Here is a 57,671-nt window from a genome sequence, read left to right as displayed (position 1 = left end):
ATTGGCGACGCCGTCGCCGTGCCCCGCAAGCAGATTGCAGAACGGGCAGTGATACCCGGGCGGTTCGTGGGACTCCATCGCACCACGGTAGCCGTGATGCGGGTCCGGGAAGTTCGCTCTGCGGGTCGAGCCGTGTTCACCTGGGATTCACGGCCGGGCAGCAGCATCGAGTCGACAACTGCACCCCGATTCGAGGAGACGCCTTGCTTTCCCGACTGCTCCCCCTCACCGCCTTCGGCACGGCCGCCGTGCTGGTGTGCGCCGCGTCCGCGCAGGCGCATCAGCGATCCGACGAGGACCTGACCGCCGAGCTCGAGACGCCCGCGCTGTGGGCCGAGGACGACGCCGACGCCGACGACCCCGCGATCTGGGTGGACCAGGACGACCCTGAGGACAGCCTCGTCATCACCACCGCGAAGGAGGCGGGCCTGTACGTCTACGACCTCGAAGGCGAAGCGGTCCAGCACATCGCGCCCAAGCCCGCCCCCGGCGAGGACGACGCGCCCGGCCGCTACAACAACGTCGACCTCGTGCGCGGCTTCGAACTCGGCGGCGAGCGCGTCGACCTCGCCGTCGCCTCCGACAGGGGCATGGACGACATCGGGATCTTCGTCATCGACGACGGCGAACTCGTCGAAGTCACCGACCCGGACGAGGGCTGGATCTTCTCCGAGTCCCAGGCCGAGGTCAACGACGAGCACACCGCGTACGGCTTGACGACGTGGCAAGACGCGACCGGTGCGTACGCGCTCGTCAGCCGCAACTCCGAGACCGAGGTCGCCCTGCTCAAGCTCGTCGCGAACGGCGACACCGTCGGCTGGGAGAAGGTCCGCACCCTCGCCCTCCCCGCCGAGTTCACCATGCCCGACGGCTCCACCTGGACCACCTGCGACGACCCCGGCCAGTACGCGCAGGTCGAAGGCATGGTCGTCGACAAGACCACCGGCACCGCCTACCTCGGCCAGGAGCTCGTCGGCATCTGGAAGGTCGGCGCCGACCTCACCGGCGAACCCGAACTCGTCGACACCGCAGTCGAATTCGGCCTCCCCGGCGCCTACAACGCCGAAACCGACGAGTGCGAGTACGGCGCGAACCCCGGCTTCGGCGGCGAGCACCTCCGCACCGACATCGAAGGCCTGACCATCTACTACACCGGCCGCGGCAAGGGCTACCTCCTCGCCTCAAGCCAGGGCGACGACACCTACGCCGTCTACACGATCGAAGGCGGCAACGCCTACCTCGGCTCCTTCGCCATCGGCGACGGCGACGTGGACGGCACCCAGCACAGCGACGGCGCCGACGTCGTCAACGTCTCGCTCCCCGGCTTCGACGGCGGCCTCCTCGTCGTCCAGGACGGCGACAACACCCCCGAAGGCACGGACGAATCCAGCACCAACTTCAAGTACGTCGAGTGGGACGACGTGGCCGAGGACTCCGGTCTCGGCCTCGCCAAGGCCCGCGGACGCCGCTAGCCGCACCCCCGCACCGCGCCGCCGGGGCCCCAGGACCCGGCGGCGCCCCCTATTCGCTCGGCAGCGGCGCGGCGCTCGAGCGGACCTTCCACGCCGCCACCGGCGTGAAGCAGACGGTGACCAGCAGCGCCCAGGCCCACAGCTTCGAGAGGTGCACCGGCTCCCAGCCGTCCGCCTGGTGCGGGTACACCCACGCGCCGAAATAGGTCCCGATGTTCTCCGCGATCCACAGGAACACCGCGATGAGCGTGAACGACAGCGCGAGCGGCATCCGGTACTCCGCGTCGCCCACCGTGAAATGCACCCACGTGCCCAGCGTGATGAACAGCAGCAGCACCGTGAGCGCCAGCCGGATGTCGAACAGCCAGCCGCTCGACAGGAAGTTCAGGTAGATCAGCAGGCTCACCGCCGTGGTCGCCCACAGCCGGTACCCCTCGATCCGCAGCCGCAGCAGCCGCCACGACCGGCACACGAAACTGCCCACCGCCGCGTACATGAACCCGCTGTACAGCGGCACGCCGCCGACCGCGAGCACCCCCAGATCCGGGTACGTCCAGGAGCCGATCGCCACCTTCACCAGCTCGAACCCCAGGCCGAGCGCGTGGAAGCCCGTGACGAGCAGCAGCTCCTTCCACGTGTCGGAGCTGAACAGCAGGAAGAACAGGGTCATGCCCATCCCGTAGACGAACAGCGCGTCACCGCGCTCCATCGGCAGCGGCACGACCGCCGAGGCCGCCAGGCCGAGGAAGATCGCCACCGCGAAGACGCACGCGCGCGCCTCCAGCAGCCCGAATCGCCACAATTGCCCTGTCAAGCGGCCCAGGGTGAACGGCGTCCGCTCGCGGCCCGGCCGCATCCTCCAGAAGAACGACACCGTCCTATCGTGACGGACCCTCGCGTCCCTGCCAAGCCCCTCGGGCGGCCTACTTCGGCTTGCGCGCCACGATGAGGTCGCGGTTGATGGCCTGGTCGACCCGGTGCTCGAAGTCGAGGAACGGCGCCGCGTCCATCACCTCCAGGCCCGCGTCCTCAAGGATCGAGGCGAGATCGGGACGGCTCGTCGTGTACAGGTTCCACGAGATCCCCATTGCCCCGCCCCGGCGCAGCAGCGCCGCCCACACCGGCACCGCCGCCTCGAGCACCTCCGTCGGCTTGCGCGTCAACGCCCGCGTGTCCTTCACCGCCGCGTGCTGCACCCCGTACGGCGCGTCAGTCACGACCAGGTCGAACGCGCCGCGCTTGAACACCTCGCCGGACCGCACCGTGTCCGCGTTGACGATCTCCAGCACCTGCAGGTCCCCCGCCCGGTGGCGCTCCTTCGTCGCCGCGAACTCCACCCGGGTGCGCTGGCCGACCCCGCGGCCCTCGCGCTTGACCCGGCTCGACACCGCGGTGTGCTTGAGCCGCTTGTCCTTCAGCCACCGCTGCACGAACGCGCCGTACGCCTCGAAGTCGCGCTTGTCGACCTCCACGCCGAACGCGTCCCAGCCGTACATCGCGGCCTGGTTGAGCGTCGTCCCGCGCCCGCACATCGGGTCGAACACCTTCACCGGCCCGCCGAGGAGCCGGTCGGGCTCGAGCGCCACCGCGGCGGTCACATTGAGCAGCAGCTTCGTGAACTGCTCGTTCGTCTTCCCCACGTACTTGAGGATCGAGACCAGGTCGTCGTCGTAGCGGTCGAGCCGCTCCACCGCGATCGGCTCGAGCAGGTCCCCGCGGACCGCGAACAGCGCGAACAGGGACGAGAGGTTCGCCAGCAGGCGCAGGTCGCGCCCGCTCAGCGTGTCCGAGCGGAAGGTCAGGTACGCGACGCCGCCGATGAGCGCCTCCTCGACCTCGGCGATCTCGCCGTCGAGCGCGTGGGCGCTGAAGACGCGGATCTCGTTCGCCGCCATGCGGGCGGCGGTGCGCGCGTACACGCGGTTGGCGGAGGGCGATATCAACATCGCGTACTGCTGCATCGGCTTGCGAACCTTCACGGACTCTCGGACACGGAGAAGGCCCCGGCCTGCCGGCAGGGGCCTTGATCAGCGTGACCTTAGCAAACACCCCGGGAGAGGTCGCCCCGATCCCGCCGTCTCGCTCCCGTGCGCGGCGGGAGGCGGGCACTGCCCGCGCCCCGCCGCCCGCCGTCCTAGGCGTAGAAGTCCGGGCGCTCCGGCAGTTCGATCGGCACGATCTCGCCCGAGTGCAGCGAGCGCACCGCCGCGTCCACGACCACGGTGGCCGCGAACCCGTCCCACGAGCTCGGGCCGGTCGGCTCCTCGCCCGCGAGCAGGTGGTCGATCCAGTCCTGGAGCTCGACGTCGAAGGCGTCGGCGAACCGGTCGCCGAACTCCTGCAGCACCTCGGTGCTCGCCTTGGCGGCCTTGCGGACCACCGGCGCGGCCGGGTCCGGCAGGCGCACCGCGCCCTCCTCGCCCACGATCTCGCACTGGATGTCGTAGCCGTACTGGCAGTTCACGAACGCCTCGACGTCGACGCGCGCGCCCGAAGCGGTCTCGAACAGGAAGATCTGCGGGTCCTGCAGGTGCGGGAACCGCTTGGAGGTCTTGCGCGGCAGCACCGTCTGCACCGACGCGAACTCCTCGCCCAGCAGCCAGCGCAGCGCGTCCACCTCGTGCACGGCAGTGTCCTTCGCAGCCATCTCGGTCGTGTACGCCTCGCGCACATACGGATTGCGGTGCACGCAGTGCGCCATCAGCGGCTCGCCGATCTCCCCGGCGTCCAGGACCCGCTTCATCTGCCGGTACCCGGCGTCGTAGCGGCGCATGAACCCCACCTGCACGAGGCGGCGCCCCGCCTCCTGCTCGGCCTTGAGGATCCGCAGGCCGTCCGTGATCTCGGTGATGAGCGGCTTCTCGCAGAACACCGGCTTGCCGGCCGCGATCGAGGCCAGCACCTGCTCGGCGTGCGCAGGGCCCCATGAGGTCACGACCACCGCCTCGACCTCCGGGTCCGCGATCAGGCGGTCGGCGGCGTCGACGACGCGCGCGCCGACCGAGGCCGCGACCCGCTGCGCCGACGCCGGGTCGATGTCCGAGACCGCGACGACCCGCGCCCCGGCCACGGCGTTCGCCAGGCGGTGCACGTGCTGCTCGCCGATCCAGCCGGTGCCGATCAGGCCGATGCCGATGCTCATGGTGCTCCTCTTCGTTCGGGTTGGCTTAGGACTGCTGGCGGCTCGCGCCGAGCCCGCAGCCGTTGAGGTACTTGCGGGTGCGCACCGCGATCGGGAAGGGCACGTCAGGCTCGCACGGGTAGAGGTCCTGCTCGACGATGACGAACAGCTGAGCGTCCAACTTGGACAGTTCGGCGACGATGTCGGCCGGGTTCGGCACGCCCGCGGGCGGCTCGACGCACACGCCGCGCTTGACGGCCTCGCCGAATCCCAGGCCCTCGTCGCTCACCTGCCGCAGGATCTCGGGGTCCATCTGCTTGATGTGGACGTAGCCGACGCGCTCGCCGTAGCGGCGGATCAGGTCCACGTTGTCGCCGCCGCCGTACGCCACATGGCCCGTGTCCAGGCACAGCGACACGAAATCCGAGTCGGTGCCGTCCAGGAACGTCTCGATCTGCGGCTGGGTCATGATCTGGCAGTCCGCGTGCGGGTGCAGGGCGATCGTGACCCCGTACTCCTCGAACATCTGCTTGCCGATGCGGTTCGCCGTGGCGTGCACGGTCTTCCACTGGGCGGCGTCCCATTCGGTGACGTCGTTGACCGCGTCGGTCTTCTCGTCGCGGAACAGCGGCGGGATGAACACGACGTGCTTCGCGCCCTGCGAGGCCGTCAGCTTCGCGACCTTCGAGACGATGCCGATGGTCTCGTCGAACTTCTCGGGCCGGTGCAGGTTCCCGAACACGGTCCCGCCGGAGACCTTGAGTCCGCGCTTGCCCACCTCGTCGGCGAGCACATCCGGGTCGGTCGGCAGGTACCCGTACGGTCCGAGCTCGAGCCACTCGTAGCCGGCGCCCTGCAGCTCGTCCAGGAACTGCTCGTACGGCAGCTGCCGGTCGTCCTCGGGGAACCACACGCCCCACGAGTCGGGGGCCGAGCCCAGTCGGAGATTCGGGGCTTGAGTCGACATTGACGTGCTCCTTAGCTGGAGGTGGGGAAGTTGAGCTGCGCGGCCTGCGACTCGGTGTGCTTGGGCCAGCGCGAGGTCACGACCTTCGCGCGGGTGTAGAAGCGCACGCCCTCGTGGCCGTGGATGTGGCTGGAGCCGAACAGGGAGTCCTTCCAGCCGCCGAACGAGTAGTGCGCGGTCGGCACCGGGATCGGGACGTTCACGCCGACCATGCCCACGTTCACGTCGCGCTCGAAGGTGCGCACCGCGCCGCCGTCGAAGGTGAAGATCGCGGTGCCGTTGCCGTACGGGTTGGCGTTGATGAGGTCGATGGCCTCCTCGAGGGTGTCGACGCGCACGACCGCGAGGAGCGGCCCGAACACCTCGTCCCGGTAGACGTCCATGTCGGGCGTGACCTTGTCGAGGACGCTGGGGCCCACGAAGAACCCGCCGAGGTGTCCTTCGACCTGGAGGCCGCGGCCGTCAACGACCGGTTCGGCCCCTTGGGCGACACCGGATTCGATGTAGGAGACCACGCGCTCGCAGGAGGCCTTGGTGACCACGGGGCCCATCTCGGCCTCGGGGTCGTCCCCGGCGCCGACGACGACCGCCTCGGCCTTCTCTTTGAGGAGGCCCACGAGTTCGTCGGCGGCGTCGCCGACGGCGACAGCGACGGAGATGGCCATGCAGCGCTGCCCGGCTGAGCCGAACGCGGCGGCGGTCAGCTGGTTGGCCGCCCAGTCCATGTTCGCGTCGGGCATGACCACGGCGTGGTTCTTCGCGCCGCCGAGGGCCTGGACCCGCTTGCCGGCCGCCTGGCCGCGCTCGTGGATGTACTTGGCGATCGGGGTCGAGCCGACGAACGAGACGGCGGCGACGTCCTCGTGGTCGAGGAGGGCGTCGACGGCGGTCTTGTCGCCGTTGACGACGTTGAACACGCCGTCCGGGAGCCCGGCGTCGGCGTAGAGCCGGGCGATGAAGAGGCTGGCGGAGGGGTCGCGCTCGCTGGGCTTGAGCACGAAGGTGTTGCCGGTGGCGATGGCGATGGGGTGCATCCACATCGGGACCATGACCGGGAAGTTGAACGGCGTGATGCCGGCGCAGACCCCGATGGGCTGGCGGAAGTCGTAGGAGTCGACGCCGCGCGAGATGTCGTTCGAGAAGCCGCCCTTGAGCGCCGAGGTGATGCCGCACGCGAACTCGATGACCTCGCGGCCGCGCACGATCTCGCCGCGCGCGTCGTCGACGACCTTGCCGTGCTCGGCGGCGACGATCTTGGCGAGCTCGAGCTCGTGCCGCTCGACCAGGTCGCGGAGGCGGAACATGACGCGTGAGCGGTTGGAGAGCGACTGCTGGCCCCAGGACGCGAACGCGGTCTTGGCGGCCTGCACCGCGGCATCCACATCGGACACGGTGGCGAGGCGGACCTGCGCCTGCGCATTGCCGTGGGCGGGGTTCCACACGGGCGCGAGGCGGTCCGACTCGCCGGCGGTCGGCTTGCCGCCGATCCAGTGCTCGATGATCTGCATTGCGACGGTTCCTTAGAGGTAGTGGCGCTGGTCGCGCTTGTGGTCGGTGTAGGCGGCGTAGGCCGCGCGGGTGGAGTCGAGTTCGGACACTTCGCTGACCGGCACTTCCCACCAGGCCGAACCGGGCGGGTTCGGGCCGGTCAGGTCGGTCTCGACATGGACGACCGTGGTGCGGTCGTTGGCCTTCGCCTGGGCGATGGCGTCGCGGAAGGAGGCCACGCTGTCGGCCTTGACGACCTCGGCGCCGAAGCTGGCGGCGTTCGCGGCCAGGTCGACGGGGAGCACGTCGCCGTCGAGGAGGCCGGACTTCTCGTCGCGGTAGCGGTACTTGGTGCCGAACCGCTGGGAGCCCAGGGATTCGGAGAGGGAGCCGATCGAGGCGAACCCGTGGTTCTGGACGATCACGATGATGACCTTGAGGCCTTCGGCGACCATGGTCGCGATCTCGGAGGCGAGCATGAGGTAGGAGCCGTCGCCGACGAGGACGACCACTTCGCGTTCGGGCGCGGCCATCTTGGTGCCGACCCCGGCCGCGATCTCGTAGCCCATGCACGAGAAGGCGTACTCGACGTTGTAGGCCTTGGGGTCCCTTGCGCGCCAGAGCATCTGGAGGTCGCCGGGCATGGAGCCGGCGGCGTTGATGACCACGTCGGCGTCGTCCAGGGCCGCGTTGAGCGCGCCGAGGATCTCGGTCTGCGCGGGCAGCGGGCCGTGGCCGAGGTCGAAGCACGCGTCGGCCTTGGCCTGCCACTCGTCGGCGAGGCGGCGGGTCTCGGCGCGGTACTCGTCGGCGACGCTCCAGCCGTCGAGGGCCTTCGCGAGTGCGGCGATGCCGGTCTTGGCGTCGGCGAGCAGCATCTCCGCGGAGTGCTTCGCCGCGTCGAGGCGGGCCACGTTGAGGTTCGCGAAGGTGACGTCGGGATTGCCGAACACGGTGTGCGAGGCGGTGGTGAAGTCGGAGTACCGGGTGCCGATGCCGAGCACGACATCCGCTTCGGCCGCAAGGGCGTTCGCGGCGGAGGTGCCGGTCGAGCCGAGGCCGCCGACCGCGGCGGGGTGGTCCCACGGGACCGCGCCCTTCCCTGCGTGCGTGTCCGCCACGGGGATGCCGGTCGCTTCGGCGAAGGCGCGCAGCTCGGCCTCGGCCTCGCTGTAGACCACGCCGCCGCCGGCGACGATGAGCGGTTTCTCGGCACTGCGCAGCAGTGCCGAGACCCGCTCCACAGCGGCGGGTTCGGGCGCGACCCGGCCGACGCGCCACACCCGCCTGCGGAAGAATTCGAGAGGCCAGTCGAAGGCCTCGGCCTGCACGTCCTGCGGCAGGCACAAGGTGACCGCTCCGGTCTCGACCGGGTCGGTGAGCACCCGCATCGCGGCCAGCGCGGCGGGGATCAACTGCTCCGGGCGGCTGACGCGGTCGAAGTACTTGGAGACGGGACGGAACGCGTCGTTCACGCTCACGTCCCCGGCGCGCGTGTCCTCGAGCTGCTGCAGCACCGGGTCGGGCACGCGCGAGGCGAACATGTCGGAGGGCAGGAGCAATACGGGGAGCCGGTTCGTGGTCGCCAGCGCCGCGCCGGTGATCATGTTCGTGGAGCCGGGGCCGGTCGAGGCGGTGCACGCGAAGGCCTGGAGGCGGTTCTTCATCTTGGCGTAGGCGGCCGCGGCGTGGACCATGGCCTGCTCGTTGCGCGCCAGGTAGTACGGGAGGTCGGCTTCGCCGGTCTGCGCCGCTTGGAGGAGCGCCTGCCCGAGCCCGGCGACGTTCCCGTGCCCGAAGATCCCCCACACGCCGGGGATGAGCCGCTGCTCGTGCCCGTCGCGCTCGGAATGCTGGGCGGCGAGGAACCGCACCAGCGCTTGGGCGGTGGTGAGTCGTACGGTCTCAGCGGGCATCGGTGCCCTCCTTCTCCACGGTCGAGGACAGGGGCAGGCGCGGGTCGAGATCCTCAGGGGCCCAAGTGGACCGGACCCAGCCGTGGGCGGGGTCGTCGCTGATGAGCCAGGCGCGGTCCTCGCCGGGGCCGGCCATCACGTTGAGGTAGTAGAGGTCGTAGCCGGGGGCGGCGGCGCTGGGGCCGTGCCAGCCGTGCGGGATGACGACCACGTCGCCGGAGCGCACTTCTTCGCTGACCTCGATGGGCCGCTCGGGGGTGCCGTAGACGCGCTGCCACGCGAATCCCGCGGGGTCGCTGACCTCGAAGTAGTAGATCTCTTCGAGTTCGGCTTCGCCTTCCTGCGCCTCGTCGTGCTTGTGGGGCGGGAAGGAGGACCAGTTGCCGCCGGGGGTGATGACCTCGCAGGCGATGAGCTTGTCGGCTTCGAAGGTCTCGGGAGTGCAGAAGTTGTTGACCTGGCGGGAGGCCTGGCCGGAACCGCGCAGCTCGACCGGGACGTCTTCGGCGGGGCCGTAGCGGGCGGGCAGGCGGCGTTCGCACTTCGCGGAGGGCAGGGCGAACCGGCCGCCGCTCGCGCTCGTGACGGTGACGGTGGCGTCCCTTGGGACGTAGGCGAAGTCGCTGACCCGGCTGAAGACGTTCCGCCGGCCCTGGATCTCGAAGGCCTGGCCGTCGCAGGTGACGGTGCAGCTCCCGGAGAGCGGCAGCACCAGCGCCTCGGCGTCCCCGGTCGCGAATGTGGCGGTGCCGGAGGGCTCCAACGCCAGGACCTTGAGCCCGGAGTAGCCCCAGCCGGCGGATTCGGGGGTGACGACCGTGTCGTACGGGCCGTCGGCGGTCGACCTTGAAGGCAGGTAGTAGTTCACAGCAGGCTCACCACCGCGTCGACGGCCCCGGCGACGTCGCCGTCGGCCGGGTAGAGCAGCGAGCGGCCGACCGTCAGGCCGACCACATTGGGCAGTGCCAGGGACCGGCCCCAGCTCTCGCGCTGCGCCGCGAGGTCGGCGACTTCGCCGCCGAGGACGACCATCGGCAGCGTGGAGGCGGCCGCGACGCGCGCCATGTCGGGCGCGGTGGGGACCTTGAGCCAGGTGCGCGCGGAGGTCGAGCCGAGACCGGAGGCGATCGCGACCGACTTGACGACCCCCTCCGTCGTCACGTCGTTCACGACGCTTCCGCTTTCGCGGCGGGAGATGAACGGCTCGACCATCGCGACGAGGCCGAGGTCGGCGAGGGCGTCGACGGCGTGCGCCGAGGCTTCGAGGGTGCGCACGGTCCGGGGGTCGTCGAGGTCGATGCGGGTGAGCATCTTCCCGCCGTCGAATCCCATGCGGGCGATGGCGTCCGCGTTCATGCCGGTGAACCGGTCGTCGAGCTCGAACGCGGCCCCGGCGAGGCCGCCGCGGTTCATCGAGCCGAAGACGACCTTGCCGTCCAGGGCGCCGAGCAGGAGCAGGTCTTCGAGGATGTCGGCGGTGGCGAGCACGCCGTTGCAGCCGGGGTTCTCGAGGGCGGTGACGAGGCGGTCGAGGAGGTCGCCGCGGTCGGCCATGGCCATCGGGTCGCCGCCGGTGGCGAGGGCGCCGCGGGCGGGGTGGTCGGCGGCGATGACGAAGCACTTGCCGGAAGGGCCGACGGGGCTGGTGGCGCGCTTGCGCGCGTCGGCGGCCCGGCGGATCGCGGCCGGGTCGGCGAGCCGGGTGCGGGCGAGTTCGGCGAGTCGGTCAGACCGCATCGGTCGCCTCCTGCAGCTTGCGTTCGACCTCGGCCTCGGTCGGCATGGCGTCGGAGCAGGCGAGTTCCCCGGCGACATGCGCGCCCGCGGCGTTGGCGAAGCGCATGATGCGCTCGGTGTCCCAGCCGGCGAGCAGGCCGTGGACGAGCGCGCCGCCGAAGGCGTCGCCCGCGCCGAGGCCGTTGACCACTGTCACCGGCGCGGGCGGGACCTCGACCTGGCCGGTGTCGTCGAGGGCGAGCACGCCTTTGGGGCCCTGCTTGACGACGGCGAGCGAGACCCCCGCCGCGCGGAGCGCCTGCGCGGCTTCGGCGGGCGTGTCGTGGGCGCCTACGGCCACTTCGCACTCCTCGCGGTTTCCCACCGCGACCGTGACGTGCGGCAGGGCCAGTCTCACCCACTCGCGGGCTTCCTGGGGCGAGTCCCAGAACATCGGCCGGTAGTCGAGGTCGAGCACGGTGATGCCGCGCTTGCCCCTCGCTTCCAGAGCGGCCAGGGTCGCCGAACGCGAGGGCTCTTGGCACAGACCCGTGACCGTCACCCAGAAGACGGCAGCGCCGCGAATCGCCTCGAGGTCGAGTTCTTCAGGACGGATGTCGAGGTCGGGGGCCTTGGGGAAGCGGTAGAAGTAGAGCGGGAAGTGGTCGGGAGGGAAGATCTCGCAGAAGGTCACCGGCGTGGGCAGGCCCGCGGAGGTCCCGACCAGCGAGTCATCGACGCCGTAGCCCCGGAGCGCGTTGCGCACGAAGGTCCCGAAGGGGTCCGCGCCGGTCTTGGTGATGACGGCGGCGCTGCGCCCGTACCTGGCGGCCGCGACCGCGACGTTCGTGGGGCTGCCGCCCAGGAACTTGCCGAAGGACTCCACGTCCTCGAGGCCGACGCCGATCTGCTGCGGGTAGATGTCGACCCCCACCCGGCCCATCGTGACGACGTCATGCGTCGCGGCCACAGGCGCACCTCCTCGTGTGTCTTGCGCGCTCCACTGTCGCGCGTTACTGTCGCGCGACAGTGATTTGCAATATACTCACATCCAGGGCCGCGCGTCAAGCCGCCCGGCCGGTCGGAAATACACTCGGATTACCGCCCGGTCACCTTGCCGGGGCCAGGAGAGGAAGAGTCGTTGGACGAAGCGCTCGAGTCGCAGCAGCAGCCGGCCCGCAACCAGGGCTCCCCGCAGCGCGCGACGATGGCCGACGTGGCCCGCCGCGCGGGCGTGTCCCGCACCCTCGTCTCCCTCGTCCTGCGCGACCGCCCCGGCGCCGGCGCCGCGACCCGCGAACGGGTCCTCAAGGCCGCCGACGAGCTCGGCTACCGCCCCGACAGCGCCGCCCAGATGCTCGCGCGCGGCCGCAGCCGCACCCTCGGCGTCCTGATGAACCTCGAGCAGCCGTTCCACGCCGAAGTCGTCAAGGCCATCTACCCCGCCGCCGCGCAGCTCGGCTACGACGTCCTCCTCTCGGCCATCGCTCCCGGCCGCGACGAGCACATGGCCACGGGAGCACTCCTCGGCCACCGCTGCGAAGCCCTCGTCCTCCTCGTGTCCGACCCCGAATCGCACTCCACCGAGCAGCTCGGCGGCGCCGTCCCCACCGTCGTCGTCGGCCGTAAGGCCGCCACCCCCGGCGTCGACTCCGTCCACACCGCCGAGGCCAAGGGCGTCCGCCAGGCCGTCGACCACCTCGTCGAACTCGGCCACCGCCGCATCGTCCACATTGACGGCGGCAAGGGCCCCGGCTCGGCCGACCGCCGCACCGCCTACCGCGCCGCCATGCGCCGCCACCGCCTCGCCGACGAGATCCGCGTGATCCCCGGCGCCCAGGACGAGGACGCCGGCATCGCGGCCGGGATGCTCCTGCTCGGCGAGGACACACTGCCCACGGCCGTGCTCGCCGCCAACGACCGGTGCGCCATCGGCCTCATGCACGCCCTGCGCAGCGGCGGCGTCGACGTCCCGGGCCAGGTCTCGATCGTCGGCTACGACGACAGCAACCTCTCCCATCTGTCGCACATCAACCTCACCACCGTCCGCCAGGACGCCACCGGCATCGCCGAGCACGCCGTCCGCAACGCCGTCGAACGCCTCGAGAACAGCGCCCTCCCCGCCCGCGAAACCGTCTGCGACGCCAAACTCGTCGTGCGCGCCTCGACCGCCGCGCCCCGCTAGGCCCTCCGAGCGGCGACGAGCACGGCCATGAGCAGGGCCACGGCACCCGCCGCGGCCATCACCGCCGCCGGTGACGAAGCATCGACCACGGCCCCGCCGGCCAGCGCCCCCAGCCCGATCGTCGCCTGGAACGACGCCGTGAACAGCACCGACGCGGCCTCCCGCGCCCCCGGCGCGGCGTTCGCGAACCAGGTCTGCGAGCAGACCGGCACACCGCCGTACGCCGCGCCCCACAGCACGAGCAGCGCGACCGCGCCGACCGGATCGCGCCCGAACACCGGCAGCAGCAGCGTCGCCGTGGCGATCGCCACCGCCGCCGCCGCGAACGCGGCCCGGGGGAACCGCGCGACCATCGCCCCCAAGACGAGATTGCCGCCGATCCCGGCCGCGCCGTAGACCAGCAGCATCACCGTCACCGCTGCCGGACCGACCCCGGTGACCCGCTCCAAGAACGGCGTCACATAGGTGTAGGCACCGAAGTGCGCCAGCACGATCAGGAACGTCGCCGCCAACGCGACCCGCGTACCGCCGCTTCGCAAGAGCCCCTGGAGCACGGCCGGCCGCGTCGGGGCCTCGGCGGGCAGCCGCGGCAGCGTGGACACCAGCGCCGCAAAGACCGCACCGCTCAGCACCGCGAGCACGGCGAACGCGGCGCGCCACCCGGCGAGGTCCCCGATGAGCGTCCCGGCGGGGACGCCGAGCACGGACCCGAGCGGCACCGTGGCGAAGACGACGGCGGTCGCCCGGCCCACCGCAACCGGAGGCACCAGCCGCGCGGCGAGCCCTGCGCCGACCGACCAGAACCCGCCGATCACCACCCCGACGAGCACTCGCGACGCCAGCAGCACCCAGAACGCCGTGGCGACCGCCGCGAGCGCGTTGGCGACGAGCAGCACCAGCATCAGGCCGCACAGCACGGCGCGCCGGTCCAGCCTCGCCGTCGCGACCGTGACCAGCGGCGCGGCGACGGCCGCGAGGAACCCCGGCATGGTCATCGTCAGGCCCGCCATGCCGTCTGAGACCGCGAAACCCGAACCGATCGAGGTCAGCAGGCCGATTGGCAGGATCTCGGCGGTGACGATGACGAAGATCCCCGCCGTCACGGCGAGCACGGCGGGCCAGGCGTGCCCAGGGCGGACGGCGGTCGCGGTTGCAGTGCTCAAGATCAGTCTTCCCGTCGTGGAGCGGCGGACGATGCGCGCCCAACTCCACCCCGAAACGGAGGCCGATGCTGGCAGGAATGCGACCACAACGTTCCAGCGGCCGCTCAAACGTGTCGGCCGATTTCCCGCACCGCTCTCGCCGACCCGCCTGCGCCCGCCCTCCCGCCGGGCGATGATCGAGCATGACGATTCGGATCGGGGGAGCCATGGAGTCACGAAGGATCGACCCGAAGCGGGTGCTGCCCGGCTCGCTGCTGCTCATACTCGGCGGCCTCGCGCAGTCGCTCCAAGGCGTCGCGGCACTGGCGACCGGTGGGTACTTCGACGCCCCGCCCGATTACGACTTCGGCTTCAGCATCGCCGCCTGGGGCTTCGTGCACCTCGCCGTCGGCGTCCTCGCCATCGCGGTCGGCATCGGCGTCATGGGAGGCAGCCCGGTGGCCCGCCTGCTCGGCCTGGCCTTGGCGACGGCGTCGTTCCTCTCCAACTTCCTGTGGCTCCCCATAGAACCAGGCTGGTCGGTGGTCCTGATAGCCCTGTCCGTACTCGCCTTGTGGTCCCTGGCGACGGCGGGGCCGCCCCTCATCGAACCCTTAGTGGACAACAGCCATCTCGTGCGGCGTGTTGTTGAACCGCTCCGCACCCGTCTCGGTCGCCGTCACGATGTCCTCGATGCGCACCCCGAACCGCCCCGGCAGGTAGACGCCGGGCTCGATCGAGAAGCACATGCCGGGCACGACCTCGCGCTCCTCGCCTTCGACCATGTAGGGCGGCTCGTGCGTGGTCAGCCCGATCCCGTGGCCCACACGGTGAATGAAGTACTCGCCGTACCCGCCCGCCGCGATCACCTCGCGGGCGACCCGGTCGACCTCCTGGCACGCGATGCCCGGCCGCACGGCCTCGAACGCCGCCTGCTGCGCCTCGCGCACCAGGTCGTGGACCCGCTGCACCTCCGGGTCGATCACATCGCCCACATGCACGGTCCGGGTCGTGTCGGACCCGTACCCGTCCTTGAGCCCGCCGAAGTCGAGCACCACCGCGTCACCGACCTCGATGACCCGCTCCCCCGCCTCGTGGTGCGGGTTCGCGCCGTTCGGCCCTGAACCGACCACGGTGAAGTCCACCTGCTCGTGCCCGTGCTCGCGCAGCAGCGAAGCGAGATCCGCCGCGATCTCGGATTCCCGCCGACCCGCGAACCGCACGTTCAGGATGTCCTCGTACGTCTGGTCCGCAGCCGCCCCCGCCGCGGCCAACCGCTCCAGCTCATGCCGGTCCTTGACCGCGCGCAGCATCGGCAGGCTCTCGGTCAGCGCCGCATACGACGACCCCGGCACGGCCCGCTGCAACCCCAGCAGGTGCATCGCCCAAGCGTTGTCGGAGACCGCGAACCGCGTGCCGTCCCCCAGCAAGGGCAGCGCGGCCGCATAAGGATCAGCCCCGTCCGTCCAATCGGTCATGACGACGGCCCCCGCGCCCGCCGCGTGCTCGGCGTCCGGCCGCTCGAGCTTCGGCACGATCAACGCCGGCTCCCGCCCCGCCGCGAGCACCAGCATCGTCAACCGCTCGGTCACCGCGGGCCGGTAACCCGTGAAGTACTGCAGATCAGGCCCCGGCGCCACCAGCAACCCGTCGAACCCGGCCGCCGCAGCGGCCTCGGCCCCACGCCGCATCCGCTCCGCGAAGTCCCCAGTATCGAACGGCCGCAAGCTCATCCCAGCTCCCATCTGCACAGCACGATCTACTCGCCCCGACCGTACCCCGCCCACCGCGCCCACCGCACTGAACCGACCGAGCCCGCCGCGCCCGAGGTGGCACCGTCGGGCCATCCTGTACCGGACCGATCAGACCGAACCCGTGGAGCCGAGATGAGCGCTGCCCCCGTCGGCAAGCAGCAGCACCCCGCGCTTGCCGCGGTCCTCGTGACCGTCGTCGCGATCATCTTCCTGGCGTTCCCGATCGCCCTGTGGGCCAACGCCACCGAATTGATCAACGGCTACCGCGCCTCCCACGGCGAAGCAGGCGTCCCCGGCACCGCCACCGTCGAGACCATGGCCCACAGCAAAAGCGGTCCGGTCTGCATCGCCCGGTTCACCCCCGCCGACGGCGGACCCGCCGTCGAGCTTCGCATCGAGACTCCTGGCAGCTGCGAGCTCGGCCAGCAGTTCGAAGCGCGCTTCATGGAAGGCCACCCTTCCCCCTTCAGCCACTATGGCGAACCTCGCCTCTGGGCGTCCGGATCCAACGACTGGATGGGCTACATCCCCCTTGTCATCCTCTTCGGCCTCTTCAGCCTTCCGCTCCTCCTCCTGCTCGCCATGCTCGCGACCAAACTCGCCACCCTGGCCCTACGCGGCAGACGCGCCTCCGAACTCTGACCGCAAAGAAGACCCGGTGAAGGTTCCAGCAACGTTACCGACCCATGTAGTGCTCGATATCCTCGATCGCGTTCTGCTGGTCGGCCCGTTCCCGTCCCCGAACTCTTGATTCGAGTCCATTCGCATGTCCACCCACAGTTTTGCCGAAGGCGAGATCGTCAAGGCAAGACCACACTTCCTCGCCCCGCGCACTCCCTCCGACACCCGCCCGTTCTCCTGGCCGTTCCACTACCCCGCCCGCATCACCAGCCTGATCGGCGACGACGGCGTCCTCGTCGAATTCCTCGAGTACCAGGGCAGCAGCGAACCCTGGGAACAGGTCATCACCCCTTGGAGCCGCGAGCAGGGCTTCTCCACGAAAGAGCTGCACGCCATCGACTGCGACTGCGGCATCTACGATCCCAACGAGATGCTGCGCGACCCGCGCGCTCTCATCGACCGCCTCAGGACCGATCTCGACGGCCTCGGCGCCCACCGCGCCAAATACATCGGCCGCACACTCCACGACCGCCGCTTCCCCGGAAACCTCCATCTCCTGCCAGCTCGCCACCTTCGGCGCGGTGACTTCCTGGTATTCCCCCAAGAGCACATCCACGCCGCCAAGGAGATCCGCGCAGACGTCAGACTGACGTTCTGCCATGGCGTTTTGGTCACTGGCGTGCAAACTCGATACCTGATCCACCGCCCCAGGGAATCGGCGCCGATCTGCGACTCACGCTCGACCTCGTTCGATCCTCGCTACACCGCAACCCTCCCTCCATCCGAGCTCACCTTGCTTGAGCAGGCCTCGCTCGTCTGCCTGGCGGACCTTGGACTCGGGGAGAACTCAGTAGAGGCTCTTACCAGGGCTGGAATCAAGGCGTCCCATGACCAGTGAGCATCTAGACCGGCAGTCGCCGTCCTCTCAGGGATTCTCGGGGAGGGGCTCGGGGTCGTCGGAGTCCCATTCCTCGATGGAACGGTCGAAGGCACGGTACGGCGCTTCTATCGCGGCGACTCGCTCCTCGACCGCTTCCGGCTCGTAGATTTCTTCCAGCAGTTGCAGGTACAACTCGTTCGGGTTCGGCAGGCACGTGGTGCGCCGCATGGGATGGAACCAGTTGATGCCGTACAACTGCACAGTGCCGTAGTTCAAGATCCGTCCGAGCAGCGACTGCCGCAACTGGGCGTCGGTGGATCGGCCGAGCGCGACCGTCGTGTACCGGAGCGAGATCACGCCGCTGGCTTTGATCAAGCGCTTGTTCGAGATGGAGAAGCGCGCGAGGTACCAGGCCAGCACGGACCATCCCGCCCACAGCGGCAGCAGGACCCATATGAGGTGCAAGTACGAGATTGCCCAACCGCTGTCGGCTCCCCTGTCCCCACCGAGGAGGTAGCGGTACTCGATAACGGAATCCGGGAGGACCATCTCGGGCCGAACGGTCAGGAACACGCAGACCGCGGTCCCTAGCGCCACGCGTCGAAACGGCGCAAACCAGTGCTTGCGCCATTCGCCTCGATACTTCTCTCGAACAGCTCGCCCTCTTGGATTGGGAGCCCGAGCGCATTGCGGCTGCCGCCGGCCGAGATCTCGTCCGGGTGCGGCAGTCGCTGAGCCTGCGGCAGCTTCCTGAGGAGATCCAGCAGGCCGCGAACGCCGGCGACGTTGACCTCGCCTCAGCAGCCGCGATGACCGAGTTCGCGCACGACCCCAAGGCGGTCGCACGGATCATGAAGAAGGGAGCCGGGTACTGGGGCTTCAAGCACGCCATCGCCGATGAGCGCTCCCGCCAAGAGAAGAAGCAGGCTCTGGAAGTGCTCAAGGCCGAACTCGTACTCGCTGGCGTCAAGGTCACGCCGCGCCCGAAGTTCGCCTCCGAAGGCGGCGCTGCGGTCCGCGTTGCGGACCTTGTCGATGCCGACGGCGAACCCGTTGACGCAGAGGCGGTCAAGGCCGAGCCGGGTTTCGCGGTGTACATCAACCGCGACTACCAACCCGAGCCGGTCGTCTACTGCCCCGACCCGGCCAGCGTCGGGTTGCGCTCGGCTCCTGAAACCTGGGAGGCCCGCAAGGCCGAGCGCGAAGCCCTCGATGCCGAAAAGGCCGCGCAGCGCGCCGCATGGGAGGCCGCGACAGCCGTCCGCCGCGAGTTCCTGATCGCCCAGTACGGCAACGTCAAAGGAGCCAAGAGGCTCTTCCGTCCGGCGCTGCGCGACCTGGCTGGGACGCGCACGAACATGCCTTTGGGCGAGTACAGCGAACTCGCCGAGGCACTGTGCGGCTGCCCGATCCGCGAGATCCCCGAGAACGCCGGCATGGACCGCCTCACCCGCGTGACTGTCGCCCGCTGGCTGGCGCACTGCGAAGACAACCTCCTCAGCAGCATCTCGGGCTTCTGGTCGGATCTCGAGGAGGCCCGCCGCTACCTGGATCTGATCGCCGCCGACGGGTACGAACTCGCCGACATCGAGACCAAGCTGCATGAGTCGATCACCGCGCGACTCGCCGAGGAACTGGCCGAGGAGGCGACAGAGATGGAAGGCGAAGCAGCCGACGAGGATCCGGCCGTCGCAGAGCTGGAAGCCGACGACCCGGCCGAAGCACTCGACATCGACCCGAGCTCGCTGTCGACGGAGACCGAAGCGGCCGAAAACGAGGCAGTGTCCGCTGCCTGAGTCCGGTGGGTCGACGCCCCGCAGTACACCCGGCGTCGACCCACCATCCGGATCTCAGGACGGCATTTTGATACACGTGTGCGATACTCGCGAGCGTGAGTTCCTCCTACCCCTGCCGCAGGCCCCATCTCGCTGCCCTTACGCCATGGGCGGATGCGCCGCTGTCTCGCTGGCGCGCAGTGGAAACCGGTGTGCGCACTGAGCGCGGGGTGAGCGTCTCACGGCTTGAGTTGTGGATCGTCACGGTCACCCACGCCTACGACCCGGTCCGCCTCCACCCATACCCGGATGCGGCCAAAGCGATCAGCGCAGCCCAGCGGATCATGGCGGAAGAAGACTCACGCGGACTGATCCGCGAGTGGGAAGTGGATGACGGCCGACCACGCGGCACGCTCATGACGCGAGGCGGCTCATTCGACCGCACCCCACGAGACCAGCCATCGGAAGCAGCTCCGCAGGACAGCTAAATCGCTTCGCTCGGGCTCTCCGCGCCTCGACTCCGCCGCCTTAGAGCAGCACCTGCTCAATCTCCCGTACCGGGTATTTCGCGAGGAGGTCGTCGAGGATCCCGTCGCGGTTGTAGTCGGAACCGCGAAGCCGTTCGTCGAGGACAATGCCCTCATCATCGAGCCGCTGCACGTAAATCTCTTCGCCTTGGAAGGTGAAGGTGCCCTTGGCCTCGGGAAAATCCTCGAAGAAGCGGACTGCCGTCCCCACCATGTCGGCGAATACGCGGGCGTCCGCCTCTTCGGTCAGGAACTTGGACGGATGGAAGATGATCTTCAGTGTCTCGGCGACGCCACCGAGCAGTTCGCTCATCTCCGGGTCATGGTCAGTTGCCGCGCGGAGAACTCCGACGCGCAGCTCGTCGCCGCGAGCGACGGCATCCGGGTCGTTGTACCGACGATCGCAGCCGAGATGGTCCGCTACGTAGTCCAGTGCTTCCTGCTCGGTAAGCACTGGCGAGACCGTCAGGTCGTAGTCGATCGCCATTCCGCTAAGCCTCCGATTCCCAGGGGTAGAACTGCGTGATTTCGCCTTGCTCGATGATCTTGATCTCGCGAAGCCCTCGGATCGGGTACCGCTCAAGTCGAGCTCGAACGTCGTCTCGACTGGCGCCGCTCAGGTCAAGGTTCAAGATTATCCGTTCCGCTTGGCCCTCGCGCACCTTGTCATGCAACTGCGAGTAGATCGTGCGGGGGCTGTTTCCGGTCGGCGCGTAGCAGTCCCAGTACTCGTCCTGGATCCGGTAATCGGGTTCCTTGCCGTTGGGTTTGGGAGGCGGGTTCTGCTCGATGTCGAAACCCGCACGGGCCAAGACCTCAGCCGACTCGTTTTCCTTCTCCAAGCTGCGTTGCTTCGTGTCCTTGCCCTTGATCGCCGCTGGCCGTCCGCCGGGACGTCGCGTTGCGTCGGGGGCGAGGCGCGGCAGTGTCACATCGGCATGCCCTGAGCGGCTTCCACCGTTCGACGAGGAAGCGGACCCCGCCAAGATGCTCGAAGCCGACGGCGCACTCGTTGCGGCGCCGCCGCGGCTGCCAGTTGAGCGGAGGGCTTCGACGGCCGCCTGAATCTGCTCAACCGTGGCGTCGAGGCCGGCGATCATGGCCTGCTGGCTTTCGACCTCGCCGATGATGGCTCTCGTCTGCGATGCACGGTCGACGGCCCCGACCTGCTCAAGCCCTCCTACCAGGTTGTCCCCCTCTCGGCGGGCATTGGCAAGCAACGACTCCACGATGCGCAGACGCTCGCGTACCACGGCTACCGCGGCGGCGAGGGCATCGACCGAGGACACGATGACTCCGTAGGGGGCTTCGGGATTCAGGGGACGACTCGCCGTAAGCCTAGCGGGCCATGCGGCATCGCGCGTCCCGCCAAGAGTGCAGCCCGATCTGAAGTCGGACCGCTCCCCGAGCGAACTCAACCAGTCAGTCGTACTTCGCTGCGCCCGAGTCCCCGCGCTCGAGCCGCACTGCGTCAGCGGGCTGCTTGGACTCGGATGTGCGTGGGCCACTCGGTCGCTTGCCGAGTCGGCTGGTGCGGTCGGGTTCGTCTGCCCGGGTGTGCCGTCTGTGGTGTCAGCACGCTACGCGACGGCCGCCCGGCACCGCTCCTGCGTCGCTCGCAAGGGCGCCTGCGCACTTTCTTCGCCGGGCCGCTCCTTCGTCGCTGCGAACAAAGTGCTGGACCCCCTTGACGTGCCGGCGTCTTCGCCGCGTGGACGCGGCCGCACCACAGCGGCACACCACCCGGGGCCAATCCCCGCAGATCGCGTCAGCCGCCATCCGACAAGGAGTCACCGTCATGGACCTCACCTGCATCATCGAAGGCCAGATCATCAAGCGCGACCCCGAGACCTTCTCGACCCCCAAGGGCAACCAGGGCGTCCGCTTCGAGATCCGCCGCCAGCCCCGCTACCGCAACGCCGCCGGCGAATGGGTCGACGGCAAGACCGAGTTCTACGACATCACCTGCTGGGGCGCCCTGGCCGACAACGTCCTCGCCAGCTTCAAGCGCTACGACACCGTCATCGTCACCGCCTCTGCCCTCTACGCCCAAGAGTCCGGCGGATACGCCCACCTCAAAGTCACTGCCTCGGGCGTCGCCGCATCACTCCGGTTCGGGAACGTCACCCCCGAACGCAAAGAGCGCATCGCGAACGCCGCGGTCCGCACCCCCGACGGCGAAGACCTCCCCGTCCACCCCGACGACGCCTGGGCCACCGCCATCCCCGCTCCGCCGCCATGGCCACAGCCTGACCCACTCCCCCGCGGGGCGGCCGCCCGAGGCCGCCCCGCCCCGCTTCCACCACCTTCTCGACTACACGGAGATGTGCCATGAACGCTTCCATTCCGCTCAAGCTCAACGGCCCCAGCGACCTCATCCCCGCCGTCCCCTACCTCCTCGGCTTCACCCCCGAGCGAAGCCTCGTCGTCATCGGCCTCAAAGACGGGGAACTGCAATGCACCTTCCGCGTCGACCTGCCCGGCAGCATCGACCACCTCGACCACCTTCCTTCCCTGGAAAAGCAGGTGACCGTCAACGACTGCGAGGGGGTGGTCGTCATCGGCTACGGCGACGCCGAACTTGCGCCCGCCTGCGTCGAGCGTGCCGCATTCGACCTCACCATGGCCGGCGTCCAGATTCTCGACTCACTCCGCGTCGAAAACGGCCGCTGGTACTCCCTCACCTGCCAAGACACCTGCTGTCCTGGTGAAGGAACACCCGTTCCCGAGAACAACGCGATCACGACCCAGCTCGCGCTCGCGGGCGCGGTGTCCCGCCCCGATCGAGCCGCGGTCGCCGCACTCGTCGCCCCCGCAGACGAAGCCGCACAACGTGCCGTCACCAAGGCCGTGCGGCAGTTGCTCCAGGACCAGGCTGAGCTGTCCTGGGCCGAGCAGCGCTTGGCCGACCTGAACATCATCGACACTTGGGCCAGCGCCACCGGCCTCCCCGGACCCGCCGACATCGCCGCACTCGGTCTCGCACTGGGGGATCTCGACATCCGCGACTACGCGATGCGGGCCATGCATGAGCACCACGGCCAGTCCAGCACCGCGACCGACCTTTGGCTGTGGGTCGCCCGCCACCTCGACACCGACCTGGCGGCCCCGGCGTTCACGATCGCCGGTTGGTGCGCCTACCGCACCGGTGACGGCGTCCTCGCCCTCGAATGCTTCGACCGGGCCCTCCAAGCGGCCCCGCACTACCGGCTCGCGCAGATGCTCATGAGCGCCTTGCAGGGCGGTATCCCGCCAAAGGCCATCCCCGTCCCCACCATCGAACCGGCCCGCCCCGAACAAACCAACGCCTGACACCACTGCCACGGAGGGCCCGCCGATCAGCGGGCCCTCCGTCGTCCCCATACCAGCGCATCGCAAAGGACTACCGCCATGAGCTCCTGCAGCCCCGAATCCAGACACCTCGAACGCGTCCGCCAACTCCTGGCCATCGCCGAAGACCCCGCCACCTCCCCCGAGGCCGCCGAAGTCCACACCGCCAAGGCGATGGAACTGCTCGCCAAGTACGGCATCGACGCCGCGCTCCTCCACGACTCCGGTGAACGGCCCGACCACGTCGAAGGACGCCGCATCGACCTCCCCGGCCCGTACGCGCTCGAGAAGGTCTTCCTCTACAACGCCGTCGCCCGGCCATTGCGGTGCAAGCTCATCGAGATCACCACTCGAGACGACCACGGCAAGCGCCGCATCCACATCTTCGGCTACACCGCCGACCTCGACCGCGCCCACATGCTCTATACCTCCCTGCTCCACCAGCAAGCGATCGCCCTCATCGCAGCACCAGGTCCAGTAGGAGGCGAGTCGAAGGCCGCGTTCAAGCGCTCGTTCTGCCACGCCTTCGCGAGCACCGTGAGGGAACGCCTGACCGCCATCGAACGCCGTGCCCGCGCCGCCAACTCCTCAACCGACGGAGGCCGTAGCACGGACTTGGTCCTCGTCGACCGCAACCGCGCTGTCGCCGCCGAGTTCAAGTCGGCTTACCCCCGCACGCACTCAAGCGGCAGGCGCCGCCTCTCCGGCACCGGCCGCGACGCCGGACGAGCCGCCGGCCAACGCGCCGACCTCGGCGGTTCCCGCATTGCCACAGGACGCCGCGCAATCGGCTCTTGACCATCGTCCGGGCCCCATCCGCAGAGGCGGACAGGGCCCGGTTTTCAGTACAGCCCTCATGGCCCGGCGCGTTGAGTGTCGGTCTTCTCGTTAAGACCGCGAAGCGCGGCGGCAACGCCGCATCGTGTTCACGAACGAATGCGAACGCGGCGCGGACCTCACTGACCGAGAGCTCGCAAAGGCCGGCAATGCTGTCCTGCGTTTCGCCGAGGGTCTTCAGCCGCTGGACTGCTGCTGCGATCGTTTGGTTGGCTTCCTCGATCGCCAGCTTCGCGGAGAGAACATCGACCACTGTCTGCTCTATCTGAATCTCGCGTTCGCGTGCCGCCGCCAACCGCTGTCGCCGAATCTGCCCGGCGCGGACTGCGGCCTGAGTTCGCTTACTTGGCTTTCTCGAGTGCTCGAATTCGTTCATGGCCGCCACGGTAATTGGCCTACAGGCCATCGACAAGTGCGCTTCTTCCCAATATTAGGACGCACTGGATCTCTCAGTGACACGCGATTACTCTCGAGGAAAATCATTGGGATCCCCTGGCATTACAGCACTTCCAGCAGCACTACAACCAGTATGAGTGACTCACTCCACTCAAGGACGACACACCTCTTGCACGTTTCGTGAATCAGGACCAAATGGTATTTGACTCGCGCGAGAGAGCCGCTACCTTTGACGATCCAGAATTGTCTTTCGAATGACGGGCGGGGGTGGTGTGCGGTGATGACGGTCCACAAGCTGGCTGTCGGGGACGGCTACACCTACCTCACCCGCCAAGTCGCCGGCGGCGACGTCCAGCGCCAGGCCGGGCAGTCGGCGGCCGACTACTACACGCAGGGCGGGAACCCGCCGGGCCGGTGGACCGGTTCGGGCATCACCGCGCTCGGTCTGGAGCCTGGTCAGCGGGTCGACGAGGCCCAGATGCGGAACCTGTTCGGCGAAGGACTCCACCCCGATGCCGAAGCGCGCCAAGACTCCTACCTCGAAGCGCATCTGGTACCCGGTTTGTCCAAGACCGAGCGACATCGCGTCCACGCCGCGGCCGAGCGTGCCGGGAAACTCGGCCAGAAGTTCCCCGCCTACAAGACCCTCGACCCGTTCGACCAGCGGGTGGCGAAGCGCTTGGGCGACATCGAATCCGAGACCGGCCGTCAGCCGACTCCGGCGGAGATCGCGAAGGTCAAGCGGGAGGAATCGCACCGCCAACGAGCTGGTGTCGCTGGATACGACCTGGTGTTCACGCCGGTGAAGTCGGTGTCGGTGCTGTGGGCGCTTCACACCGACGAGCGGGTCCGCTCGGAGGTGAAGGCCGCGCACGACGCCGCCGTCACTGCGGTCGTCGCGATGCTGGAGGAGCATGCGGCGTTCACCCGGGCCGGGGCCGGCGGGGCCGCGCAGATCGAGACCACCGGGCTCGTGGCGACGGCGTTCGATCACTATGACTCGCGCTCGGGCGATCCCGACCTTCACACCCACCTCGCGGTGGCGAACAAGGTCCAGGGCGCCGACGGGAAGTGGCGGTCGCTCGACGGGTCGGCGCTGTACGCGATCGGGGTCGCCGCGTCGGAGACCTACAACTCGACCGTCGAAGCCGAACTCACCGCTCGCCTCGGCGTCAGTTTCACCGAACGCCCCGGCCCGGCACGAGGCGGCCGACCCGTGCGGGAGATCGAGGGCATCGATCCCGCGGTGCTCAAGCACTTCTCGGCACGGCGCAGCGTGATCGAGTCCCGCTACGCCGAACTCCGCGCCGAGTTCCGGGCCCGGTACGGCCGCGAACCCGACCCGAACACCGCACGCGAACTCGCCCAGCAGGCCACACTGGAAACCCGCGAAGGCAAAGAAAAACCCCGCCCCCTCGCGGACGCCCGGCGGGACTGGACCGCCCAGGCGATCGCCCGGTTCGGCCCCTCCGTGATCGACCAGGTCGCCGACACCGTGCCCGCCGCCCCGCGACCCGACGTGATCGCTGCGCTCTCCCCTGAACAGGTAAAAGAGGTCACGACCCGCGTACTCCGCGTGGTCGCGGCTGAGCGCGCAACGTGGACGCGGTGGAACGTCCACGCGGAAACCATGCGTCAGCTCCGCGCCGAGTTCGCCTTCACCGACCCCGACGCGCAGCGCGCCGCGGCCGACACCGTCGTCTCCCGTGCGCTCGGCGCGGGCCGTTCGATCAATCTCATCGTCGCGCCGGTCGAGACCCCGGTAATGCTCCAACGCTCCGACGGCGTCTCGGTCTTCATCCGGCACGAATCGGCCCGCTACACCTCGCAGGCCGTCCTCGATGCCGAAGCCCGCCTGGTCGAAGCCGCCCAGACTCCCACCGTCTATTCGACCAGCGTCGCTGCAGTCGCCGAGCGGATCGCCGCGTTCGAGACCCGCTCGGGCCGCGCCCTTGACGAAGGACAACGCGAGCTGGTGACCGCGTTCGCCGCCGACGACCGGCTCCTTGCGGTCGGCATCGGTCCCGCGGGCTCGGGCAAGACCACCGCGATGCGCGCCTACAAGGATGTTCTGGCCGTCGAAGGCCGGCGCCTGGTCGGACTCGCGCCGTCCGCGCAGGCCGCCAAGGTCCTCGAAGCCGACCTCGGCATCACCTGCTCGACCGTCGACAAACTCCTGTGGTCCGTCTGCCCCGGCAACCTCCTCACGGGCCCCGAACTCGCCGACGCCCTGCGCCGCATGGCGAACAAGGGCGAAGCGCTCGCTCCCGTCCACGGCCTCAAACCCGGTGACGTGCTGCTGGTCGACGAGGCGTCGATGGCCGGGACGTTCAACCTCGACCGCCTCACCGCCCTCACCGACGTGGCAGGCGCCCAGATCCGCCTCCTCGGCGACGACTGCCAGCTAGGCGCCGTCGCTTCCGGCGGGGCGCTCCGGCTCATCGCCGCCGAAGCCGGCGCCACCGAACTGCGCGACCTCCACCGCTTCCAAGACCCCACCTTCGCCCAGGCCTCACTCCAGCTCCGCGAGGGCGACGCAACCGGCCTCGACTACTTCACCGATCGCGGGCGCCTACATGGCGGCAGTCGCGACGCGATGCTCGAGGCCGTCTACAGCGGCTGGAAGCAGGACATCGCAGCCGGGAAGACCAGTCTGATGATGGCCTACTCCAACACAGTCGTCGCCGAACTGTCCGACCGCGCTCGCGTCGACCGCATCGCCGTCGGCGAGGTCCGCGAGGAAGGCGTTGCGCTGCACAACGGCTCGACCGCCGGGTGCGGGGACTGGATCGTCACCCGCGACAACAACTACCGACTCAAGTACAACGGCGGCAAGGACTTCATCCGCAACGGCCAGACCTGGACCGTCAAACGCACCTATGCCGACGGCTCACTCAAGGTCAAGTCCCGCGACTCACGTGGCACCACCATCCTCCCGGCTAAGTACGTCGCCGAGCACGTCGAACTCGCCTACGCCGCCACCGTCCACCGCTGCCAGGGCATGACCGTCGACACCGCCCACCCTCTCCTTACCACCGACCTGACCCGCGACGCGCTCTACGTCGCGGCCACCCGCGCCGCCGAAACCACCACCCTGTACGCCGTCACGCACACCGAACTCCCCGCCGACCCCGACCACCGCCTCGACCGCCCGAAATGGGACCCGGACGCCACCGCCGCCCGCGAAGTCGCCGAACAGATCCTCGCCAAAGAACCCGACAACCGCGCCGCCACCGCAGAGCGCGAACACCAACGCGAACTCGCGAAGTCTCTGGCGACGCTGGTGCCGATGTACCGCACCGCGACCGAAAGAGCCGCCGAACATCACTACGAAGCCCTCATCGTCCGCGTCGGCGGCACCCTCCTCCACGACACCGACCTCGCCGACATCAAGGCCAACGGGCTGGGCGCGCTCGCCGGCACCCTCGTCAAGGCCGAAGCCGCCGGATGGAATCCCGAGCAGATCCTCACTCTCGCCATCGCCCGCGGTCCCGTTGACGACGCCGACTCCGTCACCGCTGTTCTGGTCTCCCGCATCAATGCCCATATGGAAGGCCACACACCGCCGCCCGCCGGAGCCCAGCCGACCGAAGCCGACCTCGACCGATACCGGGAACTCCTGCGCCCCCACTACCCCGATGCGCACTTCGATACCGACACCGCACTCGCCCCGGCGCTGGCCAACGCACCCGCCAACGCCGCGCACCCGGTCGCCACCGAGCGCCCCGCCGACCGCTACCGCACCAAACTCGCCAATATCCTCGGCGCAGAGCCAGCCGAAGCTATTGCCGCCGAGCGAGCCTGGCCCGCCGTCGTCGGCACACTCCGCCGCGCCGAAGACAACGGCCAGTACTCCACCGACGCCCTGCTCCGAGCCACCGCACAACGCGACTTCGACGGCCTCGACCAGATCGCGCCCAACCTCGCCTGGCGCATCGAACGCCAAACCCGCCTGCTCGAACTCGACCCCACCCACACCGGCCAAGCCTGGCCCGCCCTCGCCTGGACAACGAAGGCCTGGGAGGAAGCCGGCGGCGACGCTACCGAACTCATCGAGACCTTTGCCCGCGACCGAACCCTCGCTGACCTCGCGCTCGAAGCCGGCCACCAACTCACCTGGCACCAACGCACCCAAGCCATTGAGCACGCACCCCACCCGCTCCCGTGGGCCGCCGCGCCTTCGTCGCTCCATGAGAGTGACGCCGTCCCGGCCGAGTTGCGCGACTTCCTCGACCGCACCGCCGACGCGATCACCACACGCGTCGACCACCTCGCCGACCAAGCTGTCACCGACCGGCCCGCCTGGACCGCCGCCTTCGGCGACGCCCCGCACGACGACAAGGCCGCGTTCGAACGCTGGCGCACCGCCATTGCCCTCGCCGCCGCCCACCGCGACACCCACCAAGTCGAGACCGACGACCCCACCCACCCCTTCGGCCCCTACCCCGAGACCGGCTGCGCCGGGCACCACGCCTGGTGGGCCGCAACCAGTGCCGCTCTCGCCATCGACAACCCCGACGCGCCCCGCGTCCCCACCGGCCTCGCCGACACCGTCGAACAACAACTCGCCCACGCCATCGCCCGCGACCTCTACCAAGCCCTCCCTGAGCTCGAACGAGAGGCCGTCCTCGAAGCCATCGCCGACCGACTCGGTCCCATCTGGGACCTCATCGCGGAAAAACCCAATGATGCGGCATTCAACCCGGCCCTCACCGGTGACCTGCTCGCGGTGCTATCGGATCGCGGCTACCCCAGCCCAGAGACCGCCGCCGATCTCAAGATCACCAGATCTCACCTCGAACAGGTCACCGCACAGCAGAGCCCTGGAAAACCGGTATCGGATGTCGAACTTCTGCTGCCTTCGTCTGTCGAGCCCAGTCCGTTCGAAGCTTCACAACCGGGACCTCGGTCACGTCCACTCTGACCAAATGCCGAGGTCGCTCATGAAATCACCCGACGGCGCTCCCGGCCGGCGAACTTCCGCGCCCAATTACCCACCTGACTGGAAGCCTCGCATCAGATTTCAGGCTTGTGCACGCTTACCGAATGTGCCGCCGCCGCGGGTAATGATCCGCTGCTGAACATTCACCAGACCGAGAAGAGAGCCCGAGAGAGCTTCAGGAGACAGCAGGCTCTCAACGTCGCCGTTGTCGATACGCACCGGCTTACCGTCCTCGTCATCGCCGACGTAGACGCCGTTGAGACGTTGGGCGTGCACGACGTGGGCCACAGCTTCTTCGCCGTAGACCTCTTCGACGAGTTGCCTAACCCTCTCGGGATCAGCCTTCGGCCAGACGGCGTTCTGCCAGTATGTGGTCTCCTGAACGAAGACGGGGTGCGAACGATTGAGATACACCACACCCTGGAGAACCGTTCCGTCACCGAGTGAGACAGTGTCCTTGGCGTCGAATCTGGCGAGATGCTTGGCTTCGTCGGGATCGAATTTTCCCCAGTCGAAGCCCGGATAGCCGCCCCGAACATTTGTGCTCACACCCACCGCCAACCCCGTAGCGGCCGGAATGATGGGGGTTCTCGGTCCTTCGGCTTCGGGCCGCGTTCCAGGCCTCGGAGGAGTTCCGGAACCACCGCTGGCTGGACGTGGGAGACGTGAGGCGGCGGGCCGGACCTTGATTCTGTCGGACGGATAGCCCTTGACTGAGCCCATGCTGTTCGACAAGACTCGCGCCGCCTTGAATCGGGGATTCAAGGCGTCGAGGATACGCTCGAGGTTCTTCGCTGAATCTGGCGACGAGTGCGTCGAATCCTGTTCGCGCAGCCTGTCGCGAATTTCGGCAAGCTCTTCGGGGAACTGTGCATAGAACGCATCCCCCCATTCGTCCCAAGGAAGGTCGCGACCGCCTTTTGGTATCAGCATGTTCCGCGATGCCTGGGAGAGTACACCCCATGCCGTCGGTCGCTTTTCAGAATATGCGGGGGGACGTACGATCAGCCAGGTTCGTTGCATCAGTTCATCGGTGATGCCGAACTGGCGATACCGGCTCTTCGCGCCGCTGGAGTGGAACGCCTCGTCATGATACTCGACAGTGACCACCGGCTTCTGGCTGATGTAGTCGTCTGATCCATTTACGGCTCGGTGTTCCTCAGGAACGTGATACCACTCGACTACGGTGCCGTGCGCATCGACGACGACCGTGCCCTTGATTGCCGATTCGGGAATGTAGTGAGAAAGGCCGCGTACCATCCTTTGATGCAGCGCCACGGTCGTACCATTGGGAAGATCGTACGTGACGTCCTGCGTTTCACGTCTCGCCCCCTTGCTCTTTCTGATCTCGAGATCGTAAACCCTTGTCTCAATCGGGCCAGCTTCGGTCTTCGGAACGTTCAGCAGGCGCTCGTTGAGATACTTCACGATCCCGCGACCGGTCTCACCTTTCTCAGGATCGCCGTTCATCGTGTCGCTGGTTCGATCACTGCCCATCAAGACCATGATGGTACCGGTGGTCATCCAGTCGGGCCGAAGCTTCGACCAGTCGCAACCAGCCTCGGGGTCGTCATGGGGGACCACGACGTCTTTCATATACTCGTCGTAATCCTCGTCGAGGATCGGGTAACTACGAAGCGCATAATCTCCAGACCGGACCTGCTCGATCCAGAGCATGGATCCGTCGGGATTGTCACGCGTGTAACTGATGACGACAACACCGTGAGGGTTCCAGGGCAGAACCGACGACTTGAATCCCTGGCCGAAGTTCTCGTCCAGTGAGATGGGCTTTCCTCCACCGCCGAACGTGGTGAGGAAGTCCGGCATCTCCTCCGGGCTCATGCCCATACCGTTGTCGAGAATGACACGCCTGTAAACGCCGAGATTCTGCAGAGCTTGGGTCTCGATGCCGAATTCGATTCGAGTGGCGCCGCTTTCCTGGGAATTCTTCCAGGCTTCGCGTGCCCACTGATACTTTCCGCCCGCTTCGTACGCTTGGCGAATAAGGTGCTGCGTAGCCCCTGTCGGTACATTGACAAGTCTCGGCACGCGTTTCTCCCTGTGTTTTCCTAGAACTCTCAGGTCCTAGAACTGGTCCGCAAGAGCGGATGCCCTTGCGGTTGCCACGAGGTTACCTCATGTCGGCGACATGCGCCAAATGCGATCTCGAAGATGGGACTGGAGCGAACCGTGCGCGCGAGAGTGGCTCGGGGTCGATAATAAGTGATGCAGATGTGCAAATAGCGAACCAAAGTTCCCTCTGATCAAGATCGTTCACCATCTGATGAGAGTGTCTTTCTGCACTTCAACACGACTGCCCCATTGACTCTTGTTTGTGACGGCCGCGAGATCGGCACGCTGGATCCATCCCCACCCCACGAGCGCTCCAGGTAATCGATACCTAGAAGAGACCCAGATGTCTCTCGCCAGGAGCCACCTAGTCAAACCCATCCAGGCCGACCCACCCGCCGAGACCATCTTGAACTTCGACGGCTCCCAAGCTTTATACATCCGCTCGGAAGGAGGTTCCCTCAGTAACCTGGACGCAGCGGTTGAGCCGGTTCATCGGGATGGGCGAGGACCAATGGTTGCTCCTTGATGACCGCGGACGGTCGACCATCACCAAGGTCGGGCACCAGTCTCACCGAGATCCATTCGCCCTTCTTGGGCACCGGAATCCCGAGAGCACGCGCGATTCCGGGGTGGGCGGCCTGGTGACCGAGAACGACGATCCCCTCATGCGCAAGCTGAAGACGGCTGTCCCGGACCCGTTTCGCAATGTCGGTCTGCTGGGCGACGGGTTCGACCGAGTCTCGGTTGATCAACACGCCCTGCACTCGACGGAAGAGTTCGTTCACCCGTTTCTGCCCGGAGTCCGGCGCCAGGATCGGCGACCTTTCCTCTGGAGTCAGCTGCAGGAGGAGGTTCTCCGGAAGGGCGCCGTCCGCGACGAGCCAGTGGATCTTCCGTCGTCCTCGGGCCGAAATTCCACGCTTACCGTCGCGGTTGCCGCTGTTCGTGAGCACTTCGCTGTTGATCCTGATGAGCCCCACCCTGAAGAGGGACGCATGGTCGTTGGCGTAGAGCACCAGGCAGAGGTGGTCCATCGCCTCGACCGGAACGGACCACCCCCATTCGAAGAACGAGAACTTCGCGTCCACCTGGCGTCCTGCGATGAGGTAGTCCATGGGACGACTCTTGGTCAGTTCGAAGGTCGCGCGGACGACGATCTCGACCTTCGTGCCGACGTATGTCTTCTCGGTCTTCTCCAGATCATTGGTGTCATATCGTCCGGTTCGCGCACCGTCGAGCACCTCGTTGAGCGATCGTCGGACTGCCTGCCCGAAGCGTGCCTCGAAGTCGTCCTGTGCACGGAACCAGTCCGCGACTGCTGCCAGACCCGGGTCGGCTTCGTAGACGAGGTCGGATTCCTTGAGCCACATCGCATCGATGGTGGAGTGAGGTTTCATGAGGACACTCTCGCACAACCAGCCGACTGCGGGTTCCTCACGGGGGAAACAAGATCACTGCCTCCAGGTTCCGAGATCCACCCCAGGGCAATGACATAGGGCCAGCGCTCTTACTTCAGAACGCGGGTCTCTTTGACGATCTCGACCAGGCGGCGGGCAGACGCAGCAGGGTCCTCGTGCTCCCAGCTTCGGACTACGATCCAGCCTGCTTGTTCCAGAACCTCGTCGGTCTCCCGGTCCCGTTGTCGGTTCCGGCGAACCTTCTCGGCCCAGTACTCCGCGTTGGTTCTGGCTACCGTGTGATGCTCCGGGCAACCGTGCCAGAAGCAGCCGTCGAGGAACACCGCGATCCTGGCCTTGGTGAACACCATGTCAGCGGTGCGCCTGATCTCTGGAATCGGTCGCATGGACACTCGGTAGCGCAGGCCGAGCGCGTGCGCTGCACGTCGAAGGCGAAGTTCGGGCTTCGTGTCACGTCCCTTGTTCGACTGCATGCTCCGGCGCACACCGTCACTTGAAGCCCACGAGGTAGCGCTTGTCATGCCCCCAACTTTCGCACGGCTGTCAGTCTCTCGCGAATGCGACTCGGTAGACGTGCTCGGCGATGGCCTTTCCCAGCAGTGGCGGGACCGCGTTGCCGATTTGACGGGCGACCTCGATCTTGGTGCCTTCGAAGACGAATTCGTCGGGGAAGGATTGCAGGCGCGCGGCTTCGCGATGTGTGATGGGGCGATCAGCTTCAGGGTGGAGGTAGCGGCCCTTCTCCGGCTTGTAGAACTCGGTCCGGATCGTGACCGAGGGACGATCCCACCAGAGCCTGCCCATGACGTCGGTCGTGCCGGTCTTCTTCTTCCGCCAGCATTCCGGGAGCAGATCCGGTCGATTCTTGGCCAGATCGAATCGGTTGCCCCCTTCCGGAATCGCCTGGTATCGCTCAAGCGACGTCGGGCGAGGGTTTCGTTTGAGGTGCAGGTCCTGCTGTTCGCCGTCCCATCCGATCTCGACGGCCTCGGGTTTCGCGGGAAGATCGTCGATCGCGTCCCGAACCGTCGCGTACGGTCGTCCGCTCGCCGAGTCGGGACCATGAGTCGCGGGCGGCGGCCAAGGGACCTCGTCGACACCGCGAACAGCGACGAAGATGCCGCGGCGCCTGCTCTGCGGAACCCCGTAGTCTGCGGCGTGAAGCACCCCATAGCCGTAGGCGTACTCCTGCAACAACAAGTCGCTTTCCATCAGGTGCAGCAACTGCGCGAACTGGGCGGATCGCTGGAATTCGGGCACGTTCTCGATGACGAACGCCTTCGGTTTCACCTCGTGGACAGCTCTGAGGTACTGCTGCCAGAGCTCGTTCATCTCCGCCCGGGACTCGTCGTCACGGTCGCGACCGAGCGGAGAGAATCCCTGGCATGGCGGCCCTCCGATGATGACGTCCGCCTCCGGGAACTGCTCCACCAGCTCGATCGGGCCGGTATGCACGTCACCGCCGAAGTTCCGCTTGAAGGTGCGAGCTGCCGCCGGGTCGATCTCCACCGCCATGATCGGCTCGTAGCCTTGATCGGCCTCCGCGAACCCATGGCTCAATCCGCCTGCGCCGGCGAAGAGGTCGATCGTTCGAATCACGTCTGTCACGGTGTTCCCTCCGTTCGCATCGGTCTCCTCCGACTGACGGTACGACTCACCTGTGACAAGTTCTTCTCGAACGACTCCGCGCATGATCACATCCTAGCCGAGGTGTATTTCACCCGATGGTGCAACTCGCGTGGGCCGGCGGCCGGATCTCACTGCGGCAGGGGGCTGCACCGACGACTGTCGGTAAAGTTCGAGCCATGCCCAACCAGCCCAAGACTCCGGCGCGCACCTGCCGCATCCGGGACGAGGAGTGGGAACGACTCGGCGACGTCGCTGAGCAACAGGGGCTTACACGAAGCGAGATCCTTCGAGAGCTGGTGCGCTGGTATATCGGCGAGTCCGATACACCCCCGTCCCGCCCGTCCGGCGGGACCCGGCGACCGTGATCACGAAGGCCGAGACTTCGGCCGACGACTTCTCCGGACTTTCGGCCTTCTCCGAACCGAATAGACTTCGAAGCATCTGATCATCACCACGAGGACGGGCCGTGAGCGAGGACATCTACGTATTCGAGGCGATCGACGTCAAGCCACCTGTGACCGAGGCCGAGGTCGAAGCCAAGATCGCCGTCGGCAAGTACCAGAAGGTCGTCTGGGAGTACGACGGCAGGATCGGGGACGGATACTTCGTCAAGGTCGGAGAGAGCGGCGTGATCGGGCTCGCGATGACACCCAATCTTGACGAGGACGGTGTTCTCCGACATCGGGGCATCTGTATCGAGGGCAACCCGTTGGACGAGGCCCACCGAGACGCAACCATCGAGGACGAGCTCCGTGAGGTCCTGGCCGACTTCGGCACCGCGCCGGACGGGACTGCCAGAACCTTCGGAGGCGCCATCTACATCCAGAAGGACGATGTCGAATACAGCGTCTCCGTCGAGGAGGGCCTCGTCGTCCGGAAGCGGGTTGCGCCGCAGAAGGCCCGCGCCGAACAGGAACAGCTGCACAACCTCTCGGTGACCGAGTATGAGGCGGACCTCCTGCGCCAAATGGTCGCGCTCGACATCCACGACTGGAAGTCCGGAGATATGCCGACCGATCCGATGGACCCTGACTTCGCACGCCGACGCGCCGAGGCCAGTGAAGCACTGCTCGCGAAGCTCAACGAGATTCTGGGATAAGGAGCTGTCCACCCAATGACCGATACCGTCCACGAGCGCGTCGGAGCCCTGATGCGCGAGTCGCTCACCACCGTCCAACCCGGCGCGGACCCGACGCTGTTCGGCGTCTGGAGGAACGGCGACGAGGTGAGCATGAGCGAGCTGGGCTCGCTTACGAAGCTGCTACTGGAATCCGAACGCAGTGGTCGCGCTGTCGGCGCCTCGCTCGAACTCATCGGCGAGTTCGCCCGAAGGGAATCTCTTGAGGACCTCGGTATAGAGGACCCCGACAACCTGTTCGGAATCGCTGTGCGCATCGAGACCTGGGCGGTCGACGCGAGCGGCAACGAGGTCTCGCTTGACCTAGGCAACCTGCTCACGGGCGAACGGCGTCTCAAGGAACATCCCGACGCGTTCACCGCCTTCGCCTGCTGGGCGCACTGCGTCGACGGCACCGGCCATGAGGCCGTCTGGCGAGAGAACGAACCGGCGCCTCGCTGGCGCCACATCATGCCCGGCAATCGCCGCTGGCGCACCGACCAGATTCCGAGGGGCCTACGGGCGGTCCTTGAGGCAGTCGTCGCCCTACGTCGGCGACGCCCGACCAACCGCAATGCCGTTCAGTTAGGGGCTGGCTATGATGGCGCTGTCGAGGGTGACTTTTTAGGTTCGCCTGGTCACCGGTCCTTTGGCGCGGTGTTTGGAGATCGTGCGTTTGACCACGCGGTGCACGGTCCGGATGCGTCGTTCGGCTGGCTGGTGCGCCAGCACTTGCTGCCCGATCAGACCTTTGAGGTCGACCGTCTCGGCTTCGATGATGTTCTGGCGCGGGTGATCTGGTCGCGGGCGGTTTCGACGGCGACGTGGAAGCTGGCGCGGATGCCGGTGTGGCCAGTACCGATCAGGGCGTCGGCGATAGCGATGCGGATGGTCTGGTAGAGCGCCAGGAGCGCCCAGATCTCCTGATCGAGCCCGGCCGGGTCGCCCGCCCTGAGGACCCTGCGACGCAGCAGGCCGGACTTGAGTTCGCAGTAAGCGGTCTCGATCTCCCTGAGTTGGTGGTACAGCTCGACGACCGCGGTGGCGGGGTAGGTCACCGGGTCGAGCAGGCTTGTAGCCGGGAATGCCCGGTCCGTGTCCCTTTACCGGTGGCGACGGTGATCTCGGCTTCGATCTCACGACAACCCACTCATCCCCAGCGTTGACTACGAGGCCCACGAGCTGCACGAAGATAGCCTGAAATTAACGAGATCAGGGCGACCCCGCCCCTGATGACGCTCGCAGGACGGCCGATCGACCAACCTCCTCCATGCGTGCGACTAGATCGTCGACTCTCCGACCTATAGACGCACGTGCATTATTGATAACTTCCGCGCCTATTATGTGGGCGTTGGGGTCGATTCGGTATCCCCCGATCGGGCGCAATTTAGGCTCACGGCTTGCATTATGAAATAGATCTGGAATAATGACTCCGTCCTCGGCGGCACACTTCCGCCAATAATCGTGCCGCTCTCCCCCTACTTTGTCGCCACCGCAATCCCCATGTAGAAGCAGGTGTGCCCGTGAATGAGGTACTTAAAGAACTCCGGGACCTGGAGCAGTTCGGCCCTCGTGCGCTCGACCTACTATTGGATTTGGCAAAGAGCGAGCTGAATCGGATCCCTGAACTTCGGAAAGATCATTCGAAAACCTACGACGACTATGCGCTGGGGTTCTTCACAGAATCTGGGGAGGAACTGCTGACCGCTGTACTCCTCCAGGCCGAGGATGATGATGCAGTCGGCAGGATGTTCCGCACCTGGCTGCATCGCTGGATGATCGACGAGGCGAGGAAGGGCCCCCGGGGCCGGCTGCGGGAGTCCCTCCGGAAACGGCTCGAACGCGGCCACCAATTCGTGAGGAGCGAGGTGTCTATGCACTGGCATCTGGTTGACGGTCCCTCGGACGTCTCTGCGGCCGATTCAGCCGATTTGATCGACGTTGCCTGGCAGTGCCATGTTTCCTACAAGGCTCCAAGCAACGCCGACGCCGACCGGCCGCGGCTTGGTGCGCAGGGCGAACTTGAAAGACTCCTCGTTGCGGTGTTCAATGCGGCGGAAGGCAGCTTGTCCGAGGAGACGTTGACCACGATCATCGCGGCCCGGCTGCCAACCCAGGTCGATCCGACCCTTGCGGCGTTCGATGAGAACGTACTGCCGACTTCGGCGTCGATTACTCCAGAAATGCAGGTCATCGGGGATGCGGAGACCACACAGAACGCGGAGGCCGCCCGAAGAGTGTATGCCGCGTTGACGGAGCTCGAACGTCTGCTCGTGCCGGTGATCGATGATCGGGTTGCGGCGTCCGCGATTCTCAGCATGGGCAGGTCGGCCACCTACAACAAGCTTCAACAGCTTCGGGCCAAGCTTCGAGAGTTGGCGGGGAGCGAGTCGGCGGCTCGTGAAATCCTCGAGGTCGTCATTCGACGATGTTTGGAAGACCCTGCGATGCCCGCGAGCGGCATGGATGGATCAGCGTCTGTCCCGTCAACCTCATTGGAAGGGTAGGTGCGATGACTGACTCCTCGAACGCACGGCAGCGGCTGATCGAACTGGCCCAGCGCACGACGGCACCTGCGGTAGTCCGTAAGGCCGCTCCGTCCTCGGAAGACATCGACGCCCCAGAGTTCGACGTTGTACCTGGGCAAGTCTGGGTTGGACGGCATCAAGAACATAGCTCGTTGCTGGTCGTTCTTGAGGTGAACGCGGATCGACGGACCGCGGTGGCTGCACCGCTTTCCATCGAGCCGGGGATCGAAGCGGCAGAGACTCTTGTCGTGGCAGCGGATGCGTCTCCGTTGCAGCTGACGACCGTGATCTGGTTCGCTCTCAAACAAGCGATACCGGTACGGGTCCTCTCCCGACCGCTGGGGCGCCTTGCAGAACCGATCGTCGACCTTCTCAGACAAACCTCCTTCGACAGTGGAAAGGCACTTCAAGTCGGCGGGGTCCGGCTCGGCGGGTCTGATTTCGACGTGCATTCATCGAGCGCGTCGGTTAACGCCGAACTTGAGGACATCTTCGAGCTATGGGCCTCCAGTCTTGAGCCGATCGAGACCCCGGACCAGCCAACAGCGTCACCGAGCTCGACTCTTCCAGTGCAGTTGGCTGAGGTCATAGACGCCCTTGGGGTTTCGCAGCCGATCGCCATGGCGATCATTCGGCGCGAACGCCCTCTCTCCCCTGATGAGCTGGCTCGGCTTGCGACAGGGACCGGGATCCCCGAAGCTGACCTTCAACCGTGCTCACCAGCCCTGCCCGCCGATCTGGTTATCGAACTCGAACAACCCCGGTGGCGCCCGCTCGTCGAAGCCGTCGCCTCATCCGAGGGAGTCGATGTGCACACCGCTCGCCAGAACCTGGGCCAGAGTGCCTATACGCTGGCGGCCCGGCAACGAGGAGACAGCTCGTCCCTCTGGCGTCATCGGCTTCGGATGGTGGCCCTCGCCCGTCTCGACAACCATCCCCTCGAACAGTTATTGGTTCCGCATATGCCCACTATCTTCGATGACGCCCTGCCACAGGCTGAGGCAATGCTGCTCCGTTTGGAGCAACTCTTCCCAGGGGCAGCGGCCCGGCTGCATCAGGATCCCTTCGCTGAACTTGAGGCGTGGGATGGCGTGCGGGTCAGACGAGTACCCGAACTAGACGACCTCGTTGGCATCACCGCCGAAGATTGCTCAGTCAGCGGCGCCTACGAAGGCGCTCTCACACCACCGACCATGGTCGTAACCAAGTCACTTTCACCACGGCGTCAATGCTTCACACTGCTCCACGAGCTGGGGCACCATCTCCAGCAGCAGGACATCAACCTAGGCCAGGCAGCGCTCAAGCACAGCTCACCCAAGGAGTTTGAGGACGCGGCCTGCGATGCTTTTGCCGCCGAAATCCTCCTCCCCTCGGCGCTGGTGGGGACCGTCGTCGCCGAGCATGGAACGACCGTTGAGGCTGCGCTGGAGCTCTACCACCGCACCGCGGCTTCAAGAGCAGCTATTTGTGTTCGCCTGGCCACACAACTGCGCGTACCTGGTGTTGTAGCGGTCATCGAGCCGTCGGGTACCGTCAGCTTCGCCTCCGCCCACGGGACCCTATTTCCACCGCGTCGCGCCTCTGACCAGCGCTCCAACCCGCTTATTCAAGCCGCCCTGGCGAACCACAGGGACGCCCAGGTAGTCCGGCGAGACAACGCGCTGATCCAGTACTCGACCGGCCATACTTCTGCCGAGCTCTACGGCCAGGCAGCCTGGTGCGACGGCCTCCTCTTCATCGTGATGGTCGAGTACGACGCCCCATGGCGGACGTTCGCGCCACCACGCGAGGGTCCGGCCCGGCCCAGTGTCAAGGCACGCTGGGGGGACTGCGGAGTCTGCGGGACCAATTTCGAGATCACCGACCGCTGCCCCACCTGCCGAGAGCCGCGCTGCCCCGAAGGACACTGCGAGTGCACCCTCGCCGCCGAACGTCGCTGCGGGAAGTGCTTCCTGATGAAGCACCGGACACAGTTCGAGACCGGCTCGACGGTGTGCAAGGAGTGCTGCGAGTGAGGCCGCCGTGGACGATCGTCGTTCTGTCCCGTTAGCCCCAGTGACGGCGGGGATGGCCCGGCGTCACACACAGAGGAGAAGAATCTGGTGGGAACGACGGCTGACATGCTCGCGGCGATCCGCAAGCAGATCGATGCGGAGGCAGAGCCCCTGACCGCGGTCCGGACGCGCCTGGCGCTGGTCCGGAAGGTCGCGATCGGCTACGAGGGCGCGCGGCGCACCTACGCGAGCGGATCCCTTGCGGTCCACACGATGAACCACCCCGTGACCGACGGGGACAGCGGCCTCGTCCTTGACCGGCGCTGCTACCCGCAACTCGGGCCCGAGGGCGGGGGCGAGCACCCGCAGGAAGTCGTCGACGACCTGTGCAAGTTCCTGGGGCCGCTTGTGCGGGAGGAGTATCCCAAGGCGCGGGTCTGCACTTCCAAGCGCGGGCCGAAGTTCTACTTCGGGAGCCCCATTAACGGACAAGACCCCACCGTCGACATGGTCGTCGCACTGACGCGGCGCGAGGGCAACGGCCTGTGGATCCCCAACCTCAACAAGAACACTTGGGAGCCCTCCGATCCCGAGGGGCACGTGACCTTGCTGAACTCCGGGACGGCCTCGCACCGCGCGATCCGGCGCAAGATCATCCGGCTCGCCAAGGCGTGGAACAAGCAGTTCGACAAGCCGGGCGTGTCCTCGTTCATGCTCTCGGTCTGGGCGTACGAGTTCGTCGAGCCCGGCATGGGGGTCGCGGACGGTCTGCGGACCCTCTTCGTCAAAGCCGCGGCTCGGCTCAAGGCCCACCAGGCGACGCCTGATCCAGCTGAGGTGTCGGCGAACCTCAAGCCGCTCCTCCCCGCAGAAAACGTGCAGCGGCGCTTGCAGAAGGCCGGCGATGCGCTCGAAGAAGCGCTCCTCGCAGACGGCGACGAGGACTCGGTCGCCGCCGCGCTCGGGCGGGTCTTCTGGAAGTACGTCGACAACCCGAAGACGAACCAGCTCGCCGCAGCGGTCCAGCTGCTCTCGGGTCGCTCGGCGGTGCCGACCACGGCGCTCGGTGTGGCCGGCCCGGCGGTGCTGATCCCCCCGACCCGCTCCTACGGGGACGTGTCCTAGTGGGTAAACCTGCCTGGCGGCACCCGCCATGGTTCGCCAAGCCCGTGAACCGCATCCAGTTCCTGCAACACCTGAAGCTGGACTACCCGGACGCTGCTTCCGCCGCGCCCCGCCGCAAGTTTCGCGGCGGATTCGCGGTCAAGACCAAAATCGAACCTGCTGGCGTCGACAAACGGACGGTCGAGATCATCTTCTCGCGCGGGCTGCCCGAGGAGCCGATCGTGTTCGTCGACGGCCCTGCCGATTCCCCGCACCGGTACCGGGACGGGAATTTGTGCATGTGGTTCCCCTACGATCCACCCGAAGCACGTTGGTGCCGTCCCGATGGACCGACGGCGCTACTTGGGCACATCGCAGCCCACCTCATCAAAGAGGAGCATTACCGGCAGACGGGCGAATGGCCCGGTGTAGAAGCTCCTCATCGACGCTCCTTACCCCATACCGAATGGCATGAATGATTACTGGAATTCTCACCAGCGCGGTGATCGCGGCGCTCCTCACCGGCACCGTGAACATCGGCCTTGCCTGGCGAAAGAGCCGGACCGAGGAACGCGACCGTGTACGCACGGTGTTCGCCGAGGCCTTCGCGGCCTACACCGAGTACCGCGAGTACCCCTATGTGATTCGACGTAGGAACTGCGACAGCCCTAGCGACGAACGCACGCGCATCTCTGAGTTGGTCAGACAGACCCAGCAGCGCATCAACTACTACCTCGCCTGGACACAATCCGAATCGCTGGCAGTCGGCAAGGCCTACAACGCCCTAGTTTCTGCAGCCAGAAGCACAGCCGGTGTCGCAATGAATGAAGCGTGGAAAGCGCCCGCCATCACCAAAGACCATGAAATGAACATCGCTACGGCCGTTGTGAACCTCACCGACCTCACGACCCATGAACACGACTTCGCAAACGCAGTTCACCAGCACTTGCTCACGTACGCGGCCTGGCCAGTTCGCTTCTTCAGATGGCTTCGACGCTCGCGGCGCCTGGAGAAGCCGACTCCGCGGCCCGCCCAACCGAGCGCCGTTTCAACCGAAGGCCCATGATGACGGCTGGAGTGATCTGGACGAACCATGTGCTTGCACGACCACTCTAACCACATTGATTCACAAACGAGTGTGGCACATCACATCAGTCAGTCGTTCCATACCAGCGCGAACCAAGGCATCCTGGGGAGTCACAACAAGCGAACGACAAGCGAGAACCAGAAGAGCCGGTCCCCTCTTTCGAGGAAACCGGCTTTCAGCTGGACTTTCTTTGTAGCGGGAGGCGGATTTGAACCACCGACCTCCAGGTTATGAGCCTGGCGAGCTACCGAGCTGCTCTATCCCGCGTCGGTAGTTAAAGAGTACATGATCCCGTTTAGCCGGTGCCACGGCGGGGTCCGTGAGCGCAGTCACCGCGCGTTCACCTGGGGTTTCATGGGACGAGAGACGCGAACGGCCCGGATTCCCATGGTGCGGGAGACCGGGCCGGGCGCAGGGTAGGTCAGAAGCCGAGGCGTTCGAGCATCTTCGGGTCGCGCTGCCAGTCCTTGGCGACGCGCACGTGGAGGTCGAGGTAGACGCGGCTGTCGATGAGCTGGGCGATGCCCTTGCGGGCCTTGGTGCCGACGCGCTTGAGGCGTTCGCCGCCCTTGCCGATGATGATGCCCTTCTGGCTGTCGCGCTCGACGTAGATCTCGGCCCAGATCTTCTTGCGCGGCCCGCCGTCGGAGTCCTCGTCCTCGACGTCCTCGATGACGACGGCGAGGGAGTGCGGCAGCTCGTCGCGGACGCCCTCCAGGGCGGCCTCGCGGATGAGCTCGGCCATCATGACCCGCTCGGGCTCCTCGGTGATCATCCCGTCCGGGTAGAGCTGGGGCGATTCGGGCAGTTTGTCCGAGAGGACGCCGACGAGTTCATCGAGGTTCTCGCCGGTCTTCGCCGAGACCGGCACGATGTCGGCGAAGTCGGCCAGCGCCGCCACGTTCGTCAGGTGGCGCACCAGGGCGTCCTTGGAGACCAGGTCGATCTTGGTGACGACCGCGACGACCTTGGCGTTCAGGTTCGCGATCTCGCCGGCGATGAACTTGTCGCCGGGGCCGGGCTTCTCGTTGGCCGGCAGGCACAGGCCGATGACGTCCACTTCGGACCAGGTCTGGCGGACGAGGTCGTTCAGCCGCTCGCCCAGCAGGGTGCGGGGGCGGTGCAAGCCGGGCGTGTCGACCAGGATGAGCTGGGAGTCGGGGCGGTGCAGGATCGCGCGCACCACGTGGCGCGTGGTCTGCGGGCGCTTCGAGGTGATCGCGATCTTCTGGCCCATGATCGCGTTCGTCAGGGTGGACTTGCCCGCATTCGGACGCCCCACGAAGCAGGCGAAGCCCGCCCTGAAGCCGTTGGAGCCGGAACGGAAGTCGTTGCTAGGCAAGACGGGTCACCTCTTTGCGAATGACCGACCAGACGGTGAGGTCGGCGCTGATCTCCCGGGCGGCCTGGATGCCGTCCGCGTCCTCCGCGGCGCCGAACAGCACCGCGGCCTCGAGCTTGTCGGCCCCGGCCGCGTACGCCTGGGCCACGGCCGCTTGGAGGGCCGTGAGCCGCAGCGAGGGGAGGTCGACGGCCGCCGAGGCGTAAGTGCGGCCGATGCCGTCGCGCACGGCCGCACCGGTGGTCTGCTGGACCCGCCCGGCGGCCCCTCGGGCCAGCGTGGCGAGTTTCGCGTCCTCGGCGTCGAGGGCATCGACGTGAAGGTCAGACATTGATCTTGTGCCTCTCATCGTTCACAGCGGCCGCCGGGGCGTCGCCGGCCTCGGGCAGGCGCGCGACGCGCACCGTCTCGATGCGGTTGCGGCGGCCAACGGTACCTTCAGCGGTCAGTTCGAGCCCGCCCAGGCGCGCCCGGTCGCCCGCGAGCGGAACCTTGCCGAGTTCGGCGGCGAGCAGCCCGGCGACAGTGTCCACGTCGAGCTCGGGCAGGTTCACGCCGAACAGCTCCTCCAGGTCCTGCACGGAGAGCCGGGCGGTGACGCGGGCGGTGCGGTCGTCGAGCCAGGCGACCGGCGGCAGCTCGTTGTCGTACTCGTCGGTGATCTCGCCGACGATCTCCTCGAGGATGTCCTCGATCGTGATCAGCCCGGCGGTCCCGCCGTACTCGTCGACGACCGTGGCGATGTGGATGCGGGCGGTCTGCATCTCCCGCAGCAGGTCGTCGACCGGCTTCGAGTCGGGGACGAACGAGACCGCGCGCATCACCTCGCTCACATGCGGGTTGACGCGGTCGTCGAGCCGCACGAGGTCCTTGAGGTAGACCACGCCGCGCACATCGTCCAGGTCCTCTCCCACGACCGGGATCCGCGAGAACCCCGACCGCAGCGCGACCTGCTCGGCCTCGTCCGCGTACATGTCCGCCGGGACCCACACCATCGCGGTGCGCGGCACCATGACCTCGCGGGCCACCGTGTCGCCCAGGGCGAACACGGACGCGATCATGTCGCGCTCCTCGTGGTCCACGGTGCCCTGCGCCTCGGCGGCGTCCACCAGTTCGCGGATCTCGATCTCCGAGGTCGCGAACGGCCCCTCGCGGAAGCCCTTGCCCGGCGTGACGGCGTTGCCGACCAGGATGAGGAGCTTCGCGAACGGGCCGAGGGCCGTGCCCAGCAGGGCCACGGGACCGGCGACGGCGAGCGCGATCGGGTAGGCGTGCTGGCGCCCGAGCGTGCGCGGGCCGACGCCGATGGCGACGAACGACACGACGGTCATGACCACCGCGGAGATGCCCACGGCGAGCCACGAGTCATGCCAGGAGTCGAACGCGACGACGGCGACGATCGCTATCGCGGCCGCCTCGCAGGCGAGGCGCAGCAGGATGAGCAGGTTCAGGTGCCGCGGCAGGTCCTCGATGATCTTGACGAGGGATTCGGCGCCGCGCTGGCGCTGCTCGGCGAGCTCCGCGGCGCGCGCGGGCGAGACGGCGGTGAGGGCCGAGTCGACCATGGCCGCGGCCCCGGCGACGGCGGTCAGGGCGACCGCCGCGGCCAGGAGCGAATACGGGATCATGCCGGCCTAACTCTCCGCTGCGGCGTCGCGTTTCGCACGCCAGGCGTCGAGCAGCCGGTTCTGCAGGCCGAACATCTCCTTGGCCTGCTCGGGTTCGGCGTGGTCGTACCCGAGGATGTGCAGCACACCGTGGACGGTGAGCATGTGCATCTCGTCGGCGGTGGAGTGCCCGGCGTCCTTGGCCTGGGCCTCGGCCACCTCGGGCGAGAGCACGAGGTCGCCGAGGATCGGCGTGCCCGGCTCGGAGGAGTCGGGGCGGCCGGGCATGGCGTCGTCCATCGGGAACGAGAGCACGTCGGTGGGGCCGGTGCCGCCCATCCACCGCTTGTTGAGCTCGGTCATGTGCTCGATGTCGACGATGAGGATCGAGAGTTCGGCGAGCGGGTTCACGCCCATCTCGTGGAGGGCGAAGTCGGAGACGGCACGGATGCCGGACTCGTCGACTTCGCGCCCGGACTCATTGATGATCTCGATGCCCACGGTTTCCTCGTTGCCCCTTCTTCGGGTCGCCCGTGCGGGCGTCCCACTTCTCGTAGGCGTTCACGATATCGCTGACCAGCTGGTGTCTGACGACATCTTCCGCCCGCAGGGTGGCGAAGTGCACGTCCTCGACGCCTTCGAGGATGTCTCGGACGACGCGCAGCCCGGAGGTGGCGTTGTTCGGCAGGTCGACCTGGGTGATGTCACCGGTGACGACGATCTTCGAGCCGAAGCCGAGCCGCGTCAGGAACATCTTCATCTGCTCGGGCGTGGTGTTCTGCGCCTCGTCGAGGATGATGAACGAGTCGTTCAGGGTGCGCCCGCGCATGAACGCCAGCGGCGCGACCTCGATGCTGCCCGCCTCCATGAGCTTCGGGATCGACGCGGCGTCGATCATGTCGTGGAGCGCGTCGTAGAGCGGCCGCAGGTACGGGTCGATCTTCTCGAACAGCGTGCCGGGCAGGAAGCCCAGCTTCTCGCCGGCCTCGACGGCGGGGCGGGTGAGGATGATCCGGTTGATCTCCTTGGCCTGCAGCGCTTGCACGGCCTTCGCCATGGCGAGGTAGGTCTTGCCGGTGCCGGCGGGGCCGATCCCGAACACGATCGTGTTGTGGTCGATGGCCTCGACGTAGCGCTTCTGCCCGATGGTCTTGGGGCGGATCGCCTTGCCGCGCTTGGACACGATGTTCTGCGAGAAGACGTCCACCGGCCGCTCGCCGGGAGCGGACTTGAGCATGTTCTCCGTGCGCCGGATCATGTCAGGGTCGACGCTCTCGCCGTTCTCGATCAAAGCGAGCAGTTCCTTCACGAGTCGTTCGGCGGCGTGCAGGGCGCCGTTGAGTCCGGTGAGGGTGATGGTGTCCCCGCGCACGTGGAGGTCGACGCCGGGATTGCGGCGTTCGATGTAGCGGAGGTTCTCATCGGCGCGGCCCAGCAGTGCCATGAGCGAGCTCTGGTCGCCGACGGTGATCGTGGACGTGATCGTCGATGTGTGCTGGCCGTTGTCAGAGCGGTCGGTCATAGGCTTCGCCCGCTGAGGGCTGTTCGCCACCTGCTTCCAAAAGTGAGACTGCCAGCGGCCCGGAGGCCGCTGTTCGACATGCCTCAATGGTAGTTGCCGCCTGCGACACGCGACAACGAGTAAACGCGGACGCGGTGTGATTTCAGTTCGAAAGCATTCGTCCGAGCGGTTTTCCGCCGAAGACGTGGAAGTGGACGTGGAAGACCTCCTGGCCGCCGTTCGCGCCCGTGTTGGCGAGCAAACGCCAGCCGTCCTCGGCAACGCCTTCGTTCAAGGCGACCTCGGCGGCCGCGCGCAGGACCTCCCCGGCGAGCGCGGGGTCGGCCGCGGTGAGCTCGGCGACGTTCGCGTAGTGGTCCTTGGGGATGACCAGCACGTGCGTGGGGGCCTTCGGGTAGAGGTCGCGGAAGGCGAGCACGCGGTCGTTCTCGAGGACCTTCGTGGCGGGGATGTCCCCGGCCACGATCTTGCAGAAGATGCAGTCGGCGTCGGTCATGCCCGCATCCTAGTCACCAGCGGCCGAGGCGGGCCTGGAGCACCGCCAGCGCGGCCGGGCCGGCCGTGGAGGTGCGCAGCACCGTGTCGCCGAGGCGGATGGGCTCGCCGAACTCCTTGAGGGCGCTGAGTTCGTCGGGGCTGATGGAGCCTTCGGGGCCGATGACGACGGCGATCTCGCCGGCCGCGGGGAGCGCGACTTGCGAGAGCGGCAACTCGGCCTCTTCATGGAGGACGAGCACCTGGCTCGCGTTCCGGAGGCGGGCGACGAGCTGCTTGGTGGTGTGGAGTGCGGCCACGTGGGCGAGGTGGGGGCGGCGGGCCTGCTTGGAGGCTTCGCGGGCGGTGGCCTCCCATTTGGCGCGGGCCTTGTCGCCGCGCGGCCCCTTCCATTGGACGATGGAGCGCGAGGCGGCCCAGGGGATCACCTCGTCCACGCCGATCTCGGTGAGCATCTGCACGGCGCGCTCGCCGCGGTCGCCCTTGGGGAGGGCTTGGACGACGGTGAGCTTCGGGTCGGGGGCGGGGACGGTGCGCCGGTCGACGATCTGGACGCGCACGGAGCCGCGCTCGGCGTGGGTGACCCGGGCGGCGGCGGTGCCGCCGGCGCCGTCGCTGAGGATCAGGGTCTCGCCGGGCTGGAGCCGCTGCACGTCGGCGGCGTGGTGCCCTTCGGGCCCGTCGAGGGTGTAGTCGTCGGCCGCCGGGACGGCGTCGACGAGGAAGACCGGTGCGCTCACCGGGACAGCTTAGTCCGGGGTCAGCGGGTGAAGTCGACGGCGCGTTCCCAGCGCAGGCCGCCGGTGATCGTGCGGTACAGGCCGGGGTCGTCGATGCGGCCGAACGAGTGCAGGAGGCGGGCGCTCGGGAGGTGGACGGGGACGAGGTCCACGTAGCCGTCACGGTCGGCGGGCGGGTCCCAGCGGGAGGCGTGGACGTGGACGCGCCATGCGGCTTCGCGGGGCGCCTGGGTGGTGCATTTGACGACCCAGTAGCCGCGGCCGGAGTAGCCGATGACGAGGCAGGGGCGTTCCTTGGAGCGCCGCGGTTCGTCTTCGAAGGGCACGTCGGCCTTCCACCGCTCGCCGATCTGCGGCCCTCCGGCGGGCGGGGGCGCGTCGAGGCGGGGCCTGGCCGGGGCGGGCGCGGCTCGTCGGCGCAGGACGACGACGAGGACGACGAGGCCCGCGGCGAGCAGGAGGACGAGGAGCAGCAGGGAGGCGGGGTCGAGGCGGATCACGCGCCCGGAGTGTAGTGGAGCCCCGCCCACCGCCCGCGCTCGGCGGGTTCCGGACGGGGCTCGTCGGCGCGGACGCCGCACGGGTGCGGGTCCGCATCGGTGGTTCGCTTGCGGCGCTGGGCGTGTCGCTGCTGCGCCGCTCGCTCGACTTCCGCGTGCAGGCGCGCGACTTCGCTGGGCGCTATGCGTGCCCGTTGAAGGCGTCGCGCATGCGGCTAAAAAACCCGCTGCCGCCCTTGACCTCTTTGATCTCCTCGTCGCGGAGGCTGGCGAGCTTCTTGAGGAGCTCTTCCTGCTCGGCGTCGATCTTGGTGGGGGTGCGCACGTCGAGTTCGACATAGAGGTCGCCGCGGATGCCGCCGCCGCGCAGGCGCGGGACGCCGTGGCCGCGGACCTTCTTGATGGTGCCCGGCTGCGTGCCGGGGGCGACCTCGACCTCGACCTGGTCGTCGAGGGTGTGAATGGTGAGCTTGGTGCCGAGCGCGGCCTGTGTCATGGGGACCCGGACGCGGCAGCGCAGGTCGGAGCCTTCGCGGGTGAAGACCTCGTGGGGCTTCTCGTGGACCTCGACGTAGAGGTCGCCGGCGGGGCCGCCGCCGGGGCCGACCTCGCCCTCGCCGGAGAGGCGGATGCGCATGCCGTCCTCGACGCCCGCGGGGACTTTCACGGTGATGCGGCGGCGCGAGCGCACGCGGCCTTCCCCGCCGCACTTGCGGCACGGGTCGGTGATGATCGTGCCGTAGCCCGAGCAGGCCGAGCAGGGGCGCGCGGTGCGGACCTGGCCGAGGATCGTGCGCTGCACGACTTGGACTTCACCGGAGCCGTTGCAGGTGGAGCAGGTCTGGGGTTCGGCGTCGCCTTCGGTGCAGGTGCCGTTGCAGGAGTCGCAGAGGATCGCGGTGTCGACCGTGAGGGTCGACTCGGTGCCGAACGCGACCTCGTCGAGGTCCAGGTCCAAGCGGAGCAGCGCGTCGTTGCCGGGCCGGGTGCGCGAGCGCGGGCCGCGGCGGCCGAAGCCGCCCATGGAGCCGCCGAAGAAGGCGTCCATGATGTCCTCGAAGCCCATGAAGGGGGCGCCGGAGCCGCCGGTCGCGCCGCGGGCGAACGGGTCGCCGCCGGCGTCGACGATCGCGCGCTTCTGCGGGTCCATGAGGACTTCGAAGGCGGCGTTGATCTCCTGGAGGCGCTCTTGCGCGTCCGGCTCGTCGCTGACGTCGGGGTGGTACTTGCGCGCCAGCTTCCGGTACGCCTTCTTGAGTTCGTCGTCGGTGGCGTTCCGGTCGACGCCGAGAATGCCGTAGTAGTCCTTAGCCACGTGCGCTCTGTCCTGTCAGCGGTTCTGTTCCAAAATCTCGGACACGTACCGGGCGACGGCGCGGACGGCCGCGATCGTGCCCGGGTAGTCCATGCGGGTGGGTCCGAGGACGCCCATGTGGCCGACCACCGAACCCGGTCCGTATCCGGCGGTGACCACGGTGGTCTCGCGGAAGTCGTCGAGGTGGTTCTCGTCGCCGATGCGCACCGTCAGGAGCGCGTTGGAGTCGGCGCGGCCCAGCAGCTGCATGAGCACGACCTCCTCCTCGAGGGCTTCGAGGATGGGCCGCAGGGACCCGGCGAAGAAGTTGCCAGGGCGCGTCAGGTTCGCGGCCCCGGCGACGGCGACGCGCTCCTCGGTGCGCGCCACGACGGTCTCCAGGAGCACCCGGGCCAGCGCGGCGGCGGTCGGGTGGAGTTCGGGGCGGGCGAGCCCGGCGAGGTCGGCGATGATGCGCGGCGCGTCGGCGAGCGGCTTGCCCTGCAGCTGCTCGTTGACGAGGCGGCGCAGTTCGAGGACGTTGTCCTCGTTGAGCTCTTCGGGGGTCTCGACGTACCGCTGCTCGACGCGGCCGGTGTCGGTGATCATGACGACCATGAGCCGGGTCGGGGTGAGCGAGACGAGCTCGAGGTGGCGCACGGAGGAGCGGTTGAGGCTCGGGTACTGGACGACCGCGACCTGGTGGGTGAGCTGGGCGAGCAGCCGCACGGTGCGGGTGACGACGTCGTCGAGGTCGATGGCCTCGGAGAGGAAGCGGTGCACGGCGCGCCGCTCGGCGGCCGAGAGCGGCTTGATCTTGCCGAGGCGGTCGACGAAGAGGCGGTAGCCCTTGGCGGTCGGGATGCGCCCGGCCGAGGTGTGGGGCTGCTGGATGTACCCGGCCTCTTCGAGGTAGGCCATGTCGTTGCGCACGGTCGCCGCGGACACGCCGAGGGCGTGGCGCTGGGAGACGGCTTTGGAGCCGACCGGTTCCTGTGTGGCCACGTAGTCCTCGACGATGGCGCGCAGCACTTCGAGTTTGCGATCGTCCATCGCCGCCACGTCCCCTCCGTCGTTCGGTGTGTGTCCCGGACCGGACCCGGGTTCAGTCGGCCGGACTCAAGTCTGGCACTCCCGGTCCGAGAGTGCCAGTCTACGTGTGCGGTCAGGCAGAGGGGAGCACGAGCGCGCCGTCGTCGCCGACGGTGGCCGCGTCGTCCCCGAAGTCCTCGGCGAGCTCGTTGAGGTCGTCGAACGCGCCGTTGTCCTCGTCGAGCTGCGGGTAGCCGTCGTCGTCCATGCGGGTGGCGGTGAGCTGCCCGGAGACGAGGGTGCCGTCTTCGCGGAGGGTGACGGTGAGCACGGCGGAGCGGCCGAGGGGGCCGTCGGTGGAGAAGAGGTTCTGGCCGCCGCCGAAGTTGCCGAGGGAGTAGCAGATGAGCTTGCCGTTGTAGACCTCCATGCCGCGCAGGACGTGGGGGCCGTGGCCGACGACGAGGTCGGCGCCGTTGTCGATGCAGGTGTGGGCGAAGGCGCGGGTGTCGCCGCGGTCTTCGCCGAGGTAGGTCTCGACGCCTTCGGGGACGTGCCGGTGGTCGGTGCCTTCGGCGCCGAGGTGGGCGGTGGCGATGACGATGTCGGCCTGCTCCTTGGCGGAGGCGACGAGGGCGGCGACGGCCTCGAGGTCGCGGTTGTCGGTGTAGAAGGTGTACGGGGCGAAGCCGACGAGGCCGACGGTGAGTCCGGAGTCGGTCTCGACGAGGCAGACCTCGTCCTTGATGCCGCAGACTTCCATGCCGGCGTCGCGGATGGCGTCCTGGGTCTCGGTGGCGCCGTCGGGTCCGGCGTCCCAGCCGTGGTTGTTGGCCTGGTTGAGGACGTGGAAGCCGGCGTCGGCGAAGACCTGGGCGTATTCGGCGGGGAGGCGGAAGTAGGTGCACTCGCCGCCGCCGCACTTGTCGAACTCGAGGGTGGAGAGGGCGCCTTCGAGGTTGGCGATGACGACGTCGCCGGTGAGGGCGGAGGTGACGCCTTCGAAGAAGCTCGCGCCGTCGTCGGAGGCCATCTGGTTGGGGTAGGAGCCGGGCATGGTGTCGCCCACGTGCGTGATGGTGATCTCGCGGGGCTCGGGCGAGGGGGCCTCGGTGGTGGGCTCCTCGGCGGCCTGGCCGCCTTCGTCCTCCTCGACCGGGGGCGGCTCTTCCTCACTGCAGGCGGTTGCGGCCGCGGCGACGCCGGCGGCGGAGGCTACGAGAAGGCCGCGGCGGCCGAGTGTGGGCATGGTGCGCATGGGTGCTGGCTCCGGGTGGATTCATATGGGGGTCCGTGCGCGGGGTCGCCTGGGGGGCGCCGCGGCCTCTGGGGGAGGCGCGCGGAGTGCGGCACGGTGAAGGCGGATGGGGTTCCGCCTTCACGAATGTAGCGGTGACCGGCCGGAACGCCGTCAGGAGGTGAGGTCTCTCACGACCGCGTCCGCGAGGAGGCGACCGCGCAGCGTGAGCTTGAGGCGGCCGTCCTCGATGACGGCGAGTCCGTCGGCGGCCGCGTGCTCGGCGGCTGCCTTGCCGGTCGGACGCAGCAACGATAGCGGGAGTCCGCTCGCGAGCCGGGTGCGCAGGAGGATGCGCTCGAGGTACTGGTCGTCGTCGGTCAGCTCCTCGTGCCCGGCGGCGGGCAGGCCCTGGGCGAGCGCGGCGCCGTACGTCGAAGGGTGCTTGTGGTTCCACCAGCGCACGCCTGGCAGGTGCGAGTGCGCGCCCGGCCCGGCGCCCCACCAGTGGCCGCCTTCCCAGTACAGGAGGTTGTGGCGGCATTGGGCCGCTTCGTTCCGGGCCCAGTTGGAGACCTCGTACCAGTGGAAGCCGGCGTCGGCGAGGACGGCTTCGGCGGCGAGGTAGCGGTCGGCGGCGGTGTCGTCGGAGGGCTGGGGCACCTGGCCGGAGCGGATGCGGCGGGCCAGCGCCGTGCCGTCTTCGACGATGAGCGCGTAGGCCGAGACGTGGTCGACGCCGGCGTCCACGGCCGCGTCGAGGCTCGCCTCGAAGTCGGCGGCGGTCTCGCCGGGCGTGCCGTAGATGAGGTCGAGGCTGACGTGCTCGAAGCCGGCCTTGTGGGCGTAGGCGACGGCGTTGAGGGCCTTCTGGGGGGAGTGCTCGCGGTCGAGGATCTTGAGCACGTGGGAGGCGGTGGACTGCATGCCGACCGAGAGGCGGGTGAAGCCGCCGTCGTGGAGTTCGGCGAGGTAGTCGGCGTCGACGGATTCGGGGTTGGCCTCGGTGGTGGCCTCGTAGCCGGCGGCGAGGCCGAACGCGTCGTCGATCTCGGCGAGGATCGAGGCCAGGTCGGCGGCGGAGAGCAGGGTGGGGGTGCCGCCGCCGAAGAAGACGGTGTCGACCTTCGGCCTGGTGCCGCCGCGCTCCGCGAACTGCGCTGCGGCCGAGCGGATCTCGGCGCGCACGATCGAGGCGTACGTGTCGCGGGAGACCCCGGCCCCGAGTTCGGAGGCGGTGTAGGTGTTGAAGTCGCAGTAGCCGCAGCGGGAGACGCAGAAGGGGACGTGGACGTAGAACCCGAACCCGGCCGCGCCCGTCGCGGGGTCGGCGGCGGCCGCCGCGATGGAAGCGGCGGGCGAATTCGGGTCGGCTACTGGCGAGACGGCAGGCACGCCCACTACGGTACTGGCGTGGAACGCAATGACGCACCGATCGCCTACCGCGCCCAAGAGGCAGTGGCGACGATTACCCTCAACGCGCCCGAACGGCGCAACGCCCTCTCGACCCGCCTGATCGCCGAGATGCGCACCGCGCTCGCCCGGGCCGTCGCCGACCGCGACGTGCGGGTGGTCGTGATCGACCACGCCGGTCCCGTGTTCTGCGCGGGGGCGGACCTCAAGGAATCGGTCGCGGCGCACAGCCTCGCGGCCCTCCCGGCCGCGCACTTGGCGGAACTGCTGGCCGACATCACCGAGGCCCCGAAACCGGTCGTCGCGGTCGTGCGCGGGGCCGCGCGCGGGGGCGGCCTGGGGCTCATCGCGGCCGCCGACTTCACCGTGGCCCACTTCGAGGTCCCGATGGCGTTCAGCGAGGTCCGGCTCGGCGTCGTCCCGGCCGTGATCGGCCCGGTGGTGGCGCGGCGGATCACCCCGGCGCGGATGCGGGAGCTGTTCCTCGCCGGAGGCGGGCTCGTCCTCGACGAAGGCGACGCGGACGTCTTCACCGGCGAGGACGCCGCCGGGTGGGGCCTGGTGACGACCGCGGTCTACGAGGAGCACCTGGACGCGGTCGTCCAGAGCCTGGTCGACCGGCTCAAACTCGGCGGCCCCGCCGCGCAGGCGGGGATCAAGGTGCTCACGGCCGCACCGGATCTGCGCGACCAGTTGCGGAAAGCGGCTGCCGTGACGGGTGACCACTTCTTCTCCGAAGAGGGGAGGGAAGGCACCCGTTCGTTCCTTGAGAAGCGTCCTCCTTCTTGGGTAGGCTGATCAGCCGCCGACCGACCAGATCGGAGTCACCCGTTGCGCGCGCTCTCCGCTTTGACCTCGCTGTTCCTCCTCGCCACCCTCGCCGCCTGCACCGACGACGCCCGGGACGCCCTGCGCCCCAGCAAGACCGGCTGCTACCTCGGCAGCGGCGGGGAAGTGCACCTGAGCGCCGAGCAGGCCTCGAACGCGGCGACGATCGCGGCGGTGGGCATGCGCGACGGCATGGACGAGCACGCCGTGGCCGTGGCGATCACCACGGCCATGCAGGAGTCCGAGCTCATCAACGTCGACTACGGGCACGACGACTCGCTGGGCCTGTTCCAGCAGCGGCCCAGCATGGGCTGGGGCTCCGAGGAGGAGCTCATGGACCCCGTCTACGCCTCCTTCAAGTTCTACGAGAAGCTGCAGCGCACCGACGGCTGGCAGGACATGCGCCTCGCCGAGGCGGCCCAGGCCGTCCAGATCAGCGCCTACCCCGAGCTGTACGAGCAGTGGGAGAGCGACGCCGAGGTCATCGCCGACGCCTTCGCCGGCGGCGAGGAGGCCGGGCTCGCCTGCATCTCCGGCAGCGCCGACGCGCCCGACGCCGACCCGGCCGCCCTCGCCGAGGCCTACGCGTACCAGTGGGGCGCAGAAGTCTCCGACGTAGACGAAACACGGATCGTGATCGAGACCGGCGGCGCGGCGGAGGGCTGGAACCGGGCCGCCTGGGCGGTCGCGAGGGCGTACGACCACACGATCGCGTCCGTCTCCTTCAACGGCATGGTCTGGACCCCGGGCGAAGAGCACTGGGCCGAACCCGACGCCGAAGTGGACGGTGACGCGCAGGTCGTCGAAGTCGCCGACTCGACCGCCGTGATCATCACGTTCACCGCCCCGGAGTAGGGCCGCCAGAGTTCGGCGCCGGTTCACCGGCGCGACCTCCAGAAGTCTCGGCGCATCCACGCTCGCTTGCTGGGCTGTACGGGTCACAAACCCGCGCAACTCCCCCGAAGCGAGGTCCATATGCGCCTGTCGCGCCGAATCCTGCTCGCCTCCTCCGCCGCCGGAGCCGCCGTCGCGGTCCCGGCCGCCGGCTGGGCACAATCGAACACGCACCCCACCCTCGACAGCGACCCGTTCACCCTCGGCGTCGCCTCCGGCGACCCCGAACCCGACGGCGTCGTCCTCTGGACCCGCCTCGCCGTGAACCCTCTCGCCGAAGACGGCATGGGCGGCATGCCCGACGCCGCCTTCGACGTCGAGTGGGAGGTCGCCCGCGACGACCGCTTCCGCCACCGCGTCGCCCGCGGCGAGGTCCAGACCGCCGCCGAGATCGGCTACAGCGTCCACATCGAGGTCGAGGGCCTGCGCCCCGGCCACGAGTACTACTACCGGTTCAAGACCGGCAAGTGGACCTCCCCCGTCGGCCGCACCGTCACCGCGCCCCCGCGCAACGCCATGCCCGAAGCCCTCCGCATGGCCTTCGCCTCCTGCTCCCAGTACGAGCACGGCTACTTCACCGCCTACCGGCACATGGCCGAATCCCACCCCGACCTCATCCTCCACCTCGGCGACTACCAGTACGAGTACAAGGCCAAGGTCTACAACTCCCCCGACGGCAACGTGCGCGACCACGAAGGCCCCGAGACGGTCTCGCTCGCCACCTACCGCCAGCGCCACGCCCAGTACAAGGCCGACCCCGACCTCCAGCTCGCGCACGCCGCCGCGCCCTGGCTCGTCGTCTGGGACGACCACGAGACCGAGAACAACTGGGCCGACGAGATCCCCGAAGCCGGCTCCGACACCCCCAACCCCGCCGACTTCCTCGCCCGCCGCGCCGCCGCGTTCCAGGCGTACTGGGAGAACATGCCCCTGCGCCGCTCCTCGGTGCCCGAAGGCATCGACATGCAGCTGTACCGCCGCGTCCGCTGGGGCCGCCTCGCCAACTTCCACATGATGGACACGCGCCAGTACCGCGACGACCAGGCCTGCGGCGACGGCACCCAGAGCAACTGCGCCGACGCCTGGGACGAATCGCGCACCATCACCGGTGAGGCCCAAGAGGAATGGCTCATCGACGGCTTCCACTCCTCGCGCGCCCGCTGGGACATCCTCGGCCAGCAGGTGTTCTTCACCCAGCGCGACAACACCGCCGCCGCCGACGTGCTGCGCACCAGCATGGACGGCTGGGACGGCTACGCCGCCTCCCGCCAGCGCATCATCGACGGCTGGGTCGAGGCCGGGGTCCGCAACCCGGTCGTGCTCACCGGGGACGTTCACACCCACTGGGCCGGCGAGATCAAGACCGGCTTCCCCGACATCACCGGCGAGACCGTCGGCGTCGAACTCGTCGCCACCTCGATCACCTCGGGCGGCAACGGCGTCGACTCCGTCCCCGAGGACAACTCGGTCCTCAAGATCAACCCGCACATCAAGTTCCGCAACGCCCAGCGCGGCTACGTCGAAACGGTCATCACCCCCGACCAGATGGACGTCGACTTCAAGGTCGTGCCGCAGGTGACCGTCCAGGACGCCCCCGTCTACACGCGCCGCTCCTACACGATCGCCGACCGCGAGCGCGCCCTCCACCAGACCTACGACCGCCCGGTCGACACCGCGAACATGACGACCAGCACGAGCCCGTTCGCCGGCTCGGACGAGCTCGCCGACGACTACCTGAACTGACCCGTCCTGTCCCACCCGAGGGCGGCCCCGGCGACACCGGGGCCGCCCCGCGCTTCTCCGTGACCAATTCGGGTTGTTTCGAATGGCGTTCGAAATTGCCACGAATTGCCATATCCACCATTGCTTTCGCCAAGAATCGACGTACCCCGGGACGGGCGGCGAAGGGCTACAGTGAGCAGTGAAAGCACGCCCTTCTCTTTGCCCGGAGCACCGACTATGACGTATCCGCCGCAACCGCCCGAATCCCATCCGTACGGTGCCGCCCCAGGTGGCGGCCCCGCCGGACCGCCGCCCGCCGGAGGCCCCGCCCAAGGGCAGGGCGATTTCGCCGCCCAATGGGGCATCAAGGAGAATCCGGGCCGGCCCAAGAAGGTCAACCAGTTCACGCAATTGCTGTGGGCCTATGCCGCGGCGACGGTGCTGATCTTCCTCTTCTCGCTCATCGCCTCCGCCACCGCGCCTTGGTGGTACGGGACGGGCTTCATCGTCGGCGGCGCCGTCTTCGGCCTCATCCTCGGGGCGCTGGCGGTCGCGATCGCCTGGTACGTCACGAAGGACAAGCTCGGCACGTTCGGCGCGGCGGACCCGCGCGTCCCGCTGTACATCGGGCTGGGCCTCCTCGGCTTCTTCTCCCTCGGCGGCTTCTTCGGCGGCTGGGGCCTGGGCTGGTACGCCGCTATCGGCACCCTGCTGGGCCTGGCGAAGCTCGCGGCGGTCGGCGGCGGGTTCTTCCTGCTGTTCCAGCCCGAGGTCGAGCAGTACCTGAAGTCGCGGCCGGGCAATCACCCGAAGCCGCCGCACCAGCCGCCGCCGCACGGCTACCCGCAGCAGCCCCCGGCCCCGCCGATGACACCGCCGCCGGGCTACCCGCCGGAGATGTAAGCGGCACAAGCGAAAAGGGCGGCACCGCTCTGAACAGCTCCCCGGATGTTGGACTGAGAAATCAGTTCCGCTTCCGGGGAGTAGTTGTTTGAATCCGTATAGTTCGTTGACCGAGGCGCAGCG

General features: G+C 68.0%; 52 protein-coding genes and 1 tRNA gene (1 of these 53 running past the window's edge). 21 read left to right on the top strand and 32 right to left on the bottom strand.

Annotated features, from left to right (window positions below; translation table 11 throughout):
* Positions 1–78, bottom strand: partial view of an HIT family protein gene (locus AB0K52_RS00265; RefSeq protein WP_363523937.1) — the 5' end (the start) only. 411 nt of this gene lie to the left of the window's left edge; 78 of the gene's 489 nt are visible here — the first part of the coding sequence; it begins with the start codon at positions 76–78; its stop codon lies off the left edge, out of view.
* 125 nt (positions 79–203) lie between these two features.
* On the opposite strand from AB0K52_RS00265, the gene AB0K52_RS00260 reads away from it, so the two are divergent.
* A complete protein-coding gene (locus AB0K52_RS00260) occupies positions 204–1,472 on the top strand; it encodes a phytase (RefSeq protein WP_363523934.1) in 1,269 nt (422 codons plus the stop codon).
* Between the two features lie 49 nt (positions 1,473–1,521).
* Here the strand turns inward: AB0K52_RS00260 and AB0K52_RS00255 are convergent, their stop codons facing one another.
* The 9 genes from AB0K52_RS00255 to iolC all read right to left on the bottom strand — a co-directional run bounded on the left by AB0K52_RS00255 (position 1,522) and on the right by iolC (position 11,623).
* Positions 1,522–2,346 carry a DUF817 domain-containing protein gene (locus AB0K52_RS00255; protein WP_363523931.1) on the bottom strand — a complete coding sequence of 275 codons (825 nt, stop codon included), beginning with the start codon at positions 2,344–2,346 and terminating at the stop codon, positions 1,522–1,524.
* A 49-nt stretch (positions 2,347–2,395) separates the two neighbouring features.
* Positions 2,396–3,433: an SAM-dependent methyltransferase gene (locus AB0K52_RS00250; RefSeq protein ID WP_363523928.1), complete on the bottom strand. Its 1,038-nt coding sequence runs from the start codon at positions 3,431–3,433 to the stop codon at positions 2,396–2,398.
* Positions 3,434–3,606: 173 nt separating this feature from the next.
* Complete coding sequence (locus tag AB0K52_RS00245) at positions 3,607–4,614, bottom strand: Gfo/Idh/MocA family oxidoreductase (RefSeq protein ID WP_363523925.1); 1,008 nt, start codon at positions 4,612–4,614, stop codon at positions 3,607–3,609.
* Positions 4,615–4,639: 25 nt separating this feature from the next.
* Positions 4,640–5,560 carry a TIM barrel protein gene (locus AB0K52_RS00240; protein WP_363523923.1) on the bottom strand — a complete coding sequence of 307 codons (921 nt, stop codon included), beginning with the start codon at positions 5,558–5,560 and terminating at the stop codon, positions 4,640–4,642.
* Between the two features lie 11 nt (positions 5,561–5,571).
* Positions 5,572–7,068 (bottom strand): CoA-acylating methylmalonate-semialdehyde dehydrogenase, encoded by a 1,497-nt coding sequence (locus AB0K52_RS00235; RefSeq protein ID WP_363523920.1) that lies wholly within the window; start codon positions 7,066–7,068, stop codon positions 5,572–5,574.
* A 12-nt stretch (positions 7,069–7,080) separates the two neighbouring features.
* Complete coding sequence (gene iolD / locus AB0K52_RS00230; RefSeq protein WP_363523917.1) at positions 7,081–8,964, bottom strand: 3D-(3,5/4)-trihydroxycyclohexane-1,2-dione acylhydrolase (decyclizing); 1,884 nt, start codon at positions 8,962–8,964, stop codon at positions 7,081–7,083.
* Positions 8,954–9,832, bottom strand: a complete 879-nt coding sequence (gene iolB / locus AB0K52_RS00225; RefSeq protein WP_363523915.1) for a 5-deoxy-glucuronate isomerase — start codon at positions 9,830–9,832, stop codon at positions 8,954–8,956. The genes iolD and iolB overlap by 11 nt, the downstream gene beginning before the upstream one ends.
* Positions 9,829–10,701: an aldolase gene (locus AB0K52_RS00220; RefSeq protein WP_363523912.1), complete on the bottom strand. Its 873-nt coding sequence runs from the start codon at positions 10,699–10,701 to the stop codon at positions 9,829–9,831. The genes iolB and AB0K52_RS00220 overlap by 4 nt, the downstream gene beginning before the upstream one ends.
* Positions 10,691–11,623, bottom strand: coding sequence for a 5-dehydro-2-deoxygluconokinase (gene iolC, locus AB0K52_RS00215; RefSeq protein ID WP_363525002.1), 933 nt, complete (start codon positions 11,621–11,623; stop codon positions 10,691–10,693). The genes AB0K52_RS00220 and iolC overlap by 11 nt, the downstream gene beginning before the upstream one ends.
* Before the next feature lie 264 nt (positions 11,624–11,887).
* Here iolC and AB0K52_RS00210 point away from each other — a divergent pair, with 264 nt between their 5' ends.
* Complete coding sequence (locus tag AB0K52_RS00210) at positions 11,888–12,865, top strand: LacI family DNA-binding transcriptional regulator (protein WP_363524999.1); 978 nt, start codon at positions 11,888–11,890, stop codon at positions 12,863–12,865.
* Here the strand turns inward: AB0K52_RS00210 and AB0K52_RS00205 are convergent.
* Both AB0K52_RS00205 and AB0K52_RS00200 read right to left on the bottom strand, forming a co-directional pair.
* Positions 12,862–14,028, bottom strand: a complete 1,167-nt coding sequence (locus AB0K52_RS00205) for an MFS transporter (protein ID WP_363523909.1) — start codon at positions 14,026–14,028, stop codon at positions 12,862–12,864. The genes AB0K52_RS00210 and AB0K52_RS00205 overlap by 4 nt on opposite strands.
* Before the next feature lie 593 nt (positions 14,029–14,621).
* The gene (locus AB0K52_RS00200; RefSeq protein WP_363523906.1) at positions 14,622–15,740 is read right to left on the bottom strand and encodes an aminopeptidase P family protein; all 1,119 of its coding nucleotides are present in this window, start codon (positions 15,738–15,740) and stop codon (positions 14,622–14,624) included.
* Positions 15,741–15,893: 153 nt separating this feature from the next.
* Here AB0K52_RS00200 and AB0K52_RS00195 point away from each other — a divergent pair, with 153 nt between their 5' ends.
* Positions 15,894–16,403, top strand: a complete 510-nt coding sequence (locus AB0K52_RS00195; RefSeq protein ID WP_363523903.1) for a hypothetical protein — start codon at positions 15,894–15,896, stop codon at positions 16,401–16,403.
* Between the two features lie 124 nt (positions 16,404–16,527).
* On the top strand, positions 16,528–17,280 hold the full coding sequence (locus AB0K52_RS00190) for a hypothetical protein (protein WP_363523900.1): 753 nt from the start codon (positions 16,528–16,530) through the stop codon (positions 17,278–17,280).
* 27 nt (positions 17,281–17,307) lie between these two features.
* Here the strand turns inward: AB0K52_RS00190 and AB0K52_RS00185 are convergent, their stop codons facing one another.
* The gene (locus AB0K52_RS00185; protein ID WP_363523898.1) at positions 17,308–17,835 is read right to left on the bottom strand and encodes a PH domain-containing protein; all 528 of its coding nucleotides are present in this window, start codon (positions 17,833–17,835) and stop codon (positions 17,308–17,310) included.
* A 146-nt stretch (positions 17,836–17,981) separates the two neighbouring features.
* Between AB0K52_RS00185 and AB0K52_RS00180 the strand changes: the two genes are divergently transcribed.
* Positions 17,982–19,058 (top strand): hypothetical protein, encoded by a 1,077-nt coding sequence (locus AB0K52_RS00180; RefSeq protein WP_363523896.1) that lies wholly within the window; start codon positions 17,982–17,984, stop codon positions 19,056–19,058.
* 191 nt (positions 19,059–19,249) lie between these two features.
* Entirely contained in the window at positions 19,250–19,525 is a 276-nt protein-coding gene (locus tag AB0K52_RS00175; RefSeq protein ID WP_363523894.1) for a hypothetical protein, read from the top strand.
* A 40-nt stretch (positions 19,526–19,565) separates the two neighbouring features.
* Here the strand turns inward: AB0K52_RS00175 and AB0K52_RS00170 are convergent, their stop codons facing one another.
* Positions 19,566–20,051 (bottom strand): SitI3 family protein, encoded by a 486-nt coding sequence (locus tag AB0K52_RS00170; RefSeq protein ID WP_363523892.1) that lies wholly within the window; start codon positions 20,049–20,051, stop codon positions 19,566–19,568.
* A 4-nt stretch (positions 20,052–20,055) separates the two neighbouring features.
* Complete coding sequence (locus tag AB0K52_RS00165; RefSeq protein WP_363523890.1) at positions 20,056–20,853, bottom strand: hypothetical protein; 798 nt, start codon at positions 20,851–20,853, stop codon at positions 20,056–20,058.
* Between the two features lie 509 nt (positions 20,854–21,362).
* On the opposite strand from AB0K52_RS00165, the gene AB0K52_RS00160 reads away from it, so the two are divergent.
* From AB0K52_RS00160 to mobF, 4 genes are all read left to right on the top strand, one after another.
* Positions 21,363–21,899, top strand: coding sequence for a single-stranded DNA-binding protein (locus AB0K52_RS00160; protein ID WP_363523888.1), 537 nt, complete (start codon positions 21,363–21,365; stop codon positions 21,897–21,899).
* Complete coding sequence (locus AB0K52_RS00155; RefSeq protein WP_363523886.1) at positions 21,896–22,876, top strand: DUF4192 domain-containing protein; 981 nt, start codon at positions 21,896–21,898, stop codon at positions 22,874–22,876. The genes AB0K52_RS00160 and AB0K52_RS00155 overlap by 4 nt, the downstream gene beginning before the upstream one ends.
* Before the next feature lie 78 nt (positions 22,877–22,954).
* Positions 22,955–23,692: a DUF2786 domain-containing protein gene (locus AB0K52_RS00150; protein WP_363523884.1), complete on the top strand. Its 738-nt coding sequence runs from the start codon at positions 22,955–22,957 to the stop codon at positions 23,690–23,692.
* A gap of 715 nt (positions 23,693–24,407) precedes the next feature.
* Positions 24,408–29,051 carry a MobF family relaxase gene (gene mobF, locus AB0K52_RS00145; RefSeq protein WP_363523882.1) on the top strand — a complete coding sequence of 1,548 codons (4,644 nt, stop codon included), beginning with the start codon at positions 24,408–24,410 and terminating at the stop codon, positions 29,049–29,051.
* A gap of 99 nt (positions 29,052–29,150) precedes the next feature.
* Here the strand turns inward: mobF and AB0K52_RS00140 are convergent, their stop codons facing one another.
* The 4 genes from AB0K52_RS00140 to AB0K52_RS00125 form a co-directional block, all read right to left on the bottom strand.
* Positions 29,151–31,118: a hypothetical protein gene (locus AB0K52_RS00140; RefSeq protein WP_363523880.1), complete on the bottom strand. Its 1,968-nt coding sequence runs from the start codon at positions 31,116–31,118 to the stop codon at positions 29,151–29,153.
* A gap of 482 nt (positions 31,119–31,600) precedes the next feature.
* Positions 31,601–32,539, bottom strand: a complete 939-nt coding sequence (locus tag AB0K52_RS00135) for a NaeI family type II restriction endonuclease (RefSeq protein ID WP_363523878.1) — start codon at positions 32,537–32,539, stop codon at positions 31,601–31,603.
* 110 nt (positions 32,540–32,649) lie between these two features.
* Positions 32,650–33,081, bottom strand: coding sequence for a very short patch repair endonuclease (locus tag AB0K52_RS00130; RefSeq protein ID WP_363523876.1), 432 nt, complete (start codon positions 33,079–33,081; stop codon positions 32,650–32,652).
* A gap of 22 nt (positions 33,082–33,103) precedes the next feature.
* On the bottom strand, positions 33,104–34,168 hold the full coding sequence (locus AB0K52_RS00125) for a DNA cytosine methyltransferase (RefSeq protein ID WP_363524996.1): 1,065 nt from the start codon (positions 34,166–34,168) through the stop codon (positions 33,104–33,106).
* Positions 34,169–34,655: 487 nt separating this feature from the next.
* On the opposite strand from AB0K52_RS00125, the gene AB0K52_RS00120 reads away from it, so the two are divergent.
* From AB0K52_RS00120 to AB0K52_RS00090, 7 genes are all read left to right on the top strand, one after another.
* Entirely contained in the window at positions 34,656–35,288 is a 633-nt protein-coding gene (locus AB0K52_RS00120; protein ID WP_363523874.1) for a hypothetical protein, read from the top strand.
* A gap of 15 nt (positions 35,289–35,303) precedes the next feature.
* Positions 35,304–36,206, top strand: a complete 903-nt coding sequence (locus AB0K52_RS00115) for a hypothetical protein (protein WP_363523872.1) — start codon at positions 35,304–35,306, stop codon at positions 36,204–36,206.
* 623 nt (positions 36,207–36,829) lie between these two features.
* Complete coding sequence (locus tag AB0K52_RS00110; protein ID WP_363523870.1) at positions 36,830–37,813, top strand: hypothetical protein; 984 nt, start codon at positions 36,830–36,832, stop codon at positions 37,811–37,813.
* A gap of 5 nt (positions 37,814–37,818) precedes the next feature.
* A complete protein-coding gene (locus AB0K52_RS00105) occupies positions 37,819–39,849 on the top strand; it encodes an ImmA/IrrE family metallo-endopeptidase (protein WP_363523868.1) in 2,031 nt (676 codons plus the stop codon).
* An 87-nt stretch (positions 39,850–39,936) separates the two neighbouring features.
* On the top strand, positions 39,937–40,953 hold the full coding sequence (locus tag AB0K52_RS00100) for a hypothetical protein (RefSeq protein WP_363523866.1): 1,017 nt from the start codon (positions 39,937–39,939) through the stop codon (positions 40,951–40,953).
* Positions 40,954–40,997: 44 nt separating this feature from the next.
* Positions 40,998–41,411, top strand: coding sequence for a hypothetical protein (locus AB0K52_RS00095; protein ID WP_363523864.1), 414 nt, complete (start codon positions 40,998–41,000; stop codon positions 41,409–41,411).
* The gene (locus tag AB0K52_RS00090; RefSeq protein ID WP_363523862.1) at positions 41,408–41,998 is read left to right on the top strand and encodes a hypothetical protein; all 591 of its coding nucleotides are present in this window, start codon (positions 41,408–41,410) and stop codon (positions 41,996–41,998) included. Before AB0K52_RS00095 ends, AB0K52_RS00090 begins: the two co-directional genes overlap by 4 nt.
* A gap of 214 nt (positions 41,999–42,212) precedes the next feature.
* On the opposite strand, the gene AB0K52_RS00085 is transcribed toward AB0K52_RS00090, so the two are convergent.
* The 13 genes from AB0K52_RS00085 to hemW all read right to left on the bottom strand — a co-directional run bounded on the left by AB0K52_RS00085 (position 42,213) and on the right by hemW (position 53,135).
* Positions 42,213–42,286, bottom strand: a tRNA-Met gene (locus tag AB0K52_RS00085).
* Positions 42,287–42,440: 154 nt separating this feature from the next.
* A complete protein-coding gene (era, locus tag AB0K52_RS00080; RefSeq protein ID WP_208495598.1) occupies positions 42,441–43,361 on the bottom strand; it encodes a GTPase Era in 921 nt (306 codons plus the stop codon).
* Complete coding sequence (locus AB0K52_RS00075) at positions 43,354–43,692, bottom strand: cytidine deaminase (RefSeq protein WP_363523860.1); 339 nt, start codon at positions 43,690–43,692, stop codon at positions 43,354–43,356. The genes era and AB0K52_RS00075 overlap by 8 nt, the downstream gene beginning before the upstream one ends.
* A complete protein-coding gene (locus tag AB0K52_RS00070; RefSeq protein ID WP_363523858.1) occupies positions 43,685–44,989 on the bottom strand; it encodes a hemolysin family protein in 1,305 nt (434 codons plus the stop codon). The genes AB0K52_RS00075 and AB0K52_RS00070 overlap by 8 nt, the downstream gene beginning before the upstream one ends.
* 6 nt (positions 44,990–44,995) lie before the next feature.
* Positions 44,996–45,469, bottom strand: a complete 474-nt coding sequence (gene ybeY / locus AB0K52_RS00065; RefSeq protein WP_208495601.1) for an rRNA maturation RNase YbeY — start codon at positions 45,467–45,469, stop codon at positions 44,996–44,998.
* Positions 45,447–46,490, bottom strand: coding sequence for a PhoH family protein (locus AB0K52_RS00060; protein WP_363523856.1), 1,044 nt, complete (start codon positions 46,488–46,490; stop codon positions 45,447–45,449). The genes ybeY and AB0K52_RS00060 overlap by 23 nt, the downstream gene beginning before the upstream one ends.
* A gap of 142 nt (positions 46,491–46,632) precedes the next feature.
* Positions 46,633–46,986, bottom strand: coding sequence for a histidine triad nucleotide-binding protein (locus tag AB0K52_RS00055; RefSeq protein ID WP_363523854.1), 354 nt, complete (start codon positions 46,984–46,986; stop codon positions 46,633–46,635).
* Between the two features lie 13 nt (positions 46,987–46,999).
* Positions 47,000–47,725, bottom strand: a complete 726-nt coding sequence (locus AB0K52_RS00050) for a 16S rRNA (uracil(1498)-N(3))-methyltransferase (RefSeq protein WP_363523852.1) — start codon at positions 47,723–47,725, stop codon at positions 47,000–47,002.
* A gap of 20 nt (positions 47,726–47,745) precedes the next feature.
* Positions 47,746–48,225 carry a hypothetical protein gene (locus AB0K52_RS00045; RefSeq protein ID WP_363523850.1) on the bottom strand — a complete coding sequence of 160 codons (480 nt, stop codon included), beginning with the start codon at positions 48,223–48,225 and terminating at the stop codon, positions 47,746–47,748.
* 181 nt (positions 48,226–48,406) lie between these two features.
* The gene (gene dnaJ / locus AB0K52_RS00040) at positions 48,407–49,540 is read right to left on the bottom strand and encodes a molecular chaperone DnaJ (protein ID WP_363523848.1); all 1,134 of its coding nucleotides are present in this window, start codon (positions 49,538–49,540) and stop codon (positions 48,407–48,409) included.
* A gap of 15 nt (positions 49,541–49,555) precedes the next feature.
* Positions 49,556–50,572: a heat-inducible transcriptional repressor HrcA gene (gene hrcA / locus AB0K52_RS00035; protein ID WP_363523846.1), complete on the bottom strand. Its 1,017-nt coding sequence runs from the start codon at positions 50,570–50,572 to the stop codon at positions 49,556–49,558.
* A 112-nt stretch (positions 50,573–50,684) separates the two neighbouring features.
* The gene (locus tag AB0K52_RS00030) at positions 50,685–51,809 is read right to left on the bottom strand and encodes a CapA family protein (RefSeq protein WP_363523844.1); all 1,125 of its coding nucleotides are present in this window, start codon (positions 51,807–51,809) and stop codon (positions 50,685–50,687) included.
* A 153-nt stretch (positions 51,810–51,962) separates the two neighbouring features.
* Positions 51,963–53,135 (bottom strand): radical SAM family heme chaperone HemW, encoded by a 1,173-nt coding sequence (gene hemW / locus AB0K52_RS00025; protein ID WP_363524993.1) that lies wholly within the window; start codon positions 53,133–53,135, stop codon positions 51,963–51,965.
* A 66-nt stretch (positions 53,136–53,201) separates the two neighbouring features.
* Here hemW and AB0K52_RS00020 point away from each other — a divergent pair, with 66 nt between their 5' ends.
* From AB0K52_RS00020 to AB0K52_RS00005, 4 genes are all read left to right on the top strand, one after another.
* A complete protein-coding gene (locus tag AB0K52_RS00020) occupies positions 53,202–53,999 on the top strand; it encodes an enoyl-CoA hydratase-related protein (RefSeq protein WP_363523842.1) in 798 nt (265 codons plus the stop codon).
* Between the two features lie 33 nt (positions 54,000–54,032).
* A complete protein-coding gene (locus AB0K52_RS00015; protein WP_363523840.1) occupies positions 54,033–54,884 on the top strand; it encodes a hypothetical protein in 852 nt (283 codons plus the stop codon).
* A gap of 120 nt (positions 54,885–55,004) precedes the next feature.
* Positions 55,005–56,666 (top strand): alkaline phosphatase D family protein, encoded by a 1,662-nt coding sequence (locus tag AB0K52_RS00010; RefSeq protein WP_363523838.1) that lies wholly within the window; start codon positions 55,005–55,007, stop codon positions 56,664–56,666.
* 216 nt (positions 56,667–56,882) lie between these two features.
* The gene (locus AB0K52_RS00005; protein ID WP_363523836.1) at positions 56,883–57,548 is read left to right on the top strand and encodes a hypothetical protein; all 666 of its coding nucleotides are present in this window, start codon (positions 56,883–56,885) and stop codon (positions 57,546–57,548) included.
* Positions 57,549–57,671 lie beyond the last annotated feature (123 nt).

It is taken from the genome of Glycomyces sp. NPDC049804 (assembly GCF_040674615.1).
In the GTDB taxonomy this organism is placed as follows: Bacteria; Actinomycetota; Actinomycetes; order Mycobacteriales; family Micromonosporaceae; genus Glycomyces; species Glycomyces niveus.
The sequence above is the reverse complement of the archived record's forward strand: the minus strand, read 5'-3'. Positions and strand labels throughout refer to the sequence as shown.

Bases quoted from the DNA above. Each gene is read 5' to 3' on its own strand.
- AB0K52_RS00250 (WP_363523928.1), bottom strand. From the start codon at position 3,433: ATGCAGCAGTACGCGATGTTGATATCGCCCTCCGCCAACCGCGTGTAC.
- AB0K52_RS00245 (WP_363523925.1), bottom strand. From the start codon at position 4,614: ATGAGCATCGGCATCGGCCTGATCGGCACCGGCTGGATCGGCGAGCAG.
- AB0K52_RS00240 (WP_363523923.1), bottom strand. From the start codon at position 5,560: ATGTCGACTCAAGCCCCGAATCTCCGACTGGGCTCGGCCCCCGACTCG.
- AB0K52_RS00235 (WP_363523920.1), bottom strand. From the start codon at position 7,068: ATGCAGATCATCGAGCACTGGATCGGCGGCAAGCCGACCGCCGGCGAG.
- iolD (WP_363523917.1), bottom strand. From the start codon at position 8,964: ATGCCCGCTGAGACCGTACGACTCACCACCGCCCAAGCGCTGGTGCGG.
- AB0K52_RS00220 (WP_363523912.1), bottom strand. From the start codon at position 10,701: ATGCGGTCTGACCGACTCGCCGAACTCGCCCGCACCCGGCTCGCCGAC.
- iolC (WP_363525002.1), bottom strand. From the start codon at position 11,623: ATGGGCCGGGTGGGGGTCGACATCTACCCGCAGCAGATCGGCGTCGGC.
- AB0K52_RS00210 (WP_363524999.1), top strand. From the start codon at position 11,888: ATGGCCGACGTGGCCCGCCGCGCGGGCGTGTCCCGCACCCTCGTCTCC.
- AB0K52_RS00200 (WP_363523906.1), bottom strand. From the start codon at position 15,740: ATGAGCTTGCGGCCGTTCGATACTGGGGACTTCGCGGAGCGGATGCGG.
- AB0K52_RS00195 (WP_363523903.1), top strand. From the start codon at position 15,894: ATGAGCGCTGCCCCCGTCGGCAAGCAGCAGCACCCCGCGCTTGCCGCG.
- AB0K52_RS00190 (WP_363523900.1), top strand. From the start codon at position 16,528: ATGTCCACCCACAGTTTTGCCGAAGGCGAGATCGTCAAGGCAAGACCA.
- AB0K52_RS00170 (WP_363523892.1), bottom strand. From the start codon at position 20,051: ATGGCGATCGACTACGACCTGACGGTCTCGCCAGTGCTTACCGAGCAG.
- AB0K52_RS00160 (WP_363523888.1), top strand. From the start codon at position 21,363: ATGGACCTCACCTGCATCATCGAAGGCCAGATCATCAAGCGCGACCCC.
- AB0K52_RS00155 (WP_363523886.1), top strand. From the start codon at position 21,896: ATGAACGCTTCCATTCCGCTCAAGCTCAACGGCCCCAGCGACCTCATC.
- AB0K52_RS00150 (WP_363523884.1), top strand. From the start codon at position 22,955: ATGAGCTCCTGCAGCCCCGAATCCAGACACCTCGAACGCGTCCGCCAA.
- mobF (WP_363523882.1), top strand. From the start codon at position 24,408: ATGACGGTCCACAAGCTGGCTGTCGGGGACGGCTACACCTACCTCACC.
- AB0K52_RS00135 (WP_363523878.1), bottom strand. From the start codon at position 32,539: ATGAAACCTCACTCCACCATCGATGCGATGTGGCTCAAGGAATCCGAC.
- AB0K52_RS00130 (WP_363523876.1), bottom strand. From the start codon at position 33,081: ATGACAAGCGCTACCTCGTGGGCTTCAAGTGACGGTGTGCGCCGGAGC.
- AB0K52_RS00115 (WP_363523872.1), top strand. From the start codon at position 35,304: ATGACCGATACCGTCCACGAGCGCGTCGGAGCCCTGATGCGCGAGTCG.
- AB0K52_RS00105 (WP_363523868.1), top strand. From the start codon at position 37,819: ATGACTGACTCCTCGAACGCACGGCAGCGGCTGATCGAACTGGCCCAG.
- AB0K52_RS00090 (WP_363523862.1), top strand. From the start codon at position 41,408: ATGATTACTGGAATTCTCACCAGCGCGGTGATCGCGGCGCTCCTCACC.
- AB0K52_RS00075 (WP_363523860.1), bottom strand. From the start codon at position 43,692: ATGTCTGACCTTCACGTCGATGCCCTCGACGCCGAGGACGCGAAACTC.
- AB0K52_RS00070 (WP_363523858.1), bottom strand. From the start codon at position 44,989: ATGATCCCGTATTCGCTCCTGGCCGCGGCGGTCGCCCTGACCGCCGTC.
- AB0K52_RS00060 (WP_363523856.1), bottom strand. From the start codon at position 46,490: ATGACCGACCGCTCTGACAACGGCCAGCACACATCGACGATCACGTCC.
- AB0K52_RS00055 (WP_363523854.1), bottom strand. From the start codon at position 46,986: ATGACCGACGCCGACTGCATCTTCTGCAAGATCGTGGCCGGGGACATC.
- hrcA (WP_363523846.1), bottom strand. From the start codon at position 50,572: ATGGACGATCGCAAACTCGAAGTGCTGCGCGCCATCGTCGAGGACTAC.
- AB0K52_RS00030 (WP_363523844.1), bottom strand. From the start codon at position 51,809: ATGCGCACCATGCCCACACTCGGCCGCCGCGGCCTTCTCGTAGCCTCC.
- AB0K52_RS00010 (WP_363523838.1), top strand. From the start codon at position 55,005: ATGCGCCTGTCGCGCCGAATCCTGCTCGCCTCCTCCGCCGCCGGAGCC.
- AB0K52_RS00005 (WP_363523836.1), top strand. From the start codon at position 56,883: ATGACGTATCCGCCGCAACCGCCCGAATCCCATCCGTACGGTGCCGCC.